The 57,671-nt window shown below is 70.8% G+C and carries 43 protein-coding genes and 2 pseudogenes; 20 read left to right on the forward strand and 25 right to left on the reverse strand.

The genetic code is table 11. The annotated features are described in order from the left end of the window. Window positions 1-341 precede the first annotated feature (341 nt). A complete protein-coding gene (locus tag AB0C25_RS03240; protein ID WP_357369080.1) occupies window positions 342-1,235 on the forward strand; it encodes a DUF1996 domain-containing protein in 894 nt (297 codons plus the stop codon). Window positions 1,236-1,306: 71 nt separating this feature from the next. Continuing rightward, window positions 1,307-1,942 carry a DUF305 domain-containing protein gene (locus AB0C25_RS03245; RefSeq protein ID WP_357369082.1) on the forward strand — a complete coding sequence of 212 codons (636 nt, stop codon included), beginning with the start codon at window positions 1,307-1,309 and terminating at the stop codon, window positions 1,940-1,942. A 70-nt stretch (window positions 1,943-2,012) separates the two neighbouring features. Here the strand turns inward: AB0C25_RS03245 and AB0C25_RS03250 are convergent, their stop codons facing one another. The 3 genes from AB0C25_RS03250 to AB0C25_RS03260 all read right to left on the reverse strand — a co-directional run bounded on the left by AB0C25_RS03250 (window position 2,013) and on the right by AB0C25_RS03260 (window position 5,256). Then, window positions 2,013-3,665, reverse strand: a complete 1,653-nt coding sequence (locus AB0C25_RS03250) for an ABC-F family ATP-binding cassette domain-containing protein (protein WP_357369084.1) — start codon at window positions 3,663-3,665, stop codon at window positions 2,013-2,015. A 238-nt stretch (window positions 3,666-3,903) separates the two neighbouring features. After that, window positions 3,904-4,641, reverse strand: a complete 738-nt coding sequence (locus tag AB0C25_RS03255; protein ID WP_357369086.1) for an alpha/beta hydrolase — start codon at window positions 4,639-4,641, stop codon at window positions 3,904-3,906. A gap of 12 nt (window positions 4,642-4,653) precedes the next feature. Beyond that, complete coding sequence (locus AB0C25_RS03260) at window positions 4,654-5,256, reverse strand: TetR/AcrR family transcriptional regulator (RefSeq protein WP_357369088.1); 603 nt, start codon at window positions 5,254-5,256, stop codon at window positions 4,654-4,656. Window positions 5,257-5,386: 130 nt separating this feature from the next. Between AB0C25_RS03260 and AB0C25_RS03265 the strand changes: the two genes are divergently transcribed. Then, window positions 5,387-6,490 carry an aldo/keto reductase gene (locus AB0C25_RS03265; protein WP_357369091.1) on the forward strand — a complete coding sequence of 368 codons (1,104 nt, stop codon included), beginning with the start codon at window positions 5,387-5,389 and terminating at the stop codon, window positions 6,488-6,490. 443 nt (window positions 6,491-6,933) lie between these two features. Next, a complete protein-coding gene (locus tag AB0C25_RS03270) occupies window positions 6,934-10,278 on the forward strand; it encodes a BTAD domain-containing putative transcriptional regulator (protein WP_357369093.1) in 3,345 nt (1,114 codons plus the stop codon). Between the two features lie 31 nt (window positions 10,279-10,309). Here the strand turns inward: AB0C25_RS03270 and AB0C25_RS03275 are convergent, their stop codons facing one another. Continuing rightward, on the reverse strand, window positions 10,310-10,516 hold the full coding sequence (locus AB0C25_RS03275; protein ID WP_357369095.1) for a hypothetical protein: 207 nt from the start codon (window positions 10,514-10,516) through the stop codon (window positions 10,310-10,312). A 264-nt stretch (window positions 10,517-10,780) separates the two neighbouring features. Further along, a complete protein-coding gene (locus AB0C25_RS03280; RefSeq protein WP_357369097.1) occupies window positions 10,781-11,575 on the reverse strand; it encodes a phospholipase A2 in 795 nt (264 codons plus the stop codon). A 326-nt stretch (window positions 11,576-11,901) separates the two neighbouring features. Between AB0C25_RS03280 and AB0C25_RS03285 the strand changes: the two are divergent. Further along, window positions 11,902-11,961: pseudogene (locus AB0C25_RS03285) on the forward strand (YfbK domain-containing protein); the annotation flags it as partial. Between the two features lie 25 nt (window positions 11,962-11,986). Next, window positions 11,987-12,049 (forward strand): annotated as a pseudogene (locus AB0C25_RS03290) (hypothetical protein); the annotation flags it as partial. 243 nt (window positions 12,050-12,292) lie between these two features. Here the strand turns inward: AB0C25_RS03290 and araD are convergent. From araD to AB0C25_RS03310, 4 genes are all read right to left on the reverse strand, one after another. Next, on the reverse strand, window positions 12,293-12,994 hold the full coding sequence (araD, locus tag AB0C25_RS03295) for an L-ribulose-5-phosphate 4-epimerase AraD (protein WP_357369099.1): 702 nt from the start codon (window positions 12,992-12,994) through the stop codon (window positions 12,293-12,295). A gap of 261 nt (window positions 12,995-13,255) precedes the next feature. Further along, window positions 13,256-14,152: an acetyltransferase gene (locus AB0C25_RS03300; RefSeq protein ID WP_357369101.1), complete on the reverse strand. Its 897-nt coding sequence runs from the start codon at window positions 14,150-14,152 to the stop codon at window positions 13,256-13,258. 158 nt (window positions 14,153-14,310) lie between these two features. Then, window positions 14,311-15,510 (reverse strand): low temperature requirement protein A, encoded by a 1,200-nt coding sequence (locus AB0C25_RS03305; protein ID WP_357369103.1) that lies wholly within the window; start codon window positions 15,508-15,510, stop codon window positions 14,311-14,313. 137 nt (window positions 15,511-15,647) lie between these two features. Then, complete coding sequence (locus AB0C25_RS03310; RefSeq protein WP_357369106.1) at window positions 15,648-17,219, reverse strand: NAD(P)/FAD-dependent oxidoreductase; 1,572 nt, start codon at window positions 17,217-17,219, stop codon at window positions 15,648-15,650. Window positions 17,220-17,423: 204 nt separating this feature from the next. Between AB0C25_RS03310 and AB0C25_RS03315 the strand changes: the two genes are divergently transcribed. Beyond that, window positions 17,424-18,386 (forward strand): AraC family transcriptional regulator, encoded by a 963-nt coding sequence (locus AB0C25_RS03315; RefSeq protein ID WP_357369108.1) that lies wholly within the window; start codon window positions 17,424-17,426, stop codon window positions 18,384-18,386. Between the two features lie 207 nt (window positions 18,387-18,593). After that, window positions 18,594-19,634, forward strand: coding sequence for a glycoside hydrolase family protein (locus AB0C25_RS03320; RefSeq protein WP_357369110.1), 1,041 nt, complete (start codon window positions 18,594-18,596; stop codon window positions 19,632-19,634). On the opposite strand, the gene AB0C25_RS03325 is transcribed toward AB0C25_RS03320, so the two are convergent. From AB0C25_RS03325 to AB0C25_RS03335, 3 genes are all read right to left on the reverse strand, one after another. Further along, on the reverse strand, window positions 19,616-20,524 hold the full coding sequence (locus tag AB0C25_RS03325) for an NAD(P)-dependent oxidoreductase (RefSeq protein ID WP_357369112.1): 909 nt from the start codon (window positions 20,522-20,524) through the stop codon (window positions 19,616-19,618). The genes AB0C25_RS03320 and AB0C25_RS03325 overlap by 19 nt on opposite strands. A gap of 66 nt (window positions 20,525-20,590) precedes the next feature. Then, window positions 20,591-21,256: a response regulator transcription factor gene (locus tag AB0C25_RS03330; protein WP_357369114.1), complete on the reverse strand. Its 666-nt coding sequence runs from the start codon at window positions 21,254-21,256 to the stop codon at window positions 20,591-20,593. Continuing rightward, window positions 21,253-21,381 carry a hypothetical protein gene (locus AB0C25_RS03335; protein WP_357369116.1) on the reverse strand — a complete coding sequence of 43 codons (129 nt, stop codon included), beginning with the start codon at window positions 21,379-21,381 and terminating at the stop codon, window positions 21,253-21,255. The genes AB0C25_RS03330 and AB0C25_RS03335 overlap by 4 nt, the downstream gene beginning before the upstream one ends. Before the next feature lie 128 nt (window positions 21,382-21,509). Here AB0C25_RS03335 and AB0C25_RS03340 point away from each other — a divergent pair, with 128 nt between their 5' ends. After that, the gene (locus AB0C25_RS03340; protein WP_357249976.1) at window positions 21,510-21,929 is read left to right on the forward strand and encodes a PPOX class F420-dependent oxidoreductase; all 420 of its coding nucleotides are present in this window, start codon (window positions 21,510-21,512) and stop codon (window positions 21,927-21,929) included. A gap of 16 nt (window positions 21,930-21,945) precedes the next feature. On the opposite strand, the gene AB0C25_RS03345 is transcribed toward AB0C25_RS03340, so the two are convergent. Further along, a complete protein-coding gene (locus tag AB0C25_RS03345) occupies window positions 21,946-22,830 on the reverse strand; it encodes a bile acid:sodium symporter family protein (protein ID WP_357369118.1) in 885 nt (294 codons plus the stop codon). Between the two features lie 146 nt (window positions 22,831-22,976). Here AB0C25_RS03345 and AB0C25_RS03350 point away from each other — a divergent pair, with 146 nt between their 5' ends. Further along, a complete protein-coding gene (locus tag AB0C25_RS03350; RefSeq protein ID WP_357369119.1) occupies window positions 22,977-24,302 on the forward strand; it encodes a glycoside hydrolase family 18 protein in 1,326 nt (441 codons plus the stop codon). On the opposite strand, the gene AB0C25_RS03355 is transcribed toward AB0C25_RS03350, so the two are convergent. Continuing rightward, window positions 24,289-24,714, reverse strand: a complete 426-nt coding sequence (locus AB0C25_RS03355; protein WP_357369121.1) for a hypothetical protein — start codon at window positions 24,712-24,714, stop codon at window positions 24,289-24,291. The genes AB0C25_RS03350 and AB0C25_RS03355 overlap by 14 nt on opposite strands. 128 nt (window positions 24,715-24,842) lie before the next feature. Here AB0C25_RS03355 and AB0C25_RS03360 point away from each other — a divergent pair, with 128 nt between their 5' ends. After that, window positions 24,843-27,644 carry a M14 family zinc carboxypeptidase gene (locus AB0C25_RS03360; protein WP_357369123.1) on the forward strand — a complete coding sequence of 934 codons (2,802 nt, stop codon included), beginning with the start codon at window positions 24,843-24,845 and terminating at the stop codon, window positions 27,642-27,644. Between the two features lie 72 nt (window positions 27,645-27,716). On the opposite strand, the gene AB0C25_RS03365 is transcribed toward AB0C25_RS03360, so the two are convergent. From AB0C25_RS03365 to AB0C25_RS03375, 3 genes are all read right to left on the reverse strand, one after another. Next, window positions 27,717-27,884: a DUF397 domain-containing protein gene (locus tag AB0C25_RS03365; RefSeq protein ID WP_357369125.1), complete on the reverse strand. Its 168-nt coding sequence runs from the start codon at window positions 27,882-27,884 to the stop codon at window positions 27,717-27,719. A 129-nt stretch (window positions 27,885-28,013) separates the two neighbouring features. After that, window positions 28,014-32,279 carry an FtsK/SpoIIIE domain-containing protein gene (locus tag AB0C25_RS03370; RefSeq protein WP_357369127.1) on the reverse strand — a complete coding sequence of 1,422 codons (4,266 nt, stop codon included), beginning with the start codon at window positions 32,277-32,279 and terminating at the stop codon, window positions 28,014-28,016. 10 nt (window positions 32,280-32,289) lie between these two features. Continuing rightward, the gene (locus AB0C25_RS03375) at window positions 32,290-34,842 is read right to left on the reverse strand and encodes a serine/threonine-protein kinase (protein ID WP_357369129.1); all 2,553 of its coding nucleotides are present in this window, start codon (window positions 34,840-34,842) and stop codon (window positions 32,290-32,292) included. A 168-nt stretch (window positions 34,843-35,010) separates the two neighbouring features. Between AB0C25_RS03375 and AB0C25_RS03380 the strand changes: the two genes are divergently transcribed. From AB0C25_RS03380 to AB0C25_RS03395, 4 genes are read left to right on the forward strand one after another with little or no spacing between them, the layout of a single operon-like run. Further along, entirely contained in the window at window positions 35,011-35,322 is a 312-nt protein-coding gene (locus tag AB0C25_RS03380; protein WP_357369131.1) for a hypothetical protein, read from the forward strand. After that, on the forward strand, window positions 35,315-35,611 hold the full coding sequence (locus tag AB0C25_RS03385; protein ID WP_357250008.1) for a WXG100 family type VII secretion target: 297 nt from the start codon (window positions 35,315-35,317) through the stop codon (window positions 35,609-35,611). Before AB0C25_RS03380 ends, AB0C25_RS03385 begins: the two co-directional genes overlap by 8 nt. Before the next feature lie 12 nt (window positions 35,612-35,623). Then, the gene (locus AB0C25_RS03390; protein ID WP_357369133.1) at window positions 35,624-36,742 is read left to right on the forward strand and encodes a hypothetical protein; all 1,119 of its coding nucleotides are present in this window, start codon (window positions 35,624-35,626) and stop codon (window positions 36,740-36,742) included. Then, window positions 36,743-37,216, forward strand: coding sequence for a hypothetical protein (locus AB0C25_RS03395; protein WP_357369135.1), 474 nt, complete (start codon window positions 36,743-36,745; stop codon window positions 37,214-37,216). Window positions 37,217-37,278: 62 nt separating this feature from the next. Here the strand turns inward: AB0C25_RS03395 and AB0C25_RS03400 are convergent, their stop codons facing one another. Further along, window positions 37,279-39,339 carry a cellulose binding domain-containing protein gene (locus tag AB0C25_RS03400; protein ID WP_357369137.1) on the reverse strand — a complete coding sequence of 687 codons (2,061 nt, stop codon included), beginning with the start codon at window positions 39,337-39,339 and terminating at the stop codon, window positions 37,279-37,281. Window positions 39,340-39,784: 445 nt separating this feature from the next. On the opposite strand from AB0C25_RS03400, the gene AB0C25_RS03405 reads away from it, so the two are divergent. The 4 genes from AB0C25_RS03405 (at window position 39,785) to fxsT (ending at window position 47,355) form a co-directional block, all read left to right on the forward strand. Then, entirely contained in the window at window positions 39,785-41,140 is a 1,356-nt protein-coding gene (locus tag AB0C25_RS03405; RefSeq protein WP_357369139.1) for a PHB depolymerase family esterase, read from the forward strand. Window positions 41,141-41,357: 217 nt separating this feature from the next. Then, window positions 41,358-41,795: a hypothetical protein gene (locus tag AB0C25_RS03410; protein WP_357369141.1), complete on the forward strand. Its 438-nt coding sequence runs from the start codon at window positions 41,358-41,360 to the stop codon at window positions 41,793-41,795. 57 nt (window positions 41,796-41,852) lie between these two features. After that, window positions 41,853-43,340, forward strand: a complete 1,488-nt coding sequence (locus tag AB0C25_RS03415) for a hypothetical protein (RefSeq protein WP_357369143.1) — start codon at window positions 41,853-41,855, stop codon at window positions 43,338-43,340. Window positions 43,341-43,467: 127 nt separating this feature from the next. After that, window positions 43,468-47,355: an FxSxx-COOH system tetratricopeptide repeat protein gene (fxsT, locus tag AB0C25_RS03420; protein WP_357369145.1), complete on the forward strand. Its 3,888-nt coding sequence runs from the start codon at window positions 43,468-43,470 to the stop codon at window positions 47,353-47,355. A 21-nt stretch (window positions 47,356-47,376) separates the two neighbouring features. Here the strand turns inward: fxsT and AB0C25_RS03425 are convergent, their stop codons facing one another. The 6 genes from AB0C25_RS03425 to AB0C25_RS03450 form a co-directional block, all read right to left on the reverse strand. Further along, window positions 47,377-49,245, reverse strand: coding sequence for an HEXXH motif domain-containing protein (locus tag AB0C25_RS03425; protein ID WP_357369147.1), 1,869 nt, complete (start codon window positions 49,243-49,245; stop codon window positions 47,377-47,379). A gap of 353 nt (window positions 49,246-49,598) precedes the next feature. Further along, entirely contained in the window at window positions 49,599-50,720 is a 1,122-nt protein-coding gene (locus AB0C25_RS03430; protein ID WP_357369149.1) for a hypothetical protein, read from the reverse strand. Window positions 50,721-50,837: 117 nt separating this feature from the next. Further along, a complete protein-coding gene (locus AB0C25_RS03435) occupies window positions 50,838-51,854 on the reverse strand; it encodes a LacI family DNA-binding transcriptional regulator (RefSeq protein ID WP_357369151.1) in 1,017 nt (338 codons plus the stop codon). A gap of 52 nt (window positions 51,855-51,906) precedes the next feature. After that, window positions 51,907-52,743, reverse strand: coding sequence for a carbohydrate ABC transporter permease (locus tag AB0C25_RS03440; RefSeq protein ID WP_357369153.1), 837 nt, complete (start codon window positions 52,741-52,743; stop codon window positions 51,907-51,909). After that, the gene (locus AB0C25_RS03445) at window positions 52,740-53,738 is read right to left on the reverse strand and encodes a sugar ABC transporter permease (RefSeq protein WP_357369155.1); all 999 of its coding nucleotides are present in this window, start codon (window positions 53,736-53,738) and stop codon (window positions 52,740-52,742) included. Before AB0C25_RS03445 ends, AB0C25_RS03440 begins: the two co-directional genes overlap by 4 nt. Before the next feature lie 52 nt (window positions 53,739-53,790). Continuing rightward, window positions 53,791-55,086 carry an extracellular solute-binding protein gene (locus tag AB0C25_RS03450; RefSeq protein ID WP_357369157.1) on the reverse strand — a complete coding sequence of 432 codons (1,296 nt, stop codon included), beginning with the start codon at window positions 55,084-55,086 and terminating at the stop codon, window positions 53,791-53,793. Window positions 55,087-55,335: 249 nt separating this feature from the next. On the opposite strand from AB0C25_RS03450, the gene AB0C25_RS03455 reads away from it, so the two are divergent. Then, complete coding sequence (locus AB0C25_RS03455; protein WP_357369159.1) at window positions 55,336-56,961, forward strand: glycoside hydrolase family 43 protein; 1,626 nt, start codon at window positions 55,336-55,338, stop codon at window positions 56,959-56,961. A 44-nt stretch (window positions 56,962-57,005) separates the two neighbouring features. Here the strand turns inward: AB0C25_RS03455 and AB0C25_RS03460 are convergent, their stop codons facing one another. After that, window positions 57,006-57,623 (reverse strand): hypothetical protein, encoded by a 618-nt coding sequence (locus AB0C25_RS03460; RefSeq protein WP_357369161.1) that lies wholly within the window; start codon window positions 57,621-57,623, stop codon window positions 57,006-57,008. Window positions 57,624-57,671 lie beyond the last annotated feature (48 nt).

The raw sequence follows: 57,671 nt of genomic DNA on the forward strand, positions 1-57,671 counted from the left end.
CGACCCCAACCAGGCCGCCTACCAGATCAGCGTCGAACACCTCGCCGACTGGATCGCCACCCGCGGCTACGCCACCAGCTGACCCCCACACCACCACACCACACCGCATGCCGAAGGGCCGGACCCCACCACCGGGGTCCGGCCCTTCGGCGTCGTCATTTCCACCAACTGCGGTACGTATTGACAAGTTTCGACGCAGAGGTAAGGCTTGGGCAGCCGGTGAGAGCGCTCTCTCGTTCCCGCTCCGCCGGTCACCACCAGTCTGGCCAGGGGCAATCTCCGACGTCTTCGGCGGCGGCGCCGGAGCTACCCTGGCCCGTTCCCCCGACAGGAGTCACGAGATGGACAGGGCCGCACCCCTCTCCGGCAACCGCCGCCGACTGCGCCTCGCCACGGCGATCGGCGCTCTACTGGTGCTACTCGGCACGTACGTCGTCTCCACCACCGCACGGGCCGACGCCGCCCCGGTAGCCAACGCCATCCGGGTCGCCGAGTTCCCCGCCGACTGCACCTACAGCCACCGCCTGCCGGACGACCCGATCGTCTTCCCCGGCCTGCCCGGGGCGTCGCACATGCACAGCTTCTTCGGCAGCACGGTGACGAACGCCAACACCACCCTGCCCGACCTGGTCAACTCCCAGACCACCTGCAACCCGCGGGTGGATGTCTCGTCCTACTGGGTGCCGACCCTCTACCGCGACAACGTCGCGGTGGAGCCGGCGATCGCCACGTTCTACTACCTGGGCGAGGGCGTACGCTCCGACGTCGTCGCGAACACCCAGCCGTTCCCGCTCGGGCTGCGACTCGTCGCCGGCAACGCGAAGGCAACCGGGTCGAACGACAGCATCGCCCGGTGGTCGTGTCTGCACGCGGGACAGGTGGCGCCGTCGAAGAACTTCGTCAACTGCCCGTCCGGCACGATGCTGGAGTCGTACCTGGACTTCCCGCAGTGCTGGAACGGCCGCGACCTGGACTCGTCGGACCACAAGAGCCACCTGGCGTACCCGGTGAACCAGGCCTGCCCGAGCACCCACCCGGTGCACGTGCCGAAGTTGCGGCAGGTGCTGCGGTACCCGGTGAACGGCGACCCGTCGCGGTTCCGGCTGGCCTCCGGGCCGGGCTACACGATGCACGGCGACTTCTTCAACGCCTGGCCGGTCGCGGAGATGGCCCGGCGGGTCCAGGACTGCATCCGTCCCGTCATCAAGTGCGGTGCCGACGGGCGACCGCTCTGAGCCGACAGGCGCATCCCGCGGCGGCGGGTCCGGTCACGCCGGACCCGCCGTCGCGGGCGGGAGGAGGCCGGATGCGAGGAATCCCCGTGCGTGCGACCGGGTGCCTACTCCTCGCGGCGCTTCTGCTCGTCAGTGCGTGCACCAGCGGGTCACCGACCGGGCCCGCGGCATCGACCGCCACCACCGCCGTGCCGTCCACCGCTACGACGGTGGCTCCCGCACCGGTCGGGTCGGCGTCACCCAGCGGCTCGGCGGGTCTGTTCAGCGCTACCGACATCGCGTGGCTTCAGCTGACGGTGGCGATGAACGAACGCCTCCTGCCGGTGCTGGACCTGGTGCCGAGCCGGACCACCGACCCGGAGTGGCTGACGTTCGCCGCTCGGCTCGGCACGGCGCACCGCGCCAACCTGAGCACGGCCCGACGGCTGCTCGCCGCGTCCGGCGCCCCGGCGACCAACCCGCACGAGGGCCACGACATGCCAGGCATGGTCACCGCCGAGGAGTTGGCCGCGTTGCGGTCGTCCACAGGTGTCGCGTTCGAGCGGCGGGCCGACCAGCACGTCCGAGCGCACCTGGACCAGGCGATCCGGATCGCCACCGCCGAGCAGCGAGTCGGCACCCACCCCGCGACCACGGCGTTGGCCTCGGCGGTTGTCCGGACGGGAAACACCGACCTCGCCGGACTCGGACGGCTGGACCGGCCGTGATGGCGGCTCGGGAGCGCCATGGAGCCCGTATCGGTACGCAGCCCGCGACGCGGCCCCGGAATGGTTTCGGTCATCCGGCCCGGCGTGTCGTGACGCAAACCTCTTGATCACCGGTGAGGGGGAGCTTGCGGCCTTGCCAGCGGGAGCGGAGCCGCCGGTCGTGGCTTGCGACGACGACGGCGCCCGGTCCGGTGTCGAGGGCCTCTTCCAGCTCGTCGCAGAGTCGCGGCGAGAGATGGTTGGTCGGCTCGTCCAGCAGCAGCAACTCCGGCGGGTCGGCGACGAGCACGGCGAGATCGAGCCGACGACGCTGCCCGGCGGACAGGTCGGCAACCGGGCGGTCGAGGTCCGTTGCGGCGAGCAGACCGAGTGACGACAGCGGCACGGCTTCGGCCCGTTCTTCCCCGACCGCCCGGGCGAAGACCTCCCTGGCTGTCCGGTGCGGATCCTCGAAGACGCTGTCCTGGCCCAGCAGGCCGACGCGTAGACCCGGTCGCCGCCAGACGACTCCGGCACCGGTCAGGTGACCGGCCAGGACGGCGAGCAGAGTGGACTTGCCCGCTCCGTTGGGACCACTGACCAGAAGCCGGTCACGGGCCGCGAGGTCAAGGTGCGCCACTTCGAGCCGGCCGGGGACCTCCAGCCCGGTCACCGTGACGATGGGCTCGTCGCCGTTGCCGTTGGCGAGAACGGGCGCGTGGAAACGCAACGGCTCCGGCGGCGCGGGGACCTGGTCGCGTTCCAGCGTCTCCAGTCGGCGGGCGGCAGCACGGACCCGGCGGGAGATCTGGTTCTGCACGCGGCCGGCCGTGTGCCCGTATCCCATCTTTTCGCTGTCGCGAGGGCCGCGGCCGTGGGCGACCTGGTGCCCGGTCACGGCGGCGGCATCGCGCAGCTCGGCCAGGAGTGCCTGTTCGTCGTCGTAGCGCCGACGCCACCGCTGCGCCTCGGCGCGCTTGGCCGCCAGGTATTCGGTGTAGCCGCCGCCATGGCGGACCGGCCCGTCGACCGCCGGGTCCAGATCGATGACGTCGGTGCAGACCGCGTCCAGAAAGGCCCGGTCGTGACTGGCCACCACGACCACCCCGGGCATGGCCCGAAGCTGGTCCTCGCAGAACGCCGCCGCCCCGTCGTCCAGGTGGTTGGTGGGCTCGTCGAGGAGCAGCGCGGCCGGCCGACGGATCAGCATCGCCGCGAGGGCGAGGCGGCCGCGTTGCCCGCCGGAGAGCGCGGCCAGCGTCCGGTCGTGCGGCATCCCGCCGAGACCGAGGCCGGCGAGCACCGTCCGGGCCCGTCGGTCGGCGTCCCAGGCGTCGCGGTCCTGCGCCCGCTCCAGAACTTCGCCGTACGCGGCCAGCAACCGGTCGTGTTCCGCGCCGCCCCCCGGCGAGTCGGCGAGCGCGACACCGATCCGGTTCAGCTCGGCGAGGTCCGCTCGGGCCTCGCGAAGCGCGTCGTCGAGGACCGTGGCGATGGTCGTCGACGGGGTGAAGGGCAACTCCTGGTGCAGGAAGCCGCACTCCGCCGGCCGGGAGACGGCGCCGGAGTCGGGTTCGTCGACACCGGCCAGGACCCGCAACAGGGTCGTCTTGCCGGTGCCGTTCTCACCGATCAGGCCGATCCGGTGACCGGGCGCGGCGGTCAGGGAGACGCCGTCGAGCACCCGACGGGTGCCGCGGATCCGCACCAGGTCACGGGCGATGAGAGCAGGTCGAACAGACATGGGGACCTCGGAGAGGGGAGATCCGGGCGCACACGGGTGGCCCGGCGGGAGCAGGGCATGACGACGGGGGCCGCGGCGACGGTGGCGCGTTCACGCGCCCGTCGGCGGCCGGTCCGGGCTCTCACCCGGAGATGTCGTCGTCACCTGCCACGCCTGCTCCGATCTCTGGCAACTCGCGTCCGAGATTAGCTCACCGTCAGCGGCCCCGGCCCCGGCTGGCGCTCGCCCGATCGTCCTCTCAGCCGGTCGCCAGCAGCCGGGCGATCGTCGCCGGCTCCGCCAGGTGCGGGAAGTGGCTACCGGGTAGCACCGTCACCGCGACCTCCGGCAGGGCATCCGTCAGCCAGGTCAGATAGCGGAGCGGTGGCTCGGACGAGGTCACCCACCGGTAGGGAACCCTCCGCTCGCCGATGGACCGCAGGGCGCGCTGCCGCTCGGTGGAGATCCCCTCGTCGGACCCGCTCAGGATCTCGCCCCAGTAACCCAGCAGCAGATCCGGCCGGGGATCGGTCGCGGTGGTGACGATCTCGCGTGCCTCGGCCGGCAGCGCCTCGATGCCCATCCCCGCCAGCATGCTGTCCCACACCCGCCGCCAGTCCGGGCCGCGCAGTGCGGGCTCGGCCTGGCGTACGGCCACGCCGAATGGGCCGGGCAACAGGATCTGGTCCAGATTAACCACGCCGCGCACCGGGTGCCGGGCCGCGTACGTCGTGGCGACCACCGCGCCGACCGAATGTCCCACCACGATCGGCTGGGCGAGGCCCGCCTCGGTCACCTGCTCGTGCACGACGTCGGCCACCTCCGCCATCCCGTAGGACTGCCGCCGGGGTGCGTCGCCGTGCCCGGGCAGGTCGAGGGCGAGGACCTGCCGGGCAGGATCGATCACCGCGAGCTCGCGCCGGACCGGGTCCCACTGTCGCCGGTCGAAGGTGAGGCCGTGCAGCAGCACCAGAGGTGCGCGGTCGTCATCCGTCATGACCTCACCCTCCTACGTCCGGGCGGTCGCCCGCAGCGAGTCGATGGTGAGGTCGAGAACCGCCTCCAGGTGATCGATCTTGCCGGTGGAGAGCAGCAGCAGCACGCCGCCCTGGATGCCCGCCAGCAGCGCCGCGGCGGCGCGCTCGGCGTCCACGTCCGCGGCGATGTCCCCGGTCGACTGCATGTGCCGGATCCCCTCGGTGATCGCCCCCTGCCAGCGCCACATGAGCCCGGTCACGATCGCCTGCGCGCCCGGTGCGCGTCGGCCGGTCTGCCCGAGCAACCCGTTGAGCGGGCACTTCACGCCCTGCGCGAGGTACCGCTCGATGAGCCGGTCGCGCCACGCCAGCCAGGCGGGCCAGGAGGTCAGGTTGCTGAGCATCGGCTCCTGGTCGATGAGCACCTGGTCGGCCTCGTGCTGGGCCACCGCGAGCAGCAACTCCTCCTTGCCGTCGGGGAAGTAGTGAAAGAGCTGACCCTTGCTGGTGCCGGTGCGGGCCAGCACGTCCTCGAGGCGTACCTCGTCGACGCCGCGCTCGCGGACCTCGGCGGCGGCGCCGACGACGATCCGCGCGCGGGTCGCCTCGCCCTTGCGGGTCAACGCCCGTGTCATGAGACCTCCTGGTCTGGACCTGCGGACCCCAACCCTACTCAGCTTTTGGACTTGCGGGTCCAAATTTGGCGAGCAAGGGTCTGGAGCGCGGTCCGATCCGGGCCGACACCACCATCGGGAGGGCACCACCGTGAACCACTACTACCTGCTCGGGCGGTCCGGCCTGCGGGTGAGCCGGCTGGCGCTGGGCACCATGAACTTCGGCGTCGACGGGTTCCACGCCGCGTACGGCAAGACCGAGGAGGAGGCGGAGCCGATCTTCCGCCAATACCTGGAGGCGGGCGGCAACCTGATCGACACGGCGGACTTCTACACCGCCGGGCAGAGCGAGAGGATCCTCGGTCGGCTGATCGATCGCGCCGGCGTCCGTGACCGGCTCGTGCTCACCAGCAAGGCCACCAACACCGTCGACCCGACCGACCCGAACGCCAGCGGCAACGGCCGCAAGCACCTCACGCGGGCCGTGGAAGGGTCACTGAGCCGGCTCGGCACCGACTACATCGACCTGTACCTGGTGCACACCTGGGACCGCATCACCCCGGTCGAGGAGGTCGTGCACACCCTCGACGACCTGGTCCGCGCCGGCAAGATCCGGTACGCCGGGCTCTCCGACGTACCGGCCTGGTACGCGGCCCGCGCACAGAGCTACGCCGAGGCACACGGACTGGCCCCGATGATCAATGTGCAGCTTCCGTACTCCCTGGTGACCCGGGGTATCGAGGCGGAGTTCGTGTCGATGGCGCAGAACCTGGGGATGGGACTCACCGCGTGGAGCCCGATCGGCGGCGGGCTGCTCAGCGGCAAGTACCGACGGACCGGCGAGGGCATGAGCGGGACCGGGCGGTTGACCAACCCCGACGCCGCGGGTCGGGAGATCAACCCCAGCGACTGGAAGGTCATCGAGGCGCTGGAGAGCGTGGCCGCCGACCTGGGCCGCAGCATGGCCCAGGTCGCGATCAACTGGGTGGCCACCCAGCCGGCCGTCGCCTCGGTGATCGTCGGCGCGAGCAGCCCCGAGCAGCTCGCCAGCAACGTCGGCGCGCTCGACTTCGAGATCCCGGCCGACGCTCGTCGCCGGCTCGACGAGGCCAGCGCTCCGGACCTCGGGCTGCCGTACGGCATGTTCACGCCGCAGTACCAGTCCTGGGTGGTGAGCCCCGGCCTCGGCATCGGCGACAAGCCGGCGGGTTACGCCCCGCCGGTGTTCAACGGGGCCACCCAGCCCACGGCCTGAGTGCCCTTACGGACGACGCGCACTTGTCCGTCGGGTCAGCGGGGGCGGCGGGGCTGGCGGTGGACGACCCCACCGCCTGCCTCGCCCTCAGCTATCCCCGACCCACACAGTGATGTCGTGGTGTGCGCGGTCGACCTCGAGCTGGTCGAGCTAGAACGGAACCTGGCCAGCTGCCTGTCAGCGGACCGACTAGGTCCGCGAGCAGGGCCTGTTGTGACCGGCCGCGCTGGTTCCTGGCGACTGGTGCTCCGGGCGGCGTGCGGCCAGATCAACCAGAGCGCCAGAAGGAACAGCGGGGTACGTCCGAACCCCGCGACGAGCTGGATCTCGGTGCGGCTGCTGCCCTGGACCGCGAACCAGCGAACCGGCAGAATCGACGCCGACAGATATCACGCCGTGCGGCGACAGCTGCGGAACTCATCGACGCGGGAGTGATGTTGGGTATGGAATCCGCGTCCCGGACACACCTCGGCGAACTCCTCGCGCACCACCGTCGCAGGGTCGGACTCACCCAGGATGCCCTGGCGGTACGCAGCGGCGTCAGCGTGCGGGTGCTGCGCGACCTCGAGAAGGATCGGGTACGCCAGCCGCATGCCGACTCGCTACAGCGGCTGGCGGTGGCACTGGACCTGTCGTCTGCCGACCGGGACGAGTTGATGTCGGCGGCCCGGGTCGAGGGCCGGTCCGGCGACGACCACCTTCGTGTCGACGTACTCGGGCCGCTCACGGTGACCCGCGGCGGCCGGGCGGTCACCTTCGCCACCTCGGCCCAGCGAGGGCTTCTCGGGTTGCTGGCATTACGGCTCAACCGGTCGGTCACCCGCGACGAGATCGTTGAGGTGCTCTGGGGCACCCAGCCGCCCAAGACGGCGGTCACCCAGGTCCACATGGCGGTCGGGCAACTCCGTACGGTGCTGGAACCGGCCCGCGCCCAGCGTTCGCCCGGTGAGGTGCTGCACCTCGACCACGCCGGCTACCTGTTGCGACTCGGCGACGACCAGGTCGACCTCGCCAGCTTCACCACCATGCTCGCGCGGGCCAGGTCGCTGCGGGACCAGCGCCCCGACGAAGCGCTCGATCTGCTCGACCAGTCGCTTCTCTGGTGGCGCGGCCCGGTGCTGGCCGACGCCAATCCCCGCCTGCGCGACCACCCGGTCGCCGTCGAGGCAGGCCAGCAACGTCTGGCCGCCGCGCTGTTGCTGGCCGACATCGCTATCGAGCTACGCCGGTACGAGCGGGCGGTGGCACCGCTGCGCCACCTCGCGCAGGACGCGCCTTACCACGAGGGGCTTCACGCCCGGCTCATCCTGGCCCTCGCCGGATGCGGTGAACGGGCCACGGCGCTGCGTCTGTTCGCCGAGGTGCGCGACCGCCTGATCGAGGAACTCGGTGTGGAACCGGCCCAGGAGATGCGGGTCGCGCACGTCCGGGTGCTCCGCGACGAGGTGCCCGAGCCCGACGGCGACCCCGACGGCGACGGGCCGCTGGACGCGGTCCGCGTACCACGCCGAGATCCGTGGGTGGTGCCATCGCTGTTGCCGCCGGACATCGCCGACTTCACCGGCCGGGAGGAGCCGGTCGAAGAGGTACGGGCGCTGCTGACCGGCGGGTCGAACGCTTTGATGATCGCGGCCATTGCCGGCATGGGCGGGGTGGGCAAGAGCGTGCTCGCGGTGCACCTGGCACACCTGGCCGCCGGCGCCTACCCCGACGGTCAACTCCACGTGAACCTGCACGGTTCGGAGCCGCGCCCGCTGGAGCCCGGCGAGGTCCTTGCCCGGTTCCTGCGCGCGTTGGGTGTCGACAACCGGGCCATACCCGACGACGTGGTGGAACGGGCCGCCCTCTATCGCAGCCGCCTCGCCGACCGGCGGGTACTTGTGGTCTTGGACAACGCGGCCTCCGAGGAGCAGATTCGGCCACTGCTTCCCGGCGCGTCAACCTGTGCGGTGCTGGTCACCGGCCGATCCCGGTTGACAGGTGTGGAGGGTGCGCGCTGGATCGACCTGGACGTGTTCGACCAGAACAACTCCCTGCGCCTGCTGGGCCGGATCGTCGGCGCGCAAAGGGTCGAGGTGGAGCAGACCGACGCGGCCGAGATCGTGCGACTCTGCGGCGGCCTACCCCTGGCGGTGCGGGTCGCCGGCGCCCGTCTCATGGCCCGGCCGGGGTGGCGCCTGGCGTACTTCGCGGAACTGCTCGCCGACGAACGGCGTCGGCTGGACCGGCTGGCCACCGGTGACCTGGAGGTCCGCGCGTCCCTGACGTTGAGCTACCAGGGACTGCCCGACACGGCCCGGCGACTGTTCCGGATGCTTGGGCTCTTCACCATGCAGGACATCCCCCACTGGCTGGCCGCCTGCCTGCTGGACACCTCGCTCGACGACGCCACCGAGCATGTCGACGTGTTGGTCGACGCGCAGTTGCTGGCGATGACGGCGCCCGACCGGATCGGACAGATCCGTTACCGCTTCCATGACCTCGTGCGGCTCTACGCGCGGGAGCGCGCCGAGGCCGAGGACGGCGCGGACGGCTGCTCCGAGGTGCTGGCCCGAGGTCTCGGGGCCTGGCTGGCGTTCGCCGAACGGATGGCGACCAACGTGCCCGGCCCCTGCTACGCGCCGATCCACGGTTCCGCGCCGCGCACCCCGATCGGGTTCGTCACCGACGGGTCGATGCCACGATTCGAGGCGCTGGACTGGTTCGACGCCGAGCGGTTGGCGCTGCGGGCCCTGATCCGCCAGGCCTGCGACCTCGGGCTGGACGAGTTCGCCTTCGGCTTGGCCGGGTGCCTGGAGAAGTACTTCGACATTCGCGGGATGTACATCGAGTGGATCGCCACCAACGAGCTGGTGATCGAAGCCTGCCGCCGTCACCGCAACGCGCTCGGCGAGGCGGTCATGCTGCGCGGGCTCGTCGATGTGCGGACCTGGAACGGCGGCCAGGAGGCCGGCGAGGCGATGGTTGTCCTGGGGGCGGAGGGAGCCCGGTTGCTGGAGATGTTCACCGCCTTGGGGGAACGCAGGGGGATGGCGGATGCCGCGGTCGTCTGCTCGTGGGGGCTGACCGCACAGGGCGCCGTCGAGAAGGCGGTGACGATGGGTGAGCAGTCGCTGCGCCTCGCCGAGGAGACCGGCCACATCGGTGGGCAGGCCCGCGCCCATGTCGCGCTCGCGCTCGCGCACAGCGAGCAGACCCGGCTGGGGCGGGTGCTCACCCATCTCCACACGGCACTGGGGTTGACCCGGGTCCTGGGCAACTCGCGTTATGAGTCGACCGTGCAGCAGTTCCTCGGAATCGCCTACCGGGAGGCGGGTGACCTCGACTCCAGCCGGCAGGCCCTCGCCGAGTCACTGGTGCTCTCCGGGCGCTACCGCGACCACTACGCCGAGGTGTTGCCCATGCTGGCGCTGGCCCGTGTCCACCTGCTCTGCGGTGACCTGCGGGCGGCCCGGGACACCGCGTCGACCTCCCTCGCGATGGCTCGGGAATATACGATGACCCATCACATCGCGGACGCGCTCCAGGTGCTCGGCGAGGTCGCGCTGGCCCAGGGCCGGCCGGCCGAGGCGATCGGGCATCTCGAGGAGTCGGTGCGGCTGTGGCGGACCCGCGGCTGGCCGTCGTTCCTCGCCGGCGCCCTGACCGTCATCGGTACGGCCCTGCGGGAGAGCGACAGGTCCGCTGCCCGCCGCGCCTGGGCCGAGGCACTCGATCTGTACACCGGCCTGAGCGACGACACCCGCGCCGGCACCGTCGCTCGACAGCTCCAGGCGCTGGAGGACTAGGAGCTGGCGCCACACCCCACGACGTACGGCCCTAGTGCCGTCTGCGCGCTGCCACCCCGCCGGCGACTGCCAGGACGACCCCGACGACGATCAGCGTGTAGAACAGGAGTTGCAGTAGTCCGCCACCGATATTGGGACCACCCCAACGTTCGGGGAATTCGTTTCGCGCCCAAATATTGACGAGCGCGCCGACGAGGCCGGCAATTGCAGAGAATGCGCCAAGCTTTAGCAGTCGCACCGTGGACCTCCGCTCTCGAACGATCCGAGGCGGACCGTCGTACGGTCCACAGAGTATACGGCAGCGGGCCCACGGGTGATCCTCCCTCGATCGTTGGCTTCATTGTGGAAAATGGTTCAGTCACGTGCGAGTCGATGGAGCGAGGCTCCCGGCCCGACAACCGGTCTGGGTCGACCGCTGTCGGGCCGGGAGCCTGCTCTTGACGACCTCGGGTGTTCGGACCCCCCCGTTGAGGCGCGACAACCCGGGCCGGTAGGGGGATCCTCAGGTGTCGTCACCGAAGGCCGTCACCGCGGCCCAGTACTCGGCAGCGGCGACACGGCAGCTGTACCTGACCGGGTTCCACGAGCCGAAGGCGTAGTCGCAGTTGTTCACCAGGTGGCCATGGAACGTGTTGTCACACGCTGACTTGTGGTTCCCCGGGGCCTCGTAGCACAGGTCGTGCCGCGCACACGGCCCGCGGAAGTCGGCGGCCAGGTACGAGTCCGGCGAGCTGGTGCAGTAGTCGTGCAGGGATCCGCGACTGGGGTTGTAAACGTAGTTCGACGGCACTGTCACCTGCGAGACCATGGCCGTGAATCCGTCGCCCTGGCCCAGCGTGACCGGGGCGTAGTCGGAGAGCAGCACACGCAGTGGGAATGCGGTCGTGCGGTCGAACGGGACCGTCTGTACGAGGTTGGTGCCCTCGATGCGATACGTCGCGGTAAGCACGCTCCCCTTCGCGTCGATGGCGTACGGGGCGTCGTACGCGCCGACCACCTTGCCGGCCGCGTCCTTGACGAGGACCTCGCTGGAGAAGGACGTGTCACCCTGCGCGGTCTTCGCCGGGCTCTGCACCGGGCTCAGGCTTCCGCCGAGGGGTACGGTGGCGGCGATCTGGTACGAGTGCGACGCGGCGGGTCCGGACACCGTGGCGGGCGCCAACCCATTGGTCGGGGTCGTGGAGACGACGACGACCGACGGTTCGCCGGCCGCCGAGGCAACCCCCGATCCATTGGGGATGACGATGGCCATCGTGAGGCCGGCGCCGACCGCAAGCAGTCGTGATGTTGCATTCATTCGTGATTCTCCCCGCTCTGGGCGACAGTAGAAGTGACGCAGTGGTGGGTGGTGCGCCTCCATTGCCGCGGCCAGGCCCACGGGGGACAATTGGGCGGTGCTGGAATTTCCTGGGCTCGTTCTCGCAGGAGGTCCCAGAAGCATGATTTGGCCCGCTAACACGGCCCTACATCAGCGACTTATCTTCGGCTTATCGCGGCGGAACGCCTGCGGATGCGCCGCTCCTGGCGGCTGAACGCCGTTTGGTCGTCCCGGAACAGCCCGGGGTCCGTGACCGTGGATCCGGCGGCGACGTCGACCGTAGGGGCCCTGGACGCCAGGCGCAGGTGACGTTCGACCCCGCGACGGTCAGCTCGTACCGGTTGCTCGGGTACGAGAACCGGGCGCTCGCCGACGACGAACCGGGTCGACGGAGGCGAGGTGGGACCGGGGCACAGTGTCACCGCCCTCTACGAGGTGCGGCTGACCGGTGGGCGGCACGCCTCGGCGCGTACCGCCCAGGTGCGGGTGCGCTGGCTCGACCCGTCGGACCGGAGGGCGACCGAGGCGTACGCGTCGGTCGCGGTCGCGGGCCTCGACGGCCGGTTCGACCTGGCGTCCCCCCGACTGGGGTGTGTTACGCGGCCGGATACTTCGCCGAGGGATCCGAAGGTGAGTGAGCTGGCCACGCTCATCGCCCGGCGGTCTAGCCAGGGCCGTTGCACCGCACGGCGACCGTCACGGCCGGCTCTGCTCGGGAAGCTGGTTGCCGTAGTAGGCACCGGCGCCGTGCTTGCGGGTGAAGTGGCGGTCCAGCAGCCACTGGGGCGCGGCCGCCGCGGCGTTCAGCGACAGCGTCTTCAGGGCCATCTCCGCGACCGCCTCGCAGACGATCGCGTTCTCCACCGACTTGAGCGGGTCCTTCGCCCAGGTGAAGGGGCCGTGGTTGGCGGCGAGGGCGACGGGGTTGGCCAGTGCCTCGGCCTCTCCCCCGATCAGCTCGATGATCGCCCGAGCGGTGTTGAACTCGTAGTCGTGGGCGCACTCGTCGGCCGTGAGGTCGCGGGTCACCCGGATCGGACCGGCGAAGGTGTCGGCATGCGTGGTGCCGAGCACCGGCACGTCCCGCCCGGCCTGGGCGAAGGCGACGGCGTTCGTCGAGTGGGTGTGGGTCACCCCACCGATGGACGGCCAGTGCAGGTAGAACGCGCGGTGGGTCTCGCTGTCGACGGAGGGTCGCAGCTCGCCGGCGACGACCTGCCCGGTCTCCAGATCCACCGGGACCAGGAGGTCGGCGGTGAGGTCCTGGTACGCCACGCCGGAGGGCTTGATGACGTAGATGCCTGCCTCGCGGTCGACCCCGCTCACGTTGCCCCAGGTCAGCGCGGCCAGGCCGGCCGAGGAGATGAGGCGGTTCGCGGCGAGGACAGCGGCGCGCAAGTCGGTTGATCCGGCCGTACTCATTGCAGGTGACGCCTTTCGGGTGGGGGTGGCATCCGGCGCCGCGCGATGCGGTAGCGCGGCACGTTAGCGCTAACATCCTGCCCGGTCAATAGCGGCTGCGCCATACCGGGTAGAGGTGCGCGCCCGCACGGGGCACGACACGGGAGGGCGATGATCTTGGCATGCCCCGATGCTGACAGGGTGCGGCTCGGGGTCTGCCGAGGGGTGCGCCCCGGTGACAGGGCGCACCCCGGTCAGCTATTCCGGAGCGTTCCGCGGCGCGAAGACGATCCGGGAGCGCAACTGCCGGAACCCGGTTCGTTCCAGTTCCGCGAGCACCGCGACCTGGTGGGAGTCCACGTCGGCGATGACCTCCCGGGCGTCGCCGGCGGCCAGCACCCGGACCGCCTCGGCCAACAACTCGGGTCGGGCCGCGTCGTCGAGCAGTCCGAGATAGGCCAGCAGCGGGTAGCAGGCGTCTCCGGCCGTGCCGACCAGACCCACCGGCTCCCCGGCGTCCAGCGCGATCCGCCATTCCTCGGTCGCGTCGCCGAGCCAGGCCAGCGGGTCGGTGGCCAGGTCGACGCCGGCGACCGCCCGCGCGATCTCGACGCCGGTCAGCACGTCCGGCTCGGCGATCCGGGCCACCAGGGCATTGATCTCCGCCGGGTCGGCGGGCCGCCGGAAGTCGTAGCGCCCGGAGGACGCCGGCAGCGGGGTGCCCGCCCAGGAACACCTGAGCCGCTCCCCCCGCTCGACCAGCCCGGCGAGCCGGGCGGCCGCCATCGGCGCCCGCACCACGGCCAGCACCTCGGGCCGACGCCGCCAGTGCGCCGGCAGCGCGGCGTAGTACCGACCGGGACCGCCGAGCGCCTCGTGGGCGGCGTGCAACAACTCGGCACCCACCTCCGGCTCGGCGTCCAGATCGAACCGGTCCAGCCAGGGGGCTCCGACGGCGCCTGGCGGGAGCAGCCAGGCGGCCCGGCCGACCACCCGGCCGGCGCGCAGGGCGACCCAGGTGGTCTCGGGTCGGTAGCCACCGCCGGCGATTCCGTCGGCGTAGGCGACCTGGCGCAGTTGGGGCAGCGGATCAGGCATGGAGTCGAACAGGTTTTCCTCGCCCGCGACGAGCGGACGGATGACCAGATCAGTCATGGGTGGGGCCTCCGGAAAGCGCGCGCCCCGGATCAGATCCGCGCGGACGCCGGAGCGCGGAGGGGGCGCAGAACATCGGACATTGTTCTGACCTCCTTCCAGCTCGACGGCGTGCCAGAGCACCATACGCGCGGCAGCCGTCGAGCCGCAACGATGTGTCACAGGGTCGGGTTGGTCTCCGACCCACGCCGGTGGGCTCGCTGGTCGAACACGGCGATGCCGGCCAGGATCACCGCCGCCGAGGCCGCCACGGCGACCGGCGGGAGCAGCACCATCGGTAGCGCCGCCACGAGCAGCACCGCCGCCCCGACGTAGAGCATCCGGCAGCGTGGCGTGGATCGGTTCTCCTCCTCCAGGAAGCTCCGTCCGACCAGGAACAGCACCGGGCCACCGAACATGATGGCGACCAGTGCCCAGTCGATCGGCGGGTGCGGGTCCTCGATGACCTGCCCGAAGCCGACCGCCGTACAGATGATGCCCCCCACGATGATCAGCAGGCTGTAGCTCGCCCACCTCGACAGCTGGATCCCCTGCCCGCCCGGGGTCGCGGCCTGACCGGACCGGACGTGGTAGAAGTAGATCCGCCAGAACGAGACGGCCGTCACGAAGGCGGCGACGAGGGTGATGATCCCCGCCATCGTGAAGCCGGGAAAGCTGACGGCGGCGCCGGCTTCGAGCACCACCTCGGCGAGGGCGATCATGAAGAACTGGTTGTACCGCTCCGCGAGGTGGATGTGGGAGACCGCGACGCCCGCCCGGTGGAACCACCCTTTGCCGAGCCACGGCACGGGCCAGGCCGTGGCGGTGCCGGTGAGCTCGATGGCAAGGGCGAGGGTCCAGAAGACGCCCCGACCGAGGCCGCCGCTGATGCCGCCACTGATCCAGAGCACGGCGGAGGCCGTGTGCCAGGTCAGCACCCGGGCGGCGAGCGTCCGACCGGGGTGGCCCCGCAGGGCGAACGTCAGGAAGAGCGGTCGGCCGATCTGGATGATGACGTACGTGCAGGCGAAGACCACGCCGCGCTTGCCGAACGCCTCCGGCAACGAGACGGCCAGCACGAGCGTGCCGAACATCGTCGCCAGCAGGACGGCCTGGAGGTCCGCCCGGCGAGGGTCGTAGGTGCTCGCCAGCAGGGCGTTGAGCGACCAGATCATCCACATCGCCGTGAAGAACAGCACCGTCTGGCCGGCCTCCGACAGCAGGTGGTGCCGGACGATTGTCAGGTCGTCCGCCACCCGCCCGGCGAGGCGGGCGAGCGCGAAGACGTAGACGATGTCGAACAGCAGTTCCAGGACGGTCGCGGAGTCGGGGCTCCTGCTGTCGCCGAGCCCACGCAGGATCCTGGGGCGCGTCAGCACGGACGGCGGGACAGCTCAGCCGGCCACAGCCGCCGGCACGGGAACGCCGGGGCGGTGACGGTGTTCGGCGACCTGCTCCGCTGCCATCGTCCCGGACCCTCCCGCTGGCCGTACCGCCTGCTTCCTGTCTGCGTACTTTATCCGGATACGTGAGAGTCTTCGTGGTTATGCCGGATACCGCCGTGCGCGGACCGGGCCGGTGCGGCCCCGCCCGTCGCGCCCCCATCGGCGGTACGGGCGATCATTCGTGCCGTCACGCCCCGGTAGGAGCGTGGGTCCACGGGGAGCAGCCACTGCCGTGCCCGGGTCAGCGGGCCGAGGTTGAGCCCCACCTCGTCGAGCACCTCGTCGATGTTGTGCATCGAGAACGGGATGATGTTCGTCCCGCGGGCGTGCCGCCCGTTGGTGCGCTCCGCCATCCAGGCCAGGCGGGTGCGGACCTCGTCGCGCATCCGGTCCTCGGCGGGCAGGGTGATCCCACCCCGCAGGTACGCGGCCGTCCACACCGCCGCCATCTCCGCGCTGAGCGGGCTGAAGAACGACGAGTTGTAGCCGGCGAACGTCAGCCGTGGCACGCCGAGCGGCAGGATCTGGCGGTAGAGCTGGAAGTTGCCCTGGTCGTCCTGCAACCGGGCGTGCAGCGCGTCGCCGAAGAACGGCACGTGCTGGCGGAAGCCGGTGCCGCAGATCACCAGGTCGGCGGGGAGCACCGCGCCGTCGGCCAGGCGGGCGGCGGGCCGACCGTCCTGGACGAGCAGTTCGGTGATCACCTGGTCGCGGTGCACCGCGATGCGTCCGTCGGCGACGCGCTCGAAGAAGCCCTCCGTGACGAGGCTGACCGTGCTGCGGGCGATGTCCTCGAAGCTGCCATTCGGCACCAGACCCAACTCACGCAGCTTGAGCTGCCTGGTCGCGACCGAGCCGACGCTGTCGACCATCCGTTGGCGCAGACCGTTGCCCGGACCGTGCAGGAACCGCTCGAAGCCCTTCAGGTGGAGGTAGCGGAACAGTGCCTCACCCATCCGGGTGAGCAGCAGGTACTTGTAGTTGAGCGCCCCGCCGAGCTTCCGGGGCATCTTCCAGAGCAACCCCCGGGCCACCACGTGGGTCTGGGCGGCGAGGTCGCTCAGCGGAACCGCCACGTCGCAGGACGACTTGCCGTACCCGACGACGAGGACGTTGCGGCCCCGGGCCGCCTCGACGTCGTGGAACTCCCCCGCGGCCAGGACCCGCCCACCGGCGGCGGCGAAGGCCGCGTGCCCGTCGAACGACGGTACGACCGGGTCGGAGAAGATGCCGTTGGCGACGATCAGGTGGTCGTACCGCTGCACCGTCACCGGCTCCGATGCCCCCGCCGGCCGCGACGTGACAAGCCACCCGGTGTCGTCGTTGATGAGCTCGGCGGAGACGACCTCCGTGGACAGACGCAGCACGCTGGCGAGCCCGAACTTCTCCACGTAGCTCTCGAGGTACCGCTGGACCTGCTCGCCCGAGGGCCACTGCGGATAGTCGGCGGGCATCGGCAGGTCGGACAGGTGGTAGGTGCCCTTGTTGTTCTGCGTGTGCAGACCGGGATAACGCCGGGTGCGGCTCCACACCCCACCGACGTCGGGGGCCTTCTCGAAAACGGTGACGTCGAACCCGCTCTGCCGCAGCACCTTGGCTGCGCTCAGACCGGCGAATCCGGCGCCGACGACGGCAATTCTCATGGCAACCTCCGAAGCGCGTCTACCACTGCGGCAGCGGTGGTGAGCGCACGCTAACGAGCGGGCCGGGAGTGTCGCTATCCGCTGCGCGCGAGGTGTGTCCGCATCGCGCAACCGAACGGTCCGTGTCGGGTCCACGGCTTTCCGACACTGTCCTTCCCGGTCGCGCCTTATGGTCAGCGCACCAGGACGCCCGGGAGGGGTCGGATGGATGCGGTGACGGTCCGGACGGACGACGTCGACCAGGCCCGCGCCGAGGTCGGCAAGATCTTCTGTCCGCACCGACTCACCCCGCAGGCGGGCGTGCGCGCCGTTCAGCTGCGGATGGCGGCACACCGGGTGGGCGGGGTCGGTGTGATCGACCTGGACTACGGGCAGGAGGTCCGAATCCAACCCCCGGCCCTGGAGAGCTTCTATCTCGTCCAGATCCCCCGGGCGGGCAGCACGGTGGTCCGACACTCCGGAAACACGGTGATCTCGACACCCGAGGTCGCCTCGGTCCTGTCCCCTCATGACCCCTCGGACATGCGGTGGTCCGAGGGGTCGCCACATCGGATCTTCTACGCCGACCGGCGCGCCGTCGACCGGGAACTCACCCGTCTCCTGGGCCGCCCGGTGGACGACCCGGTCCGCTTGGACATCGGCATGGTCATGACCACGCCGAGGGCGCAGGCGTGGGCGCGTGGGGTGGCGTTCCTCGCCGACGAGCTGGCACAGCCGACGGACGCGTCCCTGTTCGACCATCCGCAGGTCGCCGCACGTTTCGAGCAGGGGCTCATCGGCCAGTTGCTACTGGCCCACCGGCACAGCCATTCCGACCTGCTCGCCGAACCGGGCCACCACACCAACCCCGGGCGACTGGTCCGCCGGGCCTGCACGCTGATCGCCGACCACCATGGCGAGGCACTGACCGTCGGTGATGTCGCCGAGGCGCTGCGGGTGAGCGTACGGACGTTGCAGGACTGCTTCCGGCGGGAGTTGCGGACCACCCCGACGGCGTACCTGCGTGCCTGTCGCCTCGACGCGGCGCACCGATCGCTGCGGGCGGCCGAGCCGGGGGTCGCGGTGACGACCGTCGCGCTGCGGCACGGGTTCGTGCACCTCGGCCGGTTCGCGACCGAGTATCGGAGCCGGTTCGGTGAGTCGCCGTCGGCGACCCTGCGCCGTTGACGATCGTCGGGCCGACTACCTTCGAAACTGTTATCCGGGCGCGTCTGGCAAGTCTCCTGAGGTGAGGTGTTGGCGGGATTCCCGCCAGCGGAGCATCGATCAGCGGTGCGATCACACGAAGGAGTCGAGACGATGCGCGCAACCGGCCCGGGTGAAGCGGACACCCCGAAAGGGTCCCGGGGAGTCCACGCGGAGCCCCGACGCCTGATGTTCCGTCGCCTTCCGATCGGCCTCTGGCGCCTGCGGTGGCCCCTGGCCGTGGCGGCCGTGGTCGCCGTACTGGTGACCGGGGTGATCGTCGTTTTGCAACCGACCGCGCCGACGCCCGCTCCCGCTGCCACGCAGGCGCTCGACACGCCGCCGACGACGACCCCGGCGCCCGTCCCACCCGCCGCGACCACGCCGGCCGCGACGGCCAGCCCGGCCGGGGTGACCCCGACCCCCACGCCGACCACCAAGCCGACGGCGACGCCGACGACCAGGCGTCCGGCCGCCCCGGCGGCCACCGCCGTGACCTCGAAGCGCAAGGGTGTCGGCGTGTGGACCTTCGACGGAGTCAGCCAGGCACTGGCCACCTCCGGGGCGAGCTGGTACTACACCTGGGACGTCGCCCACCAGGGCGTCACCAGCCCGAAGAACGCCGAGTTCGTCCCGATGATCTGGGGGGCGAAGAGCGTCACCGCCAGCAATCTGGAGAAGGCCAAGCAGAACGGCCGCTACCTGCTCGGGTTCAACGAGCCGGACCTGAAGGGTCAGGCGGAGATGAGCGTGGAGCAGGCGTTGGAGCTGTGGCCGCAGTTGGAGGCGACGGGTCTGCCGCTGGGCAGCCCGGCGGTGGCCTGGGGCGGTGACCGACCGGGCGAGTGGCTCGACCGCTTCATGGCCGGGGCGAAGCAGCGCGGCTACCGGGTCGACTTCATCGCCCTGCACTGGTACGGCGGTGACTTCACCACCGCCAACGCGGTCAACCAGCTCAGGTCGTACCTCCAGGCAGTGCACGACCGCTACCAGCTGCCGATCTGGCTCACCGAGTTCGCCCTGATCGACTTCTCCAACGGCGTTCGCTTCCCGACCCAGGCAGAGCAGGCCGCGTTCCTCAGCGCGGCGACCCGGATGCTGGGCAGCCTGTCCTGGCTACAGCGGTACGCGTGGTTCGGCCTGCCCGCCACCGACAAGGACCAGAGCGGCCTCTTCCGCACCGGCAGCGAGGTGACCGCCGTCGGTCGCGCCTACCAGGCCGCGCGCTGAACCGGATGCACGTGGTCTCGCCAGGAGTGGCGCGGCTCGTAGCCCAGCATCCGTCGCGCCTTGTCGATGCTGAGGAGCGTCTCGTGCTCGCCAAGCTCCTTGCGGATCTCCACACCCGGGTAGACCTCCGCCATGAGGCTGGCGCTGGACCTGGTCATGACGGTGTCGGCGTTGGCGATGATGAAGACGTCGGCGCCGGGCCGGTCGTGGACGAGCGCACGCTCGACCGCCTGCGCCCCGTCGCGGGCGTCGATGTAGCCCCACAGGTTCCACCGCCGGGCCTGCGGGTCGGCGTCGAAGGAGGGGAACGGCGCGTAGTCCTCGACGTCCATCACGTTGGAGAAGCGCAGACCCACCATGACCAGCTCCGGGTCCCAGCGGCAGAAGTGCCGGGCCATCTCCTCCTCAAGGGCCTTGTTCAGCGAGTACGTCGACTCCGGCCGCGGCGCGTACTCCTCGTCGACGGGCGCGTACGGCGGCGGGGTGTCGAACGGCAGCCCGAGCACCGTCTCGCTGGACGCCCACACCACCCGCTTGATCCCGGCCGCCCGCGCTGCGGCGAACACGTTGTACGTGGCGGCGGAGTTGTTCGCGAACGTGGTCGCGTTGGACCTCAACCCCGGGGCCGGGACCGCCGCCAGGTGCACGATCGCCTCGACCCCATCGGCGTGCTCGTCGACGCCCCCGGTGAACGCCTCCACCACCTGCCCGTAGTCGGTCAGGTCGGCCAGGAGGAACTCGCCGTCCACGTCGCGCGGGTCGCGGCCACCGGCGCGGTCCACGGCCAGCACGTCGACGCCCACGGCGCGCAGGTGGGCGACCACGGCCCGGCCGAGCTTTCCGGTGGCCCCGGTGACGACGACACGCCTGGGCGGTGCGGAGTTGGTCATGACCCCATCTTCGCCGGGAGCGACCGCAGGTCCGCACGCGGGTGCCGGGCCACCCCGACAGCGGCCCTAGCCGCCGGGTGTGATGAGCCCGCTCTCGTACGCCAGGACCACGAGCTGGGTACGGTCTCGGACGCCGAGCTTGGTGATGATGCGGCTGACGTGGGTCTTCACCGTCAGGGGACTCATCCGCAGCGCCTGGGCGATCTCCGCGTTGCTCAGCCCGGTGGCGACCGAGGCCAGCACCTCCCGCTCGCGGGCCGTCAACGGGGCCAACCGTTCGGGTGAGCGCTGCGGCGGGCGTGGGCGGCGGGCCAGCTCGGCGATCACGGTGCGGGTCACGCTCGGGCTCAGCAGGGCCTCCCCCTCCGCCACCACGTGGACGGCCCGACACAGCTCCTCCCGGCTCGTGGTCTTGGCGAGAAACCCACTCGCGCCGGCCTGCAACGCCTCGAAGATGTACGCGTCGATGTCGTAGGTGGTGAGCACGACGACGCGTACCCCTGCGGTGGCCGGGTCCTCGGCGAGCCGCCGCGTGACGGCGAGGCCGTCCAGGTGCGGCATCCGGATGTCGAGGAGGGCGACGTCGGGTCGGGTCTGCCGGGCGAGCCGCAGCGCCTCCGCGCCGTCCTGCGCCTCCGCGACGACGGTGATGTCGCCGTCGCGTTCGAGCAGACCTCGCAGACCGCTGCGGACCAGCGGCTGGTCGTCGGCGAGAAGCACCCGTACGCTCACCGGGCGGTCGCCGCCGTCGGCTCCTCGACCGGGGCGGACGGCAGTGTGGCGCGCACGCTGAAGCCACCGTCGGGCTGCGGTCCGGCGGTCAGGCTCCCGCCGACGCTGGCGGCCCGTTCGCGCACGAACCACCGGGCGGCGTGACATCCGCTGCACGAGGTACTCCGTGCGATGTACCTGCCGGTCCACGCCTGGTCGGAGCCCGCGGGTGCGTAACGTGCAGGGGTAAACGCCGACCCGACGAGGAGACTGCATGTCCAAGCCACCGCTTCCCGAGGCCGCGATCGCCATGCTCCGGAAGCCGAACCCGGCCGTGATGACCACGCTTCGCAACGGTGGTCAGCCGGTGTCCGCCGCCACCTGGTACCTGTGGGAGGACGGCCGGATCCTGGTGAACCTGGACGAGAGCCGCCGCCGGTTGCAGCACATCCGCAACGACCCACGGGTGTCCCTGACCGTGCTCGACGAGGCCGGCTGGTACACCCATGTCAGCATCGTCGGGCACGTCGCCGAGTTGCGCGCCGACGAGGATCTGGCGGACATCGACAGGCTGTCCCTGCACTACACGGGCAACGCGTACCCGCGACGTGAGCGCGCCCGGGTCAGTGCCCTGATCGAGATCGACCGCTGGCACGGTTGGGGTTCGCTCAAGGACAACGACCAGGTCGGCTGACGGCTGACGCCGCGCATCAGGGGGTGAGGCTGGCGGCGGACCGGGTGGCGGTGCGGGTCACCAGGTAGCCGAAGGCCGCCGCGGTGAAGAACATGACGATGCCGTAGACGGCACCCGGGATCGCCATCTGGGTGCTGTCGAGCAACGCCGGGCTGAGCGCGATCGTGATGGCCAGGGTGCTGTTGTGGATGCCGATCTCGAACCCGGCGGCCGTCGCGGCTGGCCGGTCCACCCCGGCGAGCCGCGGCACCCCGTACCCGATCGCGAGGCTCAGCAGGTTGAACGCGAGCACGGCCAGGCCGACGGAGACGAAGTAGTCGGCGATGTTCTCCCGCTCGCCGAGGACGGCGCCGGCGATGACGGCGACGAGGACGACGACGGAGAGGATCCGGATCGGACGGTTCAGCCGTTCGGCGGCGTGTGGCACCCGGGCGCGGATCAGCATGCCGATCGCGACCGGGACGAGCACGATGGCGAAGACCTGCACCACCTTGTCGAACTGCAGTCCGATGCTCCGCCCGTCGGGCAGGAAGTACGCGGCCGACAGGTTGACCAGGATCGGCAGGGTGACCACGGCGAGCACCGAGTTGAGTGCGGTCAGGGTGATGTTCAGGGCCACGTGCCCACCGAACAGGTGGCTGTAGAGGTTGGCCGTCGTGCCGCCCGGTGAGGCGGCCAGCAGCATCATTCCGACGGCCAACTCCGGTGCCAGGTCGAACGCGAGGACCAGGCCGAAGCAGAGCGCCGGCAGCACCAGCACCTGGCACACCAGCGCGATGACGGCGGCGCGTGGGTGCTGGGCCACCCGACGGAAGTCCGTGCTGGTCAGGCCGAGACCCAGACCGAGCATGATGATGCCGAGGGCGATGGGCAGACCGATCAGGGTCAGGGCGGAGTCCATGGCACAACATCGTTACCAGCCGGTAACGCGTTAACAATCCCCCGTGTGGCCGGTCGACTCTTGACCGTGGAGTGTGATCGGCTTAACTTCATCAATCAGATAAGTGTCTTAACTAATTGTGCGCCAACCGTCGTGGGAGTGTGCCGATGCGACCATTCCGCCACCGCCGTGTCACCGCCGTCGTCGCCCTGGCGACCCTGCTGATCACCGCCACCCCGCCTCCCGCCGCCAGTGCCGGCGACCACCAGCAGCGCCGCGTCGGCTACCACCGGGTCGGCTACTTCACCCAGTGGGGCATCTACGGCCGGGCCTTCCCGGTCAAGAAGCTCGACACCTCCGGGGCGGCGAGCCGCCTCACCCACGTCAACTACGCCTTCGGCAACGTCAGCGAGGACGGCCGCTGCTACCTGGACGGCGGGCCGGGCGAGGGCGACGCCTGGGCCGACTACCAGCGTCCCGTCCCGGCGGAGGAGAGCGTCGACGGCGTCGCGGACGCCCCGGGGCAGGCGCTCAACGGCAACTTCGGCCAGCTCGCCAAGCTGAAGGCCAAGCACCCCAAGCTCCAGGTGCTGATCTCGCTGGGCGGCTGGAGCTGGTCGACGTACTTCTCCAACGCCGCCCGCACCGACGCCTCCCGCAAGGCGTTCGTCGCGTCCTGCGTCGACCTCTACCTCAGGGGCAACCTGCCGGGCGCCCCGGGCGCCGCCGCCGGCGTCTTCGACGGCATCGACCTGGACTGGGAGTGGCCCAACTGGGACGGCGAGCCCGGCAACGTCATCCGCCCGGAGGACCGGGAGAACTTCACCAAGCTGCTGGCCGAGTTCCGCCGGCAGCTCGACGCGTACGGGCGCACGACCCGGACGCACCACCCGCTGACCGCGTTCCTGCCGGCCAACCCGGCCACCATGGACGCCGGCTACGAGGGTCGCAAGATCTTCAAGTACCTGGACTTCGCCACCGTGCAGGGCTACGACTTCCACGGCGGCTGGGAGGCGGTGGCCAACCAGCAGTCGGCGCTGCGCGTACCGGCGGGATCGCCGGACAACCCGGACTTCTCCGTCGAGGTGGCCATCGACGGCTGGATCGCCCGGGGCGCGCCGCGCGACAAGCTCGTGCTCGGCATCCCGTACTACGGTCGCGGTTGGACCGGCGTCACCGGCGGCGGCAACGGCCTCTTCGGGCCGGCCACCGGGCCGGCGCCGGCCACCTTCGAGGCCGGCTACGAGGACTACAAGAACCTCAAGACCCTGGCCGGCAACGGCTACGCCGTGCACCGCGACCTGCGCGCCGGGCACGCCTGGCTCTTCGACGGTACGACGTTCTGGACGTACGACGATCCGGCGGTCGTGTTGCAGAAGACGCTCTACATCCGCCGGTCCGGCCTGGCCGGCGCGATGATCTGGTCGCTGGACGGCGACGACGACAACGCCACGTTGACCAGGACCATCGGCATCGGCCTCACGACCTGGTAGAGGTCTCCCGCCCCTTCTCAGAGGTGACCGCGCCCACCGCCGCCTCGATGAGCGCGGTCACCTGATCCATGTCGCGAGCCCGGTGTACGTCCACCTCGGCCGTCCAACCGTCGGGCCGGGCCAGCCGCACCGTCACGTCCTCACGTCGGTGGACGAGCCAGCCGGCGACCGCCTGCACCAGCACCATGGCGCCGCCCGCGTCGTCGACAGCCACCCGCAGCGAGTCCGTGCCGTCGGCCGGCGGCCCACCGGCCGGCGGCGAGGTCACCCCGCCGCGCAGCCGGTCCTCGGCGCGCAGCCAGGACGCCAGCGACCGCCGTGCATCGGCGGACGGAGAATCCGGATGGACCGAGAGCGCGATCATCTCCGACACGGCCTGCTCCTTCCAGACGACGATGAATCCACCCGTCATCCTGCCAGTCCGCATCCGGTCCGGCACGCCGAGTAGTGAACAGTGTCGATCAACCCTTGACCGTCGTGTCGGCCCGTTCATAGGCTCCGGCCACTGCGAGGCTGTTCCCGAGAAGGGAAACACGACACATGTCCCCATCGACGCGCCCGTTCTGGACGGTCCCCCCGAAGCGGCTGGCGAGTGCCGCCACGATCGCGCTCCTGCTCGGCCTGACTCCCCTGCTCGGCGGCACCTCGGCCGCGAGCGCCGCCCGCCCGTCCACCTGCAGCGACGACCCGACCGCACGCCTGAGCACCGTGCCCGCCCCGGAGGCCGTGTTCGGGTTCCCGCTCGGCGTGGGTCAGGAGCGGGTCGTCACCAACGAGGAGGTCCGTACCTACCTCGGGGCGGTGGACAGCGCCTCCGACCGGGTCGTCACCGGGGTGCTGGCCACCAGCGTGGCCGGGCAACCCCTGCCGTACGCGGTGGTGTCCAACGAGCGCCACGTGCGGCCCGCCGCGCTGCGCCGGATCGCCGACGACGTACGGGACCTGCGTGATCCCCGTCGGACCAGCGCGCGAACGGCCGCCCGCACGGCGAAGGACAGCCCGGCCATCGTCTGGGTCACCGCGAACGTGCACGGCGGCGAGAAGAGCGGCACCGACGCGGCCCTCAAGACGCTGTACGAGTTGGCGGCGGGTCTGTCCTGCGAGGTCGCCCGGCGCAACGACAACCTGGTCACCGTCATCGTGCCGACCCAGAACCCGGACGGCCGCGACGCGACCCGGCGGCAGAACGAGTTCGGCTTCGACCTGAACCGGGACTGGTTCGCCCGCACCCAGCAGGAGACCGACGGCAAACTCGAGCTGCTGCGCCGCTACCCGCCGCAGGTGTTCGTCGACGCCCACGAGATGGGTGGCAAGCAGTACTTCTTCCCGCCCAACGCCGACCCGATCCACCACGAGATCGCCGGCGAGGCGGTGGACTGGATCAACCGGATCGGCGAGGCCAACAAGGCTGGCTTCGGCTACAACGGCGCCTGTGACGACACCGCCTTCACCGAGTGTTATTTCAACTACGACACGTACGACATGTTCTTCATGGGTTACGGCGACACCGTGCCGACCACCGGCTTCGGCGCGGCCGGCATGACGTACGAGAAGGGCAGCGCGTCGGCGGTCGCCGACCGGGTGCAGCAGCAGTTCCACACCCAGTGGTCGACGTTGGGCTGGGCCGCCGCCAACAAGCGCGAGGTGCTCGACGGCTACTTCGACATCTGGACCGACGCGCTCGCCCAGGGCCGGGCGGGCACCCTCGAACCGAACGAGGTGGTGCAGCCCACCAACGAGGTCCAGTTCCCGGTGCCCGACATCACGATCCGCTCGTACTTCCTGCTGCCCGACCGGCAACTCGCCGACGTCCGCCAACTCGTCGAGCGGCTGCGCCGGATGGACGTCGAGGTGTACGAGGTGCAGAAGGCGACCCGGGTCCCCACCGCGCGGGTCTTCGGCGGGCGCAGCGCCACGAACGTGACAGTGCCCAAGGGCGCGTACTGGATTCCGATGGACCAGCCGCAGAAGCACTGGATCCAGGCCGTCATGGGCGAGGATCCGTACACGCCGTTCCCCTACTTCTACGACGTGTCGTCCTGGAGCAACCCGCTGCTGATGGGTGTCTCCACCATCTACACCGGCGACAACGTCCGACCGAAGGCCCAGCTCGTCCGCGCGATCTCCGGCGGCCGGACCGCCCCGGCGTGGCCGTGGGGCTCGTACACGTACCCGCTCGACTCGGCAGCCGCCGCGGAGCTGACGTTCAGCCTGCTCGGACGCGGCGTACCGCTGGTTCGTGACCTGAAGACCAGCCGGGTCGCCATCCCGGCGACCAAGCTGAGCCGCACTGTCGACGAGCTGGCCGAGTCGTTCGGGGTGACCCTGACCCCGGGCGGGCGGCCCGCCGGCACCAGCCTGGCCCTGCCCGATGTCGGACTGTTCCAGGGCACCGGCATCTCCACCACCGCCGGCTCGCACGGGGAAGCCCGCTACGTGCTCGGCAAGCGGTGGGGGCTCGACCTCACCCCGGTCACCACTGCCGACATCAACGACAACACCGAGGCGTTCACCGGTCGTACCGTGCTGCTCGTGCCGGACGGCAGCAGCGCGACCGGCGGTCTGACCCCCGCCGGCCAGGCCAACCTGCGCGCCTGGATCGCCCAGGGCCACACCTACGTCGGGCTGCGCAACGAGGGCACCCGGCTGGCCCGCGCCGCCGGGCTCACCTCCACCACCGAGAAGACCAAGCCGGCCGACTACCTGGTGATCGGCTCGCACCTGCGGGTCGACGTGGACACCGACAACCCGGTCGCCCTGGGCCGCCCGGCGGAGGACTTCGAGTTCAACAACAGCGACCCGATCCTCAACCCGAGCACCACCGGCACGAACGTGCTCAGCTACCCGACGGGTGACACGTTCTGGGCCAACGGCTACACCGTCGGCGCGGACGCCCTGAAGGGCACGACGGCAGTGGTCGACGAGCCGACCGGCGCCGGCCGGGCGGTGCTGTTCGCGTTCAATCCGCTCTTCCGGGCGTACAACGAGAGTGGCCTGCACCTGGTGGCCAACGCGCTGCTCTACCCGGCGGGCGCGCCGGACGCCCGGCGCTCCGCCGGGGTCGAGCCGGCGCGCGCCAGCGCCGCCGCCGCGCCGGTCACGCCGGACCTCGGCGGCGGGTGGCGGCCGATCACCGTCGAGGTCGCGGCCAGTGACCTGCCGCGCGCCCAGGCCATCGTCGAACGCTTCACGAACGACGCGAGGACGTCCGCGAAGGACACCTCGGTGTACGTCGTGATCCCCAACCCGCAGGGCCTCCAGGTCGACGAACACCCGTTCGCGAGCGATCTGGTACGCGCGCTCCGCGACGCCCAGGTGCCGCTGCGGTCGGTGGTCGGCTGACGATCCCGCACAGCGGAAGCGCCCGTCCCCGTGCTCTCGGGGGCGGGCGCTTCGGTGTGTGTGCAGGGTCGGTTACGACCGCCGGGCGACCTCGGTGACGAATGCCCGCCAGGCCACCGGCCCGAAGAGCAGAGCCGGCCCGGCGGGGTCCTTGGAGTCCCGCACGCCGACGATGCCAGGCACGTTGTCCACAACCTCGACGCAGTTACCATCGGCGCGGCCGGAAGTTGGTTGATCCACTCGGCTTTCCGGAAGTCGGGGTGTCGGCGGCCCTTGGACACCCCGACTTCCGGAAAGCCGAGTCGACCTTGCCGATTCTGCGCCGCAGGGGGCGCCACCAGCGCCGGGCGGCTGGAGGCCCCGCCGGTCCTAGGGTGCGGCCACCTGCACCAGCACCGGTGTACGGCCGGCCGCGAGGTAGCCCCGACCGGGCGGACCGCTCAGGTACTGGTCGGGTTCGAGAGTGATGTTGTGGGCCACCGCCGCCGACCTGTTGCTTGGGACCAGCACGAGACGTGTCCCCGCCATCACGATCGCGTTGACCAGACGGGTGAGCGGGCTGGGGAAACCGGTCAGCAGAGGGGCCGCGTCCGCGGTGACGACAAGTGCCCGCCGCCCGCGAGCCGCGGGGCTGCTGATGTCGTCCAGCAGTGTGGGGCTGCTCGCGAAGCCCTGTTCGCTGGGGAGCACGGCGATCCGGTCGACGTCGTCGACGACCACCGCGTACGGCTCGTCGCCGAACCCGGCGACGGCCTCGCGCAGGTCGCTGTCCTTGAACGTGACACCGGTGAGCACCCGAAGCCCGACGTCGTCGGGGAGCAGCCTCGGCAACGGGGACTGGAGTGGGGCGACGACGAGTACGCCGATCCCCCGCCGCCGCAGCGCGTGCACCACCGTGGCCGCCGCGGTGGTGCGGCCCGTGCCAGCAGCACCGGAGATCAGCAACAGGTGGGAGTCGGCGTGGAACAGGTCGATGCCCACGGTGGTGTTGTCCGGCCCGCCGACGCCCAGCGGTATCCAGGTGGACAGTGCCCCGGTGTCGGCGCTCGGTCCGAGTGCGGCCAGGTCGACGCACGCGGGCAGGGCTGGGAACCGCCGGGGCAGCCGGTGCGCGGGTGTGGCGTGCGGCTCGACGGCGTCGGCGTTGCCGGATCGCGTCGGTAGGCACACCTGCACGTGTCGCCCACTGCCGGCGTCGATGGCCCGGCCGGGGAGGGCGGGCGGGCTGGTCATGCCGGTCTGCAACTGCATCCGCCGGGTCTCCTCCTTGGGAAACGGCAGGAGCAGCCGCCGGTTGTAGAGGGTCGGCAGCCGGTGGTTGAGCATGTCCTGACCACCGAACGGCACGACGTGCACCCCGAGCGGAGCGCCCGCGGTGATGACGCCGCGCAGGGTGGCGAGCAGGGACGTCTCGACGAACGCGGGGTCGCTGTGATCCTCGAAGTGCTCCCAGCCGTCGACGACGACCACGATGTGCGGCCGTGCCTCGCCCGCCGGGGGCGCGTTGCCGGCGCGGCGTTGGACCTCCTCGGCCAGCCAGGTGACCAGGCGACGGATCCGGTCGGGCTCCGCCGCGGAGAAGACCCCGCCGCAGTGCGGCAACGCCGCGTACTCGGCCAGGCCCGCCGGGTGCCGTTCCACGACGTACAGGTGGGCCTGGTCGGGTCGGAAGCGGGCGGCCAGGCCGGTGATCAGGGTGCGGGCCATTGTCGTTCGGCCGGACTGCGGGCCACCGGCGACGAGCAGGCGGTCGACTCCGGCCAGGTCGAGGAAGTCCGCCGGTTGCGCCTGGCGTGCCGGGTCGTCGGCCAGGCCGAAGGGTACGGCGGTCGCCGGCGCGGCGGCGGTCCATCGCGACGGCAACTCGTCCACCGTCAGGGTGGCCGGCAGCGGGGGCAGGATCGGCCGGAAGGGCGCCGACAGCCCGGACCGATCCGCGGCGTCCTCGATCGCGCCGATGGTGCGGTCCTGGTCGGTGGGTCCCGCTCCCCCGGTGGGTGCCGCGCGGGGGCGAGGGGTGCCGAGGTCCGTCGGGCTCAGGACGCGGACGACGGCCGGGGTGGCCCCACCGCTCGGCGGGGGGTCGCCGAGGTAGCCGGATTGGAACGGTTGCGGGATCCGGGACTCCGCAGTGGTGCACAGGATCAGGCCACGGCCGCGCAACGCGCCCGGGATGGTGGCGGCGTCGGGGACTCCGAGCACCTCGGTGCTGTCCGCCGGCTCGTTCTGGCGAAGACTGATCCGCAGCGACACGTTGTTCTTCAACTCGGGCGAAAGCTTGCCCTGCAACGACTGCGTGGCCAGCACGAGGTGCATCCCGAGCGACCGCCCCTTCGCGGCGACGTTTACCAACTCCTTGACGAAGTCGGGTACGGCGTCCAGCACCCGACCGAACTCGTCGAAGATCATCACCAGTCGGGGCAGCGGCGGCAGATCCGCCCCCGCCAGGCGCCTCTGCCAGTACCTGTCGATCTCCCCGTCGTACCGGGCCAGCAGGGACTCCCGGCGGCTCACCTCCGCCCGGATCGAGGCGAGCACCCGGGCCGCCGCCGCGTCGTCGAACACGTCGCCGGCAGTCTCGCCGGTGGAGCGGATGAGCGCGACGACGTGCGGGCACCGTTCGAAGGGCAGGAAGGCGCTGCCGCCCTTGAAGTCGACAAGCACCAGGTTGAGCTCGTCCGGCCGGTTCGCCAACAGCAGCGACGTGACCAGGGTCTGCAGCAGGATGCTCTTGCCGGCGCCGGTCGCGCCGCCCAACATGGTGTGCGGTCCCTGGTCGGCGAGATCGACGTACACCGGCCCGGTCTCGTCCGCGCCGAGCACGACGCGGGTCCGTGGACCCCGCCCCCGCTCCCAGAGCGCGCGGACATCGTCGCCGCTGGGCGCACCGAGGTCCAGGAGGTCGAGCAGGCGCACCGCCCCCGGGATGGCCTGCTGGGCCGCCCCGAGTGTGGCCCGGTCGCGCATCGGCGCCAACGCCCGCGCCAGCCGCTCGGCGGTCGTCGCGTCGAACCGGTCCACCCAGACCGTCACCGCCGGGCCGTCCGGACTGCGGGTGAGCTGTGCCGAGTCGCCCGCCGTCTCGATCAGACCCCGGCACTCGTTCATGCTGTGCCGGTCGGCGCAGATCAGGTACACCCCGACCGCCGGCCCGTCGCGCAGCACCTCGTCCATGCCGGACAGGTCCCGCAGCGCCAACGCGCCGTCGAGGACGACGATCACGTCGTCGAACTGCTGCGGGCCGCGTTCGGCACGCCGCGTCGCGATGACGGTACGCAGCTCCCGTACCCGGTCGGCCCGGGTCGCGGTCGTGTTGCCGATCCGGCAGGAGTACGTCGCCGTGTCCCCCGCGTCGACGTGCGGCAGCCAACGCGCCCAGGCCAGACGGCCCCCCTGATCGGCGCTGAGCAGCACCATCCGCAGGTCGTCGGGGCCGCGCAGGGTGGCCAACTGGAGCAGCAGCCACCGCAGGACGGCGTGCACCGGCTCGTCTTCCCCGGTCACACCGAGCACCCCGACGGCACGCAGGTCCACGGTGACCGGGACGGCTGACAGCTTCGGCGGCTGGAAATCCGGCCAGGGCTCACCACGTACCGTCACCGATGCTGGCTCGTCGGCGACGCCGACGCGCAGCGCCAGCGCGTGCGGGGAGTCCACCCGGCGCGTCCACAGATCGGCCCGGGCTCCTCTGGCGATGTCGACGACCTCGGCGCGGCTCGGAGCGAGCGCCTCGCGTGCCTGCTGCTCGGCGGTCACCTGGGTGCGGAATGCCGCTTCGACGACCTGCCGCGCCTCGGCGAACTCGGCCGCACGCTCCCGGTCCTGCCTGTTCTGCGCGACCTGGTGCACGACGAGCCCGGCGATGGAGACTGCCGCGCCGAGCAGCAGGATGGGGGTCTGGGTGAGCACGGCTGCCAGGACGGATGCCGCCGCGCCCAGGAGGAACGTCGCCGCCATGGGCCCCCGGGTAACGGTGTGCCGGGTCGGCAGGGTGACCTCGATGCTCGGGACCACCGGGGCCCGCGCGAAGGCGCGGTCGAAGTCCAGTCGACCGTCCGGGGCGCGGACGAGCCGCCGCGCACCGACCGGCACCGGAGTCCACCACAGCTCGTTGCCGCCGATCTGGAGCACAGTGGTCGGCGCGACGATGGCCCGCTCGGCGATCCGCACGCCGTCGACGTACGTACCGTTGCTCGAGCCGCTGTCGGTGACGGTGGCGGTGCCGTCCGGGGACACCTCCAACAGGGCATGCGTGTCCCGGGAGACGTCCGTGTCGCGGAGCGGCAGTGCCGCGCTGGACCTGCGGGCGATCGGGTGGACCCCGGCCCGCAGCGCGACGGCCAGGCCGGCGTCCGGGCCGCCCACCACCTCCAGCACGCCCACCGCGCCGTCCGTGGCCAGGCGCCCGACCGGCCCGGGCCCGCCCACGCTGATCACCGAGCCCCGGAGCAGCGGACTGTCGGCCAGGGTGGCGGTCGGGTCCAACGGGACCGCCCCGACGAAGCAGCGGCGACCCGCCACGGCGACGGGCAGCGCCGCGAGCACCGACCGCACGCTACTGGTCGGCGCGGCGATCACCTCGACGTCACGTGTGGTCCCGGTGCCGACTTCCCAAACCGTCAGGCGCAGGATCATGGCTGGTGTCTCAGCGGCCCGAGTCGTACGTCCACAGCCACAGTCCCGAATAGCCGCCGAGTGCGACGGTGCCGGCGGAGCTGATTGCCACCACCGATTCCGGCACCCTCTGGCTGGGGACAACTCGTGGCTTGTACACGTGTGCGGTGCGGCCGGTCGTGGTGTGCCAGATCCGGATGTCGCCCACCGAGGCAGCCACGAGAAGGTCTCCCGGGCCGAAGGCGGTGGAACCGAAAGACCCACTCGTGTCACCGACCAGGGTGGTCACGACCTGGTTGGACCCGGGCGTGCGGAGTAGCACCTTCGAATCGCGGGTGGTCTGCGCCCACGGCGCGGTGGGCCCGGCAACCTGGGAGGTCTGGCGACCACTGGCGGTCTCCCAGGCCCGCAGCTCCCCCCGGTAGTTGAAGGCCACGAGCAGTTGCCCGTCCTGGTTGAAGCGGAGCTCGTCGAAGGTGGGCGGCTCAGCCTCCGGCTCGACGGGAAGATCGACGCGCGCGTTCGGGGAGGACAGGCGCCACATCATGACCCGCAACCCGCCGAGGACGGCGATGCTGTCACCCTGGGGTGAGAACACCACGTGGTCGACGCTGCCGTAGTTGCCGAACGTGAGGTTGGCCGTGTTCTGTCGGCTGGCGACGTCCCAGAGCTTGACCACGCCGTCGTGCCCGCCGCTGGCGAGCGTCTTTCCGTCCGGGCTGAACCTGAGCACCTCGATGCCTCTGGTGTGCGCGGGAACGGTGGCCGTCGCCGTCCGGTCGGCGACATCCCAGAAGGTGATGCTGGACGTCTCATCCTCAGCGCTGACGAGTGTGGCGCCGTCCGGGCTGAACGCCAGCGTGCTGACCCGATCGGCGTCGAGCTCCACCATCGCCGATCGAGTCTGCCGCACGAAGACGTGGCCGGTCACGACGAGGGCGACCAAGAGCAGGCAGGACAGCACCGGGTACGGCCATCGTCGGCCGAGCGGCAGGAAGGCTCGGGTGGACCCGCCCGGCACCTCGTCGGTCGGGCCGACGATTCGGACCTGTTCGGGGGCGACGGCGCCTAGCTCGTCGACCAGCACCGAAGGGCTGGTGTCGAGGTCGCCGACGATCCAGACCGGCCCACCGCCGTCCTGCTCGCGCAGCACCCCGCGGGCTTTCCAGCGGTTGATCGTGTCCGGCGGCGCGTCCGGCGTCAGCTCGATGCCGAGCCTGGAGCGCGTGGCGGACCGGCCGGCACCGGACCCGACCGTGATGGCGGCGACGTGCTCCCAGAGCAGATGCGTCGGCTCCCGCCGCCGGAAGTGCATCCGCATCGCGCGGGCGGTCAGCTGGACCCAGCCGTGCGGTGGGCTGACGATGCTCACCAACAGCCCGGCCCCTGCCAGCAGCGGCAGGAGGATCGCGGGGAACAGCGTCCAGTCGGGTCGGCCGGTCATCAGCAGCAGGCTGGCGAGCAGGCCGGCCACCCACAGGACGAGGCCCACGACGACGAACCGGGTGATGATGTTGACGATGACTGTTGCCCTCGGCACCTCGGCGAGGAAGTTGACTGCCGGCTGCTCGGTCGATGGCGTGTCGGGCGCGGCCGGGACCGGACGTTGCCGAGGAGGCGTGGGCCCCGCCGGCTGCACGGTCGTGGCGTGCCGCTCCCAGGATTCGCCCGCCGGCTCGGGGGCAGGGCGGGCAGGGCCGCGCTGGTCGGGCTCCCCGATTGCGGCGTGGCTGTCGCGCCGCCCGGGTGCGCCCGCGCCGACCGGGGCGTCCAGGAGGTCACGGGCCTGCTCGACGGTGAGCCGTTGTGTCGCGTCGCGGGTGAGCAGACCGGCGATCACCGTGGCCAGCGGCTCTCCACACTGGATGGCCGGCAGGTCGTCGTAGAGGACCGCGTGCAGGGTGGCCGCGGTCGACGCGCCCTCGAACGGAAGCTCACCGGTCACGGCCTGGGCAAGCGTCACACCCACCGACCACAGATCAGCCGCCGGCGTGGGGTCGTCGCCATGGAACAGCTCCGGAGCGAGGTAACCCGTCGACCCCATCATCCCCTGGCGGGTCAGGCGGGTGTCCCCCGCCGCGTGCGCAATGCCGAAGTCGAGCAGCTTCACCTGGTCACCCGGAAGCACCATGATGTTGCACGGCTTGACGTCCCGGTGCACCACACCGACCGAGTGCGCGGCCGTCAACGCGTCCAGCACACGAACCGCGATGGCCGTCACCCGATCCGGCGGCAACGCCCCATCCCGGTCGAGGAGATCGGCAAGCGTCGGGGCGTCCACCAGCTCCGTCACGAGGTAAACGGCCTCGTCGTCACCGCTGGCCGGCACCACGTCGTGGATCGCCACGACCGCCGGGTGGTTGATGCGCCCCGCGCTGCGGGCCTCGCGCAGCGCCCGCTCCGCGAACCGCTGACGCTCCTCGGTCGGAAGCCCGAGGGGTACGCGGACCTCCTTGACCGCCACAGTGCGGCCCATCAGCTCGTCGGTCGCCCGCCAGACCACCCCCATGCCACCCCGGCCGAGGACACTCTCCAACCGGTAACGCCCCGCGATGAGCTGGTGCGGCGACTGTGGATTCGGCACCTTCGCGCTCCTTGCCGTCGGGCATTACAGTCGGTGCGAACCATACTCCGGCCGATAGCGCTGCGTTGTCCGTCCACATAGGAGCGGATCGACGTCTCGCGCCTGATACGGCGGGCGATGGGGCTGGGTTCGACCGGGGAAGGCGCGACTTTCAGGAGGGCACGGGCGATGGCGACCGGGTTCGGCTTCGACAGGGACGCAGTCCTCCAGGCCGTGCAGCAACTGACAGGTGTGCGCTCCGGGCTGGAGTCGACCCGCCAGCAGACCGGCCAGCAGACGACGACCGGCTCCCGCGACGTCGACCTGGCCCTCCACGATCTCACCAAGGCCGCGATCCAGCACGAGACCGGCCTGGTGGCCGCAGTGACGGCCGTCGCGGACCGGCTCGACGGCGTGGTCACCGGCCACGCCCAGCTCGACAGCGCACTGGGCAGTCGGCTGTCGACCAACCAACAAGCGAAGGGGAAGATCGATGAGTGACGTCAGCGTCGGTTACGAGGGGCTCCAGTCGGCAGCCCGCACCTTGACCACGGGGCAGGAGGAGATGACCCAGAAGTTGAACGCCCTGAAGTCGATGATCGACCAACTGGTCAACAGCGAGTTCCGCACCCAACTGGCCTCGGGTCGTTTCCAGGACTCCTACCAGCAGTGGACCACCGGCGCGCAGAACATGATCGGCGGCCTGGAGGGCATGTCCACGTTCCTGGTCGGCGTCGTCCGCGAGCACCAGGACCTGGACGCCAGGCTGGCCGGGGGCATCAACGGCTGATCACCGGCCGACATGGAAGACTGGCACGTCCTCAGCATCTACGACGGCGATCCGACCCCGGGCACGCCCGCCTCGATCACCGCGATGGCGACCGCCATGCAGCGTCGCGCCGCGGAGATCAACGGGCACGCCGCGCGGCTCAGGTCCGTCGCGGCCAACAGCGGTGCCATGAGCCTGCGCGGCGACTACGCCACGACCGTCGACCGCGAGCTCGGGCGACTACCCGGGGCGGCGAAGACCCTGGCCGACGCCTACCTGGCCGGCGCGAAGGCACTGTCGGCGTTCGCGAACGATCTCACTCAGCTACAGGTGCACTCGCGCGGCGCACTGCGGATCGGGATGACGGCGGACAGCCAGTACCGGGCCATGCTCCAGCAGTTCTGCGGACTGACCGGCATGCGCACCTACGGACCAGGGGTCTGGCGTGGCCTGAACGAGTCGTACGCCGCCCAGCTCCGCGAACCGGTCCGTTCACAGGCTCTCGGTATTGCCCGAAACGCGCGACTCTGCGAGGCGGAACGCGAACGCGCGCGGGCCTCCGCGCTCCAGGCGAAGGACCGGTACACGCAGGCCGCTGCCCGCTGCACCCAGGCCATCCAGGCCGCCATCCCGCGACCGGCGCCGTTGGGCGAGCAGCGGCGGAAGTCGGGAGGCGGAGCCTCCCAGACCACCCCGACCCCGACCTCGACGGCCGCGCCCGTCACCGGGCCGGTCGCCGGTCCCGCCGGCAAGGGCCCCCTCAAGCCGGTTCATGACCGGCACTACCTCAACCGCATCCGGCCCAAGAATCCGCCCAAGCCGTTCAACACGGTGGTCCTGCCCGGCACGAACGTCGCGCAGGATCTGGCCGACATCGCCGCTGGCCTCGCCACCTGGGACGCGGACCGCAGTCGTTACGTGGTGAACGGCCGCACCTACGGCGTCGAGGGCAAGGGTACGGTCTTTCCCGAGACCGGGACCGGCTTCGAGCGGTTGGAGCGGTTTGAGTACACGGCATTGAAGACGTACATCGAGTATGGTGGCGACCTCGATGCGGCAAATGCCCAGTTGGATAGGTACCCATACATCACACCTGCCCACCGGGAGCGCGCGATGGAGGTCTTCCGTCAGCACAAGGATTACCGGGGGTAGGTGTTGGTTTACCAGATCCAGTTCGAGGGTGAGATTCCCGCAGCCGACCTGCGGCGGTTCCTCGCGGACAGCTATGGGATCGCGCCAGAGTCGATCTATGTCGGGCGGATCGAGGACCGATCGCCTGGCGATCCCCGACCGGTCGCCATGTTCACTCCTCCCGACGACGACGAGGAGTTCGGCTGGGTGCTGATCGGCGACACTGAACTGGCCGACGCCACCGGTCTGGGGGAACGGGAGCTGGCCGTTGCCCTGGTCCGCGCCTTGCGGGTTCGGGCGCTTGTCGACGACGGCAGCCACTATCCCGACAGGTGGCTCCTGGTCAGCACCGATGGCAGCAGTGGCCGAGTCCTCACCGACGAGGACGCCGCAGCCGACGGTAACCTGCGGATCGTGCACGCACTCGAACCGATCAGTGGCGAGCCCCAGCTCGCCGTCGTGCCGCCGCGGGACTGGTCCCGCGACGAGGACTGACCAGACGGTGACCGCCGTGGCCCGCTGGCCCGAGCGCACGGGCCAGCCGGACCACGGCAGTGTCAGCCGGTCGTGCAGACGGCGCCGTTGAGGGTGAACGCCGTGGGCAGCACGTTCGGCCCGCCGTACGCCCCGACGAAGCCGGCGCTCACGCTGCCGCCGGCGGCGATCTGCCGGTTGTCGTCGGTGGGCGTGACCCGTACGGCGGTGCCGGTCTGCTCCCAGGTGGCGCTCCAACCGCTGCTCACCTGCTGCCAGCCGGTCGGCCACGTCCAGGTGAGCGTCCAGCCGTTGATCGGGCCGGTCCCGTTGTTGCTGATCTCGACGCCGCCGATGTAGCCGTTACCCCAGTCGTTGTTCGTGGTGAAGCGGACGGTGCACGCACCGTCGGCGGGGCTGCCGCTGGCGAAGATGAGCGGTGGTGAGGCCCAGGACACCCGGCCGGCGGTGTCGCGGGCCAGCACGTTGACCGTGTACCTGCTGCCCGGCACCAGGTTGCCGACCGTGAACGAGGTGCTCGTCGTCTCGCCGAGCTGCTCGCTGACCGCGCCGTACTGCCGGTGCACCTCGTACTTGGCGATCGGGCTGCGGCCCGGGGTGGCCGCCGGCCAGGAGATCGTCGCGGCGCGGTCGGTGACGTCGCTGGCGGTGGGCTGGCCCGGCGGCGATGGGCGGCCGGCGGTCGGATCGGCCGGGCGCAGCACGAGCGTCGTCAACGAGTACGCCGGCAGCGTCCGACTGCTCGCGGAGCCGGACTGGCTGGTGGCGATGCCGGTGGCGCCGTTGGTGAGGGTGGCGACGGTGGGCGCGGCGCCGGACGGGGTGAAACCGGCGTAGTCGATGGCCACCTCGTGCGCCGCGTCCGGGTCCTTGTTGACCAGCAGTACCGCGAGATCGCCGTTGCCCCGGCGTACGGCGTGCGCGCTGACCAGCGGCTCGTCGGTGCCGGCGCGGATGAACTGGTCGCCGGCCGTGGCTAACAGCTTCATCATGCCCAGCCCGTGGTACGGCGCGAACGGTGTGTTCAGTGGTGGCTCGCAGACCGAGCCGTCCGCGGTGCAGGTGCCGCTGGAGAGCATCCCGAAGTCGTTGTAGTCGGTCTGGCCGGCCACCTCCGACACGGTGCCGATGCCATTGTGCACGTTCCACCAGTGCACGGTGAAGATGCCGTTCGCCAGCAGCTCGCTGTAGGCGTCGGCCAGGAAGAGCGCGGCCGGTTGGGTGGTCCGGCCGGCGTCGACGTTCAGCTCGGTGAGGCTGATGCCGATGCGGTCGGCGTTCGGGCCGGCGTACCTGTTGATCTGCTGCCGGAGCAGGTAGGTCGCGTCGGGGATGTGGTTGGTGCGGGCCAGGGACTCGGCGGCGGTGCCGCCCGGGTACCAGTGCACGTCCACGAAGTCGATCTTCGGGCCGGCGAGGGAGAGCACCGTCTGGTTCCACGGGCCGGGGTCGCTGCCGGCGGTGATCGCGTCCGGCCAGTTGCCCGGCATCGTCAGCACCGCGCCGACCTTGACGCTCGGGTCGACCGCCTTCATGGCGTCGGCGTACTCGACGACCAGGCGCGCGTACTGTGCCGCGCTCTTGTCCGGGTGGTCGTCCGCCTCCCAGGCCGACCCGTAGTGGCCGTTGCCGTAGTTCTCGTTGCCGACGGTCCAGTACCGCGCGTCGTAGCCCTTCGTCACGTTGGCGTACCGCACCCAGTCGGCCGCCTCGGCGGGAGTACCGGTGCCGTAGTTCGCGATGATCATTGGTTGCGCGCCGACCCGCTGGGCCGCCGCCATGAACGTGTCGAAGTCGGTTCCGGGCGCGACGTAGCCGCCGGGCGCGGTGTGGTCCTTCCAGTGGTAGATGTCGGCGTACGAGCCGCCGGGGTACCGCATCATCTGCACACCGGCGTCGCGCAGCAGGTCCGACGTCTCCGTGGTGCCCAGGTGCTGGTCCCAGATGGCGTGGTTGACGCCCAGCGCGGTGTCGGGCACGGTCGCCAGCCCCGCGCGGGCGTTGACTGTCACCGTGACCGGGTCGGGAGCCGCGCTGGCCGCCGGTGGGTTGATGCCGGCGAGCGCGGTCGCGGCGAGCAGTGCGCTCGCCACCAGGGACGCGCGCCTCTTCCGATTCTGCATGGGCTGGGGTTCCTTCGCGGGAATGAGTGCACGGATGGCTCTCGGCGGTCCATCGCTCGTCGCACCCGTCCCCCAGCACCCGTACCGGATCCTGGTTGCCCTGGACGGACATCGGCCCCGCGCGCGGGCGGTCATCGACACATAAGAATGTCATGGCCGGATCGGAAACCTCAAGGCCGGCCGGTCGACTGACGTCATACGTTACAGCTTGACGAACGGCATGTTATCGCTCACAGTCGATGTCGAGGCGAACAGCGTTCGCGGGTTGCCGGGAGAGCCCCCGCTGGTCAGCCTCGGCGTCACGACGCCCCCCGGGCATGCGGGCGTCGCATCAGGACTTCACCGTGGCCGCCGACGACGCGCGGCGGACGACGCGCGTCCGCACCCCACCGGAGCACCCCCGTGCTGCCGCCGAGTCCCCGACCCAGCACCAGAGGAAGCGCCGATGAAATCGAGGATCGCACTGCTGGCCGCCGCGCTCGCGACGGCCCTGGCGACGATGACGGCCGTGGTCACGGTCGCCACCCCAGCGTCGGCCGCGACGCTCACCCAGGTGACCAACTTCGGCACCAACCCGACGAACCTGCAGATGCACCTGTACGTGCCGGACCGGGTCGCCGCCCAGCCGGCCCTCCTGCTCGCCCTGCACTACTGCACCGGCAGCGGCCCGGCGGTGCACTCCGGCTTCGGGCTCAGCACCCTGGCCGACCGCTACGGCTTCATCGTGATCTACCCGTCGGTGACCCGCAGCAGCAAGTGCTGGGACGTCTCCTCCCCGCAGGCGTTGCGGCGCGACGGCGGCAGCGACCCCATCGGCCTCAAGTCCATGGTCGACTATGTCCGGGGCCGCTACCCGGTCGACGCCAACCGGATCTCCGTCGGTGGGTTCTCCTCCGGCGCCATGATGACGAACGTCATGGCCGGCCTCTACCCGGACCTGTTCAACGCCGGGTTCAGTTCCTCCGGCGTTCCGTTCGCCTGCTTCGCCACCACCAACGGCGCCGAGTGGAACAGCGAGTGTTCCGGCGGGCGCATCGTCCGGACCCCGCAACAGTGGGGCGATCTGGTGCGCAACGCCTACCCCGGCTACACCGGCAAACGCCCCCGGATGCAGATCTGGCACGGCACCACGGACACCACGCTGAGCTACGTCAACTTCGGCGAGCAGATCAAGCAGTGGACAAACGTCCTGGGCGTGTCCCAGACCCCCGCCTACACCGACTCCCCGCAGGCCAGCGCCACCCGCACCCGGTACGGAGGCACCGGCGGCACGGCACCTGTCGAGGCCATCAGCTTCCAGGGGTACGGCCACTCCATCCCGTTCGACGCCGCGCAGGCCGTCCGGTTCCTCGGTCTCGACACCACGACCCCCACCACACCGCCGCCGAACCCGACCACTCCGCCGCCGGGCGGCACGGCCGGGCCGCTGCGCAACGTCAACGCGGGCCGCTGCCTGGACGTCCCGTCGAGGTCACAGACGAACGGCACCCAGGTGGCGTTGTGGGACTGCAACGGTGGCAGCAACCAGCAGTGGACGCCGACCGCCGGAAGACAACTCCAGGTGTACGGCACGAAGTGCCTGGATGCCGAGGCCGCGGGGACCACGTCGGGTACCCGCGTGATCATCTGGGACTGCAACGGTGGCACCAACCAGCAGTGGAACCTCAACACCGACGGTACGGTCACCGGCGTGCAGTCCGGCCTGTGCCTCGCACCGAACGCCGCCGGCACCGCCAACGGCGCCCAGGTGGTCCTCTCGACCTGCAACGGCGGGAACAGCCAGCGGTGGACCCGCAGCTGAACCGGGGCGTCCTCCGGCGGTCGCGCCGGCAGGGCGCGCCCACGGCGTGAGACCAGCCGGCCGCGCGGCCCGGCTCGGGGACGGTCCCGAGCCGGGCCGCGCACCACCTGGCACTGCCCCATAAACTGCGGGTTCAGTTTGAGCACATTGCGAATTGTCAAGTTGGCGACACTTCCGCGACGCCATGGCCGCCGCCACCACCAATACCATAAAGCGCATGTCACCAAAGGTCTCGATTGTCGCCACGGACCGCCACCGGGAGCCCGGCCCACGGCCAGACGCCGACGTGACCTTCCTGCCTATCGCCGACGACGGCGGCGTTCCGGTCTACGACGATTCCGTCCCCGAACTGATCGAGGAACTACTCGCCGCACGGCTGACCGCAGGCACCTGGCACCCGCTCACGGAGTGCGAGTTCGTCTCGTCCCGCGGCGTGTTGACCGACGCCCTGCTCCAGATCGCCGTGGGGATCAGCTCGTCCGCCGGCTGGTACGCGTTGCAGACGCTGTTGCGTCGGCGCGGCGGGCAGCAGCTCCGGGTGGTCGCGATCTTCGACGACGGCACCGAGCGTCGGCGCGCCGAGGTGACCGGAGAGGCGGACGACGTGGTGCAGGCACTGACGACGCTCAACCCGTTCGGGTCGGAGCCGAACTGATGACGCCCGCCGCACCGAATCGCCGCCGATCCGGCGACGAGCGACCACCCGAGGCTCGTGCGTGAGGCCCCGCGGCTTCATTCGCCGCCCGTAGCGGAGGAACGCCGCCGACTCGTCGGACAGATCACGACCGTGCTGGAAGCGTCGTCGGTCGTCCAGGACCCGAGCAGTCGACAGTTGCTGCTGCAGGAGTTGCGGCACGCGCTGGGCGGCGCGCTGGACTACCGCGAGGTGGGTGTGCTCCGACTCCAGCTCATCGCGCTGGTGACGGCCTGCATGGACCGAGCAGGTGGGCTGCGCTGCCTCGCCGAATGCCTCGAGCTGTTCGAGCCGGAGGGCAAACAGACAGTCGCGTTGCTGCGCCTGGCCGACGACTGGCAGGCGTACGAGTTGCTCTCCGACTACGACGTCGCCTGGTTGCGTGGGGAGCTGTCCACGCTCGACACGACCCCTGACCTTCGACAGTTCGTCGCCGAGATCCGCGCGACCCCCGCCCCACCCTGGTGCGAGACCGCGTGGGAGCTGTTCGCCCACCTCACGTCGGCGAACGCGCACGGCGAGGTGCCGTCCTGGCTCGTGCTGCTCGACCGGCTGGCACCAGCCGTGACACCGGCGTCGCTGCCCCGGCTGCGCCAGCTGTGCAAACAGCTGGCCACGGACTGGGGCGTCGCGGATCAGCTCGACGCCACTCAGCCGACCGCAGCGGCACCCACCCGCAGCGCCTACCTGGTGATCCAGTTCGAGAAGTACGGCGGCGACGACGACACGTACATCATGTCCCACTGGTACCAGTGGGCGTCTCCGGAGTGGCAGCCGATCCGCGGTGAGGATCGGCACGTCGCGTACGAGGAACTCGAGGCGGCCGTCGACCGGGTCATCAACGAGGCCGAACGCCGTTGGGCGGCGCGGGCCGGCGCGGTGACCATCGAGTTCGTGCTGCCCTGGCAGCTGATCAACGAGCCGGTCGACACCTGGCGCAAGGAGCTGCAGTCCGCGCTGCCAAGCCCCCTCACCACGGAATATCCCCTGGTGATCAGGAGCCTGGAGCGCAACCGGGCCAGCCACTGGCACCGGCTCTGGCGCAGCCGCTGGCGACTCGTCACCGACCGCCCCGGCGAGCGCAAGCTGATCCACTGCGCCGCGCAGCACCACGCGGACGTCCAGCTCGAAGCGATCCTCAAACGCGAGAGTGCGGTCGTCGTGCTGGTGCTCAGCGAGACCCCGACCGCCGACAGCATCGGCGAGCGGCAGTTGCTCGTCGGGCTGCGCTCCGGTGTGCCGGCGATCGTGTGGCACCGAGACCCACCGTCCAAAAAGGATCTATGCCAGACTGTTGCGTCGATGGTCGACGGTCGGGCGTCGGACACCGGGGTCACAGCCCTTCCGAACCGCGTCGCGCACCTGCGACAGTTGGCGTGGAGCGAAGACCCGGAAGGGCTCGACAAGCACATCGGGCATGGCTTTGTGATGTTGTTCGACGATCCGGATCGGCAGCCCGGAGGGGCGGACTCCGCCGACGGCGACAGGCGAAAGGTCCTGGCATGAGCGGCAACGGCCAGCGGAGCACAGGGAGCGCCGCCAGTCGGCGCACACAACGGCCAGGCGCTCGCGCCAACGACCCGCACCGTACGGTGTCGCCGCCGGCATCGACGACCGGGCCGTGGTGAGCCGAATGATGCCGTCAGCCGTCGACGTCGCGAGCGGCCCCACCAACGGGACGAGGCTCGATCCGGGGCACCACCCCCGGGATGTCGTCGTGGTCGTCGACGACGACGCGGTGATGGAGTTCTGGAGCGACGAGATCTCCGCCTTCGTCGCGCAACTGCGCGCCCAGCCAGGCTTCAGCTCGGTCGCGGTGCGGCGGCTGGCCGTCGACGAGGGCGCACTCGTGGTGACCGACAGCGCCGGCCACGGCCCCGCCGCCCCCTCGGCACTCGTCGACCCGACCGGGCAGCGCGTCGTTCTCCTGCTGACCCACGGCGGATCCGACGCCTGGCGCGGCGGCCTCGTCCAACCCGTCCTCGTCTCCTGGGCCGCCAGCATGACGATCGCCGTGGTCAACCTGTTGCCCCAACAGCGTTGGCGCGAGCGACGGATGGAGACGACCGAGGTGGCCTGGAGCCCGGCCGACTCCGATTCGGCGACGCACCGGTGGTCGTGGCGGGTGAGCGGTCTGGACCTTCGCCCCACCGACGAGCAGGACGACGCCCGGCTGACAGCGGTTCCGGTCATCGAGCGAGGGGCCGACTGGTTGCGACGGTGGAGCGGACTGCTCTCCGAAACGCCCACCGGTGACGTCCGACTTCCCGCGCTGCTCCTGCCGCCCGATGGCGAGATCCCCCGCCGGGCACACCGGGCGCTCACCGCACACGACCTCGTCGCCCGCTTCCGGGCCACCGTGTCGCCGGCGTCGTTCATCCTCGCGACCCGGCTGGCGGCCGCGCCGCTCAACGCCCGGGTGATCCGCGCCCTGTTGAAGACGGTGGTGCGGTCGGGGCCGGCGCAGCTGACCGAGGTGCTGACGAGCGACCTGGTCCGACCCGTCCTGCACCGGGCCGCGCCGGCGAACGACACCCGCATCAGGTACGAGTTCGCGCACGGCGTACGCGAACGGCTCCTCACGCTCGGGTACCGCGACCGCACCGTCGAGGTCCAGCACGTCGTGGAGTACGAACTGGCGCACGACGTCGCGGCGGTGCGCAACCTGACTCTTCGCATCAAGGATCCGCGCCACACCTCGTACGAGCGCGTCACCCCGGCCGCGGAGCCCTATCTGCGGGTCGAGTTGGCTGTTCACCTCTCACTGGGCGGGCCGAACCTCGTCGCGGCCGCGCGGCTGGGCCAGGCGCTCGGCTCACCCATTCCACGGCAGGTACGTCGAGTACTGGAGCCATCTTCCGTTACCGCCCACAGGACCATGGAGTCCGGAATGTCTGACAGAGTGAAATCGCCGGACTCGGCCGCCTCGATCGGCACTGCGCCGCACACCATCCTGGACGCCGAGACGGGCATCGACCCGAGCCTGCCGTCGTCGTCCCGTGACCTGCCGCCCACGCAGCGACTCGACGGTCAGCAGTCGGCGCTCGTCGGCAACCTGCCCCTGCGGAACACGAACTTCACCGGTCGACGTGACCTCCTCGACCGGCTGCACCAACGCCTGCGCGCCGGCACGACGGCCGTGCTGCCCGAGGCGGTGCACGGCGCCGGCGGTGTCGGCAAGTCGCAGCTCGTCATCGAGTACGTCTACCTGCATCAACAGGACTTCGACCTGATCTGGTGGATCCCGGCCGAGCGCCCCGCGCAGATCCAGTCCGCGCTTGTGGAGTTGGCGACGCGCCTGAACCTGCCGGTGCCCGCGACGGCCAACACTGCCGTACCGGCGGTGCTGGAGGCGTTGCGCGTGGGTCGTCCGTACTCGAACTGGCTCTTGATCTTCGACAACGCCGAGGATCCGGAGAGCGTCGAGCGGTTCTTCCCGAAGGGCGGCCCGGGCAGCATCGTGGTCACCTCTCGCATCGGTGCGTGGCGGCAGATCGCCAACAGCCTCCCGGTCGACGTCTTCGACCGCCAGGAGAGCATCGAGCTGCTCCGTCGTCGAGACCCGGGCCTGCCCGTCACCGACGCCGACCGGCTCGCCACGGCACTGCGCGACCTCCCGTTGGCCATCGAGCAGGCGGCGGCCTGGCGCGCTGAGACGAAAATGCCGACCGACGAGTACCTCGACCTTCTCGACGCCAGTCGTCCGGTGCTCGACGACGACACTACGACGCAGCAGGATTACCCCGACCTCGTCGCCGCGGCGTGGAACGTGTCGCTCAACTGGCTGCGTGAGCGGGACCCGGCGGCCCTGCGGCTGCTCCAGGTCTGCGCGTTCTTCGCGTCCGAGCCGATCGGCAAGGTGCTCCTGTCCAAGCCACGTGCGCTGCGCATCCACCCCGACCTGGATCCCCTCGTTCGCAACCCGATCCAGCTCAACCGGGCGATCCGCATGATCGGGCGGCTGTCGCTGGCCCGGATCGACCACCGGACGAACTCGTTCCAGATGCACCGTCTCGTGCAACGCGTGCTGATCAACCAGATGGACCCGGAGGAACGGGAGGAGATGCGCCACGGCGCCCACCTGCTGCTCGCCGGCAACGACCCCGACCAGCCCGACAACAGTGACCACTGGCAGCGGTACGCGGACCTGTATCCGCACATCCTCGCCTCGCAGGCCGAGTGGTGCTCGAACGAGCTCGTCCGGGACATGGTGTTGAACGAGGCGAAGTACCTCTGGCGATGGGGTGACCACCTGGCGGCCCGGGGCCTGTCCCAACGAGCGTGGGCGGCCTGGACCGACGGCACGGACGGCACCGACCCGGACAGCCTCCGAGCGGCGAGTTGGCTCGGCTTCATGCACTTCGTCGTCGGTGACTACGCCGCGGCGGCCCCGTTGAACGCCCGGACGCTGGAGCTGTACCGGCAGACCATCGGCGACAACCGGGAGGAGACCCTGGACGCCATCGGCGCCGTGGCCGCCGACCACCGCGTCGCCGGCGACTTCAGCGGCGCGCTGCAACTGTCGCTCACGGTCTACGAGCAGGCCAAACAGAACTTCGGCGAGGATGAGCCGTTCACGCTGCGCGCCGCGCACAACCTCGCGGTGAGCATGCGACTGTCCGGCCTCTTCGGTCGAGCCCTCCAGCTCGACGAACAGACCTACCAGCGCCTGGTACAGATCTACGGCACCGACCACCCGGACACTCTCAGCACCTCCGGCGGCATCAACCTCGACCGCCGGGAGCTCGGTGACTACGTGGCGGCGCACGCCAATCAGGAGAACGTCGTGGCGACGGCCCGACGAATGCTGAGGTACGACGATCACCCGTCGATCCTGCGCGGGAGCCGTGCGCTGGCGACGTTCCGGCGCAAGGCCGGCCGCCACAACGACGCCCTGGACCTGTCTGGCTACGTGTTGGGCCGCTTCCGGTCCCGCTACGGCGACAACCATCCGGACACGGTGCTCGCCACGCTGACGTTCGCCATCGACCAGCGACTGAACGGTGACCTGCGGGCCGCACGGGAGTCGGCGGAGATCGCGGTGGAGGGGCTACGCCGACTGTACGGCGACAGCCACCCGCACACCGCGGGGGCTCAGGTGGACCTGGCGGTGACCCTCCGGCTGCTGGGTGAGTGCGCCCAGGCCCGGGATCTCAACCAGACCGCCCTGCACCACCTGACCAGCCGGCTCGGTGAGTCGCACGCGCTGGTGCTGGCCGCCCGGGTCAACCTCGCGAGCGACCACTACGAGCTCGGCGAGTACGCCGAAGCCCACGCTCTGGACCTGGAAACGCTCGCGCTGTGTCGGCAGGTGTTCGGCAACAGCCACCCCACCACGCTCGTGTGTGCGCTCAACCTCGCCATGGACCTGCGCGACCTTGGTCGTGAGGCCGAGGCGAGCACGATGTTCGACAAGGGTCTCGAGCAACTGCGGCTGACCCTCGGTGCACAGCACCCGGCGGTCGCCGCGATCGGCGCAGGCGTCCGGGCCAACTGCGACATCGACCCGCTGCCTCTGTGACGACGGGGTCCACCCGGCGGGTCAGGCGGCCAGCCAACCCGCCGGGTCGACCGTGGCGAGGTCCCGGTCGGGGATCAGACGGCCGACCCAGGTGGCCAGCTCGATCGGGTCCGGACCGACCGTGGTGCCGCGGCGCGAGCGCAGCCCGTCGACGACGGCGAGGACGAGCTCCGGGTAACCCAGCAGTGCTCGCGTCACCGGGTCGGCGGGACGGTCGAGGTGGGTGAGGCCGAGGCCCACCCAGCCGTGCACGCTGGCGGCGTCCTCGTGCAGTTCGTCGAGGTAGGCGGCGCGCGCCCGCGGCAGGTCACCGGCCACCAGGGCGAGATCGGCCTCGGTGGTGCCGGCGACCGTGTCCCCCACCTCGTCCGGTGCGGCGCACAGCCGGCCGAATGCGGCCGGGTCGACAAGCAGGTACCTGCGGAGCACGGCCCGGGCGTCGAGCAGGCCCTCCGGTGGCGCCGCCAGCACCGTGCGACCGAAGCCAACCCCCGCCGTCGGATCACGGCGCTCCCAGGCTGCCGCCAGCGCGTCCCGGTCGGCGGGTTGGATGCGCATGTTGTGGCCCCGCCACATCGCGCGATGATCGACGGCGACGGCACCCGCCGCGTCGATCGCGGCGGCGGGGACCTGGTCCTCCTGGTACGCCTTCAGCTCGGTGTGCAGGGTGTCGACGAACCGCTGGCCGTGCCCGGTCAACCGGCCGGACGCCGCCATCATCCGCAGGACGTCGAGCGTCTGTCGTCGCCACAGGGCGAACTCGAAGTCCGCGGCGGCCCGTTCGTGAAGGGGTGCGTCGTGTCGGTAGGTCCGCCAGAACCGGGTGATGCCGACGAACGCGTACGCGCCCTGGAGGATGCCGGTGAGCGGTCTGGGGTCGTCCCGCCAGGGGGCGTAGTAGCGGAGGTCTCCGCCGCTCTCGACGAGGGTGAGCAGGTGGGACAGCGCACCGAGCTTGTGGTGCTGCGACTCGTGCACCAGGGTGACGGCCAGTTGTGCCGCGTCGTCCGGCTCGGAGAGCAGCACGCCGCCGAAGGCCTCGGCACCGGATGCGGACAGTTGACGGAAGCGGGCGCGCGGCGGTAGGGGCGCCACGCTACGCAGGATCCCGGCGATCGCCTGCGCCCCGCCGCGCTGCTGACCGACCAGCAGCTCCCAGGCCCGCGCGAGGAGCGCGCGCCAACGGTCGAGGTCGGACGCCGACAGCGGTTGGGGCGGCGAGGGGCCCCGCAGGTCGCGGTACACGTCACGGTCGTGCAGTTCCACCCGGAGCTCGACGCCGTCCGAGTCGACCGCGACGATGATCGGTGGGTGCCAGTTGGGGTCGTCGGCGGCACCGCATCGCACGGTCACGGCGGTGCTCACCAGGTCGACCTGCCCGGCACGGGCCCGCACCCGGACGACCGGCACGGTCGGTGGGATGGAGGCGGCGCCCACCGTGGGGAGCACGGCCGCGCCGTCACGCGCGGGGATGTCGAAGTCGAAGGAGAGGCCCGCCCGCACGGCGCTCGCCGCCGCCAGGGCGTGCAGGTATCCGACGTCCAGCCACAACGGGACGGTGGGATCGGGATCGTCGTGAAGCCGACGCAGGGTGTGGGCGGCCCAGATGCCGACCTGTGGTTGGGCGAGGACGTCCTCGGTGGCGGCCGGATCAGCACCGTGCGCCTGGGCGAGGAGCTGCCAGGCGTCCTCGACCGGCGCGAGCGGACCGGCCGCGTCGGGCCGCGTGGCGCACCCGTCCAGGAGCGCCCGCAGCACGATCAGCCGCCAGCTCCGCTCGGACCGCCAGAGCGCCGCGATGGTCTGTCCGTCACCTGCACCGGAGGCAAGGGCCTGGAAATGCTCGGGATCGAGGTACGTCGGCCCCAACGTCACGGGATCAGACGACATGTTCCTCCGAATCCGGCCCGGCAGACCGTATCCGACTCGGGAAGGAGCCGTTGTAGCCGCTGATGCTGCCCCCCGAGTCGGCAACTCTCTCTCGCACCCGCGAGATGGCCGCGGTCATGCCGGGGCGGTCAACGGATCGTAGAGTAGCAATGTCCACCGTTGACAAATCGAGCAATTCCGACTCGATACCGGTGAGGCCTTCCTCCATGTACGACAACCCTTCCGACGATGGCTCGTAATGGCTCCATCATCGCTTATGTCTGGAGCGCAACGAAAGCGTCACACCGAGCTACGCCCACCGCAACCCGCATTAAGGTGACGCACGGTCCGAGGTGGACGGACCGTGGCTCGGGTCAGGTGTACGGGGCCAGCCGAGCGGCGCTCTCCTCGACCTGAGCCATCGCGACGTCGTCACTGGCGAAGAAGCGGACCGCCTCCACGAGTTCCGCCAGGGCGCCCGGATACCGCAGACAGGTCCGGACGATGCTGATGGTGTCCGCCCGGGCCGCGCTGCTGCGTCGGATCGCGCCGTACACCTGGCCCCGGAGAAGGGACAGGATCTCCTCCCGGTCGTTTGGCCGCAGGAACTCCGGCATCGCCAGCAGGGCGTCCACGAGCGGGCCGAGCAGGGACGGCGGCGGGGACGCCGAGGTCGGCGGCGCCGGCTGCCCCGCCGGAGGTCGACCGAGCACGAGGCCCTCGTCGCCGAGCGCGTTGCGGTACCAGAGGTACGTGGGGGTCTGCCCGGTGAGCCCGGTCGCCCGCAGCTCGGCGAACCGCTCCCGGAGTACGGCCACCAGCCGAGCCGGGTTGCCGAGCAGGTCCGTGTCGTCGGATTCCAGCAGCCGCAGCACCTCCCGACTGAACAGCCCGGTACGTCGTACCCGCAGGTTGGCGGCGGCCTGACCGACACCGGCGGCGAACAGCACGTCCTGTGTCCGACCGGCGGCGGGTTCGCCGGCGGGGAAGGTCTCGTTGCCGGGCGTACGCAGCGCGTGCGGGCGGTCGTGCGACTGGCACGCGTCGACGATCCACAACTGCCGGTCGAACGACCGCACGAGGTCTGAGGCGAACGTGGCGAGCATGGAATCCAGGTCGAGTGAGCCGGCGTCGGTGGCGGTGGCGTCGGCGTAGTAGAGCCGCCGGTGCCGGCCGGTGTCGACGTAGCCGTGGCCTCCCCACACCACGTAGAGGGTGGACTGGGGGCGGGTCGGCAACTCCCGGAGCAGCACGTCCCGTACGGTCGCTCGGTCGGCGGCTCGCACGACGACTCCCGGCGGGACGTCGCTCGGATCGGGTTCGGGGGCCAACAGCAGGGTCACCTGCTCCGGCGGCACCCCGCAGTCGACGAACCGGCGTGCGAACCGGATGGCGTCGTCGACCGGCCCGACCAGACTCCAGTCGCTCCCACCCGCGTACCGGTCGATGCCGACACCGAGCACCTGGACGTCGCGGGGATCAGGGCCGAGATCCACTGGTCACCCCGTCTCCGGGCTGCGACGGAGCGAGTCAGCACGCATCCGGTAATCATGCCCCCGCGGTGCAACGGTGTCCGCGAGGCCCGATCACGGACGTGGGGCCGGGCGCTGACGTCAGCGGGGTGGTGCGGCGCTGTCGCGGACGATGAGCTCGGTGGCCAGCTCGACCCGAGGGCTCTCGGTCTTCTCGCCGGCGGCGAGGCGCAGCACGGTCCGTGCGGCCAGCATGCCCATCTCGGCCAGGGGTTGGCGCACCGTGGTCAGCGGCGGGGAGCACCACCGCACCTCGGGCAGGTCGTCGAAGCCGACCACGCTCACGTCGTCGGGCACCCGCAACCCGCGTTTGCGCACCGCCTCGTAGACGCCGAGCGCCATCTGGTCGCTGGACGCGAAGATGGCGGTGGGCGGGTCAGGCAGCGCCAGGAGTTGGCTGCCGGCGCTGAATCCGGCCTCGTGGTAGAAGTTGCCGGGGCGGATGAGGGCGTCGTCGACGGGGATATCGGCGGCACCGAGGGCGGCCCGGTAGCCGTCCATCCGGGCCCGGCTGCACATCAGGTGCGGTGGCCCGGCGATGAAGCCGATGCGGCGGTGGCCGAGGCTGATCAGGTACTGGTTGGCGCTCAGGCTGCCGGCCCAGTTGGTGGCGCCGATGGTGGGCGACTCCTGCGGGTCGACGCCGGCCGGGTCGATGATGACCACCGGCAGGTGCAGGCGGCGCAGCTCGGCCTGCAACGGTGGGTTCACCATCGAGGTCACGAAGATGATGCCCTCGGTGGAGCGCGTACGCATGTTGTCGAGCCACTGCTTGGCCGAGGAGATGCGCCAGTGGATGGCCGACACGACGGTGCCGACGCCGCTGCTCTGGCCGACGTCCTCCACCCCACGAATGATCTCCACGGCCCACGGGCTGTCCAGGTCGTTGAAGACCAGGTCGATGAGGGCGGCGTCGGTGCGCCGGGCCGGCGACCGGCGGCGGTAGCCGTGCCGGTTGAGCAGCGCCTCGACACGTTCCCGGGTGTCCGGGGCGACATCGGATCGCCCGTTGATGACCCGGGAGACCGTGGGCACCGAGACACCGGCCAACCGCGCGATCATCGCGATGGTGACGTTTCGGCCGTTCTCCGCGCCCACGGTCGCTCCTTCGTCTGCCGGGAGGCTCAGGTCTGCTCGCGGTGGTGCGGTGTCACCCCTTGACGCTGCCGGTGAGGCCCCCGATGAGCTGCCGTTCGGCCACGGCGTAGAAGCCCAGGGCCGGCAGCATGGACAGCACGACGTACGCGAGCACCCGTGCGGTGTCGTCGGCGTACTGGCCCTGGAAGGCCTGGACCCCGACGGGGAGCGTCCACCAGCTCTGGTCGCTGAAGACGACGAGCGGCAACATGAAGTTGTTCCAGCTGGTCACGATGGCCAGCACCGAGACGGTGGCCAGGGCGGGGCGGGCCATCGGCAGCAGGACCCGCCAGAAGAACCCGAAGGAACCGCAGCCGTCCAGGACAGCTGCCTCCTCCACCTCGGCCGGGATGGTGCGGAAGAACTGGCGCAGGATGATGATGGTGATCGGCAGCCCGAAGGCGGCCTGGGGAAGGATGACGCCGAGCGGGTTGTCCAGCAGGCCCATGCCGCGCAGCAGGATGAACAGCGGCAGGATGGCCACCGCGAACGGGAACATCAGACCGATCGCGAAGAGGGTCACCAGGAACTCACGGCCCCGGAACGCGTAGCGCGCGAAGACGAACGCGGCCATCGCCGCCGCGCCGACGACGATGAAGGTGCTGCTCACGGCGATCAGCACACTGTTGCTGAGCTGTCGCCAGAACAACCCGTTGGCGAGGATGTCGACGTAGTTCCCCACCCAGGGGTCGGGCCAGCCCAGCGGGTTGGTGGACAACTGACCGTTGTCCTTGAAGCCGCCGAGCACCCCGAACCAGACCGGTACGACGATCAGCGCGCCGACGGCCACGCAGATCAGGTGCAGCACGAGGCTGCGGGTTCGCTGGGCGCGACTGATCCTGGCGGTCATCGCTGGCCTCCCTGGTTGGTGATCGCGCCCGCGGTGTCCCGACGCAGGACCACACGCTGGTAGAACAGGGCGAAGACGAGGCTCAGCAGGAACATGATGATGCTGATCGCGCTGGCGTAGCCGACTTCGAAGCGGCGGAAACCGTACTCGTACATCGTCACGGCCATGGTCTCCGAGGAGTGGATCGGGCCACCACCGGTGAGCACCCAGACCATGTCGAACAGTTGGATGGTGCCGATGACGGACAGGAACACGCTGATCCGGATCGTCGGGCCGAGCAGGGGCAGGGTGACGTGTCGGAACGCCTGCCAGGCGGTGGCGCCGTCGGTGACCGCGGCCTCCGAGAGCTCCTTGGGGATGCCCTGTCGCGCCGCCAGGAACAGCATCATGTAGAGGCCGAAGTACTTCCAGGACACCACCAGGAAGACGGCGAACAGCACGGTGTCCGGGTCGGCGAAGACGGCACCGGCGTCGGCGCTCAGCCACCCGGAGAGCGCCTCGCCCAGGCCCCGGTTGGGTGAGAACACCAGGGTGAACAGGACGGCCGTGGTGACCTCGGACAGCACGTACGGGGCGAAGAAGACGAGCCGGTAGACGGCGCGGCCCCGCAGGGGCTGGTTGAGCAACATGGCCAGGGCCAGCGCGGCGGGCAGTTGGACGGCCAGCGACAGCAGCACCAGCACGAACCCGCGCCACAGGTCGCCCCGGAAGGTCGGGTCCTGGAAGGCGCGTGTGTAGTTGTCCAGCCCGATGAAGTTCTCCGGCAGCCCGAAGCCGTTCCACTTGTAGAGGCTGCCGTAGCCGGCCACCAGGATCGGGGCGATGACCAACAGCAGGAACAGCACCAGGGCTGGTGTGAGGAAGATGGCGAGGACGCCGCCGCGGCCCGGCCGGGGCTGGCGGCCGCGCTGACGCGCGGTGCCCGGCCCCGGTGCCGGCGGGTCCGTCGCCGTGTCGCCGCGCCTGGTGTCCGACACGGTCGATGGCGTGGTCATGCCTACTCCACTGGGGTTTTGCGGCCGGCTACGGATGGGTGGGAGAGCACGGTCAGACGGTCTTCGCCACCTGCGTGATGTCCTTGACGATCTGCGCGGGCGACTTGTTGCCGGCGATGAGTTCGGCCACGCTGTCGTTGATCTGCGAACCGAGTGCGGGCGCGTACGCCTGGTCGAGGTAGAGCTGGAAGCCGGTGTAGCTGGCCAGAGTGTCCGCGACGGTCTTGGCGTTGGGGTCGGTGATGGCCGACGCGGCTTCCTTCACGGTCGGCAGCACCGCGCCGGTCTTCGTGGCCGTGCGCTGGTTGTCGGCGCTGAGCAGGAACTTCAGGAAGTCGACGGTGGCCCCGGGCGCGTTCTTGCCGACCGCGAAGCCGTTGCCGCCGCCGAACACCTCGGTGGCGACGCCCTTTCCGCCGTCGACGGCGGGGAACGGGAAGAAGCCGAGCTTGTCGCCGATGCCCTTCTTGCTGGTGGAGCTCGTCGACTGCGTCGCCGGCGCCCACTGCCCCATGAGCTCCATGGCGGCGCCACCGTTGCCCATGGTGGCGGCCTGCCCGTCGGGTGAGCTGTACGAGGCGCCGAGGAACCCCTTCTGGAACGGCTGGAGGTCGACGAGCTCCTTGAGCCGGTCGCCGGCGGCGACGAGGTCGGGACTGTCGAAGTTCTTGTCCGTGACGGCCTTCTGCAGCGCGTCCTTCCCGCCGATTCGCATCGCGAGGTAGGACCAGTAGAAGTGGGCCGGCCACTTGTCCTTGCCGGCCAGGGCGATCGGGGTGATGCCCGCGGCCTTGAGCTTGCGGACCGCGTCGAGCACACCCGTCCAGGTGGTGGGCACGGCGGTGATTCCGGCGCGGGTGAAGAGGTCCTTGTTGTACCAGAATCCGACCATGCCGACGTCGAACGGAACGCCGTAGATCTTGCCGTCGATCGTGTACGGCTCCATGGCGGCGGGAAGCAACCCGCCGATCCACGGCTTCACGTCGTCGGTGAGGTCCTTGACCAGGCCCGCGTCGACCTGCTGCTTGAGCACGCCGCCGCCCCAGGACTGGAAGAGGTCCGGCGGGTCGCCAGCCTGGGTGACGGTGGTGAGCTTGGCCTTGAACGCCTCGTTCTCCAGGGGCTGGATGTCGAACGTCACGTTGGTGTGTGCCGTCTTGTACTCGTTCGCGATCGCCGCCCAGACGGGCAGCAACGGGTCGGTGTTCTGGATGTGCCACCAGTTGATGGTCTGCGGCGCGTTCGGGTCGCTGGACTTGTCGTCACCGCTGCAGGCGCTCAGCAGGTAGGCGCCGGCGCCGGCACCGGCGAGGCCGAGCAGCGTTCGGCGGGAGAGGTGCGTAGTCATGATCCATCCCTTCGGGGACTCACAGGGTGCTCGGACGCCGGCCGAGCCGGCGGGTGGGACTTATGGATCTCCGGAACTTTCATTGCTTCGCCGGTATTACCGGTCGATGGCCGGCACGCTACGAGCTGTGGCCGCAACGGTCAAGACCTCTGTCCTATTGCGAAAAGACCGGCTAGCGTAGGCAGGACTTCCAGTGATCCGGGACCGCAAGTTTCCGGAAGTTCCAGACAGTCGTCCAGAGGAGCCCTCGTGTCGACCGACATCGCTAACGTGGTGACCGCTGCCCGGTCGATCCGCAACCCTGTGCTCGCCGGATTCCATCCGGACCCGTCGATCCTGCGCGTCGACGATGACTACTACCTGGCCACCTCGACCTTCGAGTGGTATCCGGGCGTGCGTGTGCACCATTCGCGTGATCTCGTGAACTGGCGCACCCTGGGTGGGATCATCACCGACCGCCGCCTGCTCGACCTGCGTGGCTGCGGTGACTCCAACGGCGTGTGGGCGCCCGACCTGACGTACCACGACGGTCAGTTCCACCTCGTCTACAGCGACGTGGCCAGCTTCGCCAGCGGCTACTGGGACCCACAGAACTTCCTGGTCACCGCCGAGGACATCACCGGCCCCTGGTCGGATCCGGTGAAGCTGCACGGGCGCGGTTTCGACGCCGCCCTGTTCCACGACGACGACGGCACCACCTGGCTGCTGAGCATGAGCGCGGACTGGCGACCCGGCCGGGACCGCTTCGGCGGCATCGAGATCCAGCAGTACGACCGGGCCGCGCGACGCCTGGTCGGCCGGCCCCGCATCCTGTTCACCGGCACCCCGGTCGGGGTCACCGAGGGCCCGCACCTGTACCGCCACGACGGTTGGTACTGGCTGATCACCGCCGAGGGCGGCACCAGCTGGGAGCACCAGGTCACCGTGGCGCGTTCCCGGGAGTTGTTCGGGCCGTACGAGGTGGACCCGGACGGCCCGCTGCTCAGCTCGGTGGGCCGACCCGACCTGCGGTTGCAGAAGGCCGGTCACGGCAGTCTGGTGCGCACCCAGGGCGGCGAGTGGTATCTGGCCCACCTGGTGGGTCGCCCCTACTCACCGCTGGGCAGTTGCGTGCTGGGCCGGGAGACCGCGATCCAGCGGGTCGAGTGGCCGGCGGATGGCTGGCCCCGGATCCCCGGCGGGGTGCCCGCGGACGAGGTCGTCGCGCCGGACCTGCCCGCGCACCCGTGGCCGGCGGAACCCGACACCGACCACTTCGACGGCTCCGAGCTGGGTCTGTGCTGGTCGACACTGCGCCGGCCGGCCACCGACGACTGGATCGACCTACGGTCGCGTCCGTCGCACCTGCGCGTGCACGGCGGGCAGTCACCGGTCGGCCGACAGGCTCCCAGCCTGGTCGCGCGACGCGTCGAGGCGACGCACTGCTCCCTGGAGACGGTGGTGGAGTTCGACCCGGTCGACCACCGTCAGCTCGCCGGGATCACCGCCTACTACAACACGCTGAACTGGCACCACCTCTACCTGACGCGGGCCGACGACGGGCGGACGGTGCTGGAGCTGCTCAGCTCCGACAACGGGCGACGCACCCCGTACCCCGAGTTGACCGTCGACGCCAGCGGGGTCACCCGGGTCGGTCTGCGTGCGGTGTTCGACGGGCCGGTGGTGGGCTTCGAGTACGACCTCGGCGCTGGGTGGCGGCGGCTCCCGGTCGACCTGGACGCGACGATCCTGTCCGACGAGCACGCCGCACTGATCATCGACGGCGAGCCGGCCGCGTGGGGCTTCACCGGGGCGTTCGTCGGCCTGTGGGTGCAGGATCTCGGCGGCGACGGCGTGTACGCCGACTTCGACCTGGCCACCTACCGCGAGCACTGACCGCGCGGACGGCACCCCCCGGGGTGCCGTCCGCGTCCGTCGTGCTACTTCACCTGGCCGGCGACGGTCCGAAGCTGGCCGAGGGTGGTGCGGAAGCCGTGGCCGGACGCCGACGGGTCCTCGGCGACCAGACCGCTGACGGCCATGGCCTGCGAGCGGGACACCGCGACCGCGTCGTCGCCGGCCCCGGCCACGTCGAACACCCCGAAGTCGCCGCTGAGCGTCCGGAACGTCGGGGCCTCCGGGTCCCTGGCGAGGTAGAGCACCACGACCTGACCGGCCGTGAGCGTGGACATCTGGGCCATGTCGGCCACGCCGCGATCCAGGCTGGCGAGCGTGATTCGCGTCCCGGCCCCCACGGACGATCCGTTCGCCGCGCGCAGCACCTCGTCCACCCGGAACCCGTTCGCCTCGACCGCACCCCGGACCACCAGGTCCGCGGCCTCACTGAGCTGCCGCACCGTGCCGTACCCGCGCAGCTTGCCCTTGACCGCCGGCACCGCGGCGCCGGTGGGCGTGGCCTCCGTCGGCGCGGCGGCGGCGCTCGGCGCGCCGACCGGGTCGGCGGCGTCCGCGCTGTCGCAGGCGGACACCGCCGCCACGGCGAGGACGGTGGCGGCCGTGACCCACAGAGACCGGGTACGGCGGAGGTGGACTGCCATGGAGCGCTCCTTGCGTGTCGGTGCCGTCCCGGGTCGTCTCGCCCGGGA

Source organism: Micromonospora sp. NPDC048839 (assembly GCF_040649915.1).
Lineage (GTDB): Bacteria > Actinomycetota > Actinomycetes > Mycobacteriales > Micromonosporaceae > Micromonospora.

Bases quoted from the DNA above. Each gene is read 5' to 3' on its own strand.
- AB0C25_RS03345 (WP_357369118.1), bottom strand. From the start codon at position 22,830: ATGGACTCCGCCCTGACCCTGATCGGTCTGCCCATCGCCCTCGGCATC.
- AB0C25_RS03310 (WP_357369106.1), bottom strand. From the start codon at position 17,219: ATGAGAATTGCCGTCGTCGGCGCCGGATTCGCCGGTCTGAGCGCAGCC.
- AB0C25_RS03270 (WP_357369093.1), top strand. From the start codon at position 6,934: ATGGAATCCGCGTCCCGGACACACCTCGGCGAACTCCTCGCGCACCAC.
- AB0C25_RS03315 (WP_357369108.1), top strand. From the start codon at position 17,424: ATGGATGCGGTGACGGTCCGGACGGACGACGTCGACCAGGCCCGCGCC.
- AB0C25_RS03385 (WP_357250008.1), top strand. From the start codon at position 35,315: ATGAGTGACGTCAGCGTCGGTTACGAGGGGCTCCAGTCGGCAGCCCGC.
- AB0C25_RS03300 (WP_357369101.1), bottom strand. From the start codon at position 14,152: ATGACTGATCTGGTCATCCGTCCGCTCGTCGCGGGCGAGGAAAACCTG.
- AB0C25_RS03320 (WP_357369110.1), top strand. From the start codon at position 18,594: ATGTTCCGTCGCCTTCCGATCGGCCTCTGGCGCCTGCGGTGGCCCCTG.
- AB0C25_RS03445 (WP_357369155.1), bottom strand. From the start codon at position 53,738: ATGACCACGCCATCGACCGTGTCGGACACCAGGCGCGGCGACACGGCG.
- AB0C25_RS03250 (WP_357369084.1), bottom strand. From the start codon at position 3,665: ATGTCTGTTCGACCTGCTCTCATCGCCCGTGACCTGGTGCGGATCCGC.
- AB0C25_RS03450 (WP_357369157.1), bottom strand. From the start codon at position 55,086: ATGACTACGCACCTCTCCCGCCGAACGCTGCTCGGCCTCGCCGGTGCC.
- AB0C25_RS03325 (WP_357369112.1), bottom strand. From the start codon at position 20,524: ATGACCAACTCCGCACCGCCCAGGCGTGTCGTCGTCACCGGGGCCACC.
- AB0C25_RS03340 (WP_357249976.1), top strand. From the start codon at position 21,510: ATGTCCAAGCCACCGCTTCCCGAGGCCGCGATCGCCATGCTCCGGAAG.
- AB0C25_RS03400 (WP_357369137.1), bottom strand. From the start codon at position 39,339: ATGCAGAATCGGAAGAGGCGCGCGTCCCTGGTGGCGAGCGCACTGCTC.
- AB0C25_RS03355 (WP_357369121.1), bottom strand. From the start codon at position 24,714: ATGACGGGTGGATTCATCGTCGTCTGGAAGGAGCAGGCCGTGTCGGAG.
- AB0C25_RS03245 (WP_357369082.1), top strand. From the start codon at position 1,307: ATGCGAGGAATCCCCGTGCGTGCGACCGGGTGCCTACTCCTCGCGGCG.
- AB0C25_RS03350 (WP_357369119.1), top strand. From the start codon at position 22,977: ATGCGACCATTCCGCCACCGCCGTGTCACCGCCGTCGTCGCCCTGGCG.
- AB0C25_RS03255 (WP_357369086.1), bottom strand. From the start codon at position 4,641: ATGACGGATGACGACCGCGCACCTCTGGTGCTGCTGCACGGCCTCACC.
- AB0C25_RS03440 (WP_357369153.1), bottom strand. From the start codon at position 52,743: ATGACCGCCAGGATCAGTCGCGCCCAGCGAACCCGCAGCCTCGTGCTG.
- fxsT (WP_357369145.1), top strand. From the start codon at position 43,468: ATGATGCCGTCAGCCGTCGACGTCGCGAGCGGCCCCACCAACGGGACG.
- AB0C25_RS03380 (WP_357369131.1), top strand. From the start codon at position 35,011: ATGGCGACCGGGTTCGGCTTCGACAGGGACGCAGTCCTCCAGGCCGTG.
- AB0C25_RS03280 (WP_357369097.1), bottom strand. From the start codon at position 11,575: ATGAATGCAACATCACGACTGCTTGCGGTCGGCGCCGGCCTCACGATG.
- AB0C25_RS03370 (WP_357369127.1), bottom strand. From the start codon at position 32,279: ATGATCCTGCGCCTGACGGTTTGGGAAGTCGGCACCGGGACCACACGT.
- AB0C25_RS03360 (WP_357369123.1), top strand. From the start codon at position 24,843: ATGTCCCCATCGACGCGCCCGTTCTGGACGGTCCCCCCGAAGCGGCTG.
- AB0C25_RS03260 (WP_357369088.1), bottom strand. From the start codon at position 5,256: ATGACACGGGCGTTGACCCGCAAGGGCGAGGCGACCCGCGCGCGGATC.
- AB0C25_RS03390 (WP_357369133.1), top strand. From the start codon at position 35,624: ATGGAAGACTGGCACGTCCTCAGCATCTACGACGGCGATCCGACCCCG.
- AB0C25_RS03425 (WP_357369147.1), bottom strand. From the start codon at position 49,245: ATGTCGTCTGATCCCGTGACGTTGGGGCCGACGTACCTCGATCCCGAG.
- AB0C25_RS03405 (WP_357369139.1), top strand. From the start codon at position 39,785: ATGAAATCGAGGATCGCACTGCTGGCCGCCGCGCTCGCGACGGCCCTG.
- AB0C25_RS03460 (WP_357369161.1), bottom strand. From the start codon at position 57,623: ATGGCAGTCCACCTCCGCCGTACCCGGTCTCTGTGGGTCACGGCCGCC.
- AB0C25_RS03240 (WP_357369080.1), top strand. From the start codon at position 342: ATGGACAGGGCCGCACCCCTCTCCGGCAACCGCCGCCGACTGCGCCTC.
- AB0C25_RS03410 (WP_357369141.1), top strand. From the start codon at position 41,358: ATGTCACCAAAGGTCTCGATTGTCGCCACGGACCGCCACCGGGAGCCC.